Source organism: Desulfotruncus arcticus DSM 17038 (assembly GCF_900113335.1).
In the GTDB taxonomy this organism is placed as follows: Bacteria; Bacillota; Desulfotomaculia; order Desulfotomaculales; family Desulfallaceae; genus Desulfotruncus; species Desulfotruncus arcticus.
Genome location: NZ_FOOX01000003.1, coordinates 288357 through 346027, shown reverse-complemented (window position 1 = coordinate 346027; position 57671 = coordinate 288357). Strand labels below are relative to the sequence as shown.

The following is a 57671-nucleotide window of genomic DNA, read 5'->3' as shown; positions in this document are numbered from 1 at the left end:
CTGTAGCGCAGGGCGATTTGACATTTAAAATAAGTGATCTGGGAGCAAGAAAGGATGAGCTGGGCGTTCTGTCCGCATCCTTTGCCACGATGGTGGAAAATCTGAAATCGATGCTGACAAGTATTCGCAATAGCTCCGACTACCTGGCTTCACAAAGCCAGGAACTGGCCTCCAGCAGCGAAGAGGTAAGCTCCACCATTGCGGAGGTAGCCAGCACCACCAATGAAGTGGCCGCCACCTCCAGCCAGAGTGCGGATAACGCGGAAACCGCCGCTAAAGAGTCCGGGCTGGTATGGGAAGTAGCCGAGCAGGGCAACCGGGCGGTTCAGGAAACTGTAGACAGAATCAATTCCATAGCCGCAACCTCACGGAATATGGCCGAGGCCGTTCAAAAACTGGGACGGCAGTCCAATCAGATAGGGGAAATTATAAACACTATCACCAACATAGCAGATCAAACTAATCTACTCGCCTTGAATGCAGCCATTGAAGCCGCCAGGGCCGGGGAACATGGCCGTGGGTTCGCTGTCGTGGCGGAAGAGGTAAGGCAGTTGGCTGAGCAGTCGGCCAACGCCGCCAGAGAAATTACGGGCCTGGTCAATGAAATCCGGCAAAATGTAGACGAAGCGGTAAAAGCCATTGAGCTTGGAGTCGCAGAAGTGCGCGAAGGAGTTCAGGTGGCCAATAGCGCCAGTGCTGCTTTGCAACAGATTGAAAAAGCAGTGGAAGGGAATACGGCAGTAATTCAAGATATTGCCGCCGGTTCCAAACAAGTTAATGAAGGCACCCAACAGCTTACTGCAGCCAGCGAGCAAATTTCCGCCACCACGCAGCAGGTATCGGGCGCCGCCCAGGAACTGGCCAATATCGCCGAGGAATTGCAAAGAGCCATATCGTTATTTAAAATGACGGAAAGTGATCAAAATACCCGGATTGATTTGCCGGCGGAAGATGATATAGATCAACAGAAGCATACAGATGAGGAGGAGGCAACCTCTGCAAATAAAGCAGAGGCAATGGATCATGTGGCAACTACCGACATAGCAGCCGACAGCGAAAAGAGCAACGAATAATTAAGAAGTGAAAATTCGTGTACAATGAAAGTGCAGCTTAAAGACACCGTCAAGCCAGTCGCCGGAGATATAGTTATTGTAAAACTTGTTGCAGCAGCTATATCCCCGGCTGACTAGGCCGGCCTTAAAGCATCATCGTTTTTTAATCCAGCCCAAGCCTGATCTTTAAAGATTTTTTTCGTATTTTAGCAAAAAGTATTATCAGCAAAACGAGCATGGCGCATATAAACAGTGGCGGCTCATCAAGCGTTACGGTAGGGATTTGTTCATTGTTGTTTAGAATTCTCTCCTGCAAATCCAGCAATTCCCTCTCCTGCTCCGGTGTCTCAACCACAATAAATGCTGTCTGGGGTGTCAAAACTCTTGCCCTGAAGCCGGCACGAACCAATTCCAAAGGGTCCGGTTTTCCGTTCAACAAATATCTTTGCTGTGCCGCATCAAGAAGAATAGCGTTTTTAAACTGATTGCTTGTTAAAGTAATGCTGTCCAATTTCATATTACCCGGCACCAATTCGCATTCATTATTGTCAGATACATAGATTCCATTGAAGTTAAGGACAGGCTTTACAATAAGATTCTTTACTCTACCCTCCGCCTTATTGTCTGCATAAGAATATGGCGTCAAAGTCAGGTCGTGATTTAAAGCGTAATAGCAAGGACTTTCAGGGAATCTGTCGGATAGAGGATAAATATTTTCAGGGAAAACAGCTCCGGGCATATTATCGGAAACTGCAATTATAACCGGAAAATTTTTGCTGCTTTCTTTACTTAAAATCATTCTTACCGCCCTATCAAAATTGAAACCGCATTCCGCTTCAAATCTTGTTTGCTTCATATCCGCAAGAGAATGGGATTCAACTTTATAGGAAGCAAAAATCACTTCAGCCCGGGTAATATTATTGGCCTTGGCATATTCTTCAATTTGCTCAGTATGCCATGCAATGTCGCTGTTTTTGGAGCAGTCAACAACAAAGTGGTATTCGGGCGTTCTTTTAACTTGCTTTAAACCGGCTTTTTGCAAGGGCGAAAGCAAAACCGCTCCATCAACAGCCGTTTCTCTTTGTACTGCGTCTTCGCCCAATGAAATAATCTTGTTATCTAAATTAAGATTAAACGGATATTTGTGCAGAATTTCAAAGCCTGTCTGCCTTACCTCGTGTTCACTGAAGGGAAAGACCCTGAGCTCCAGAGTATTTCTGCATGTATAGTGCAGCAGTCCCGGGTCGCGGCGCGTGTTTACAATTTTCCGGTAAATAAACAAAGCAGCCCGACGATCGGCAAGAATACCCTCTTTTCTATCTCCGGCGACATCAAGGTAATAGTCGCTGATATATGCACCTTCCGGCAATTTGAAAGTAGTTACATACTCTCCATTTCCCTCTACTGCAGGGTTTTCCAGTGTCAAATCAACCCGTGACCTGTAAACTCCTGTTTCCTCATCCAACTCTGTTTTGCCTTGCATATCTGCCAGCCGTACCCGGTTATGCACCATATTCGAATTGGCAAGATTCACGTCAATCAGATTGTGCCCTGAGTCCAAAAACAGATTTTCAAGTGCCAGTATGTTGTGCTGTGCTATGATCTTCCCATCCAGAATGAACTTTGTGTAAAAGGCTGATATTATGGGTGTGTTTCCGGAATCAAAACCCATCATACCCCTTGTTGAATCATAGCTGCCCTTAATATTTTTTAATGCTCTTTCAAGACGCGCCAAATCAACCTCAACCGGTTCGGTTATCTCAACACTGTTATAACCCAAATATTGCACAGCAGCTTGCAAATTACCCTTATCACCCCAAAATGTAGATATCATACAGACGGGCAGGGTGACGATCCCGGCACAAAAAACAGCTATTATTCCAGACGTTCCCCATGCCTTTGACAGAACATCCCATTCCTTGATTATATGCCGGCCCTGCCAGACAGCAGCAAAGGCAGGTGCAAAAATGAAAATTCCCAATCCGTAAAAAATGAGCCCTACTAGCCCCAGTGGGAGAATAGGCAGGAACACGATGAAAAAATACAATATATATGTATAACAAACCGCCTTAAGATAAAACGCCAAAAGCCTGAGCTTTTTATCCTTTACCGTGGGAAGCAGCATTAGTAACCCGTTTAACGCTGCAATAATATAGAAGGCAGGGCTTGAAAAATCACCGAACATGCCAACGGAAGTATCACTGGACCATAAACCGGCGTTGCCCTGATTAATTGCCAGACCTCCCAATGGCAGCAGCAGCGATACAAAAGTTGTAATAATATAATACCTTTTAGTGGATGGGCTCTTTAATTCACTGTCAGTCCTTTCCTGCCTCCAAACAAGCAGCGTTTTCACTGACAGCAGCATTATTGTATAAACGCCTGCTATGATCAAGATCATAAGTATGGCATTTAAGTTGATGCCGCTGATAATATTCATCATTACAAACCAGATCAGTGGAACTGCAATTAATCCTGCAGCATAACCGGCCGTATCATTACTCTTTTCAGCTGGTGTTGTGTTAAAGGCCGTACCATATATGCCATACAAAACAGGAATCATACACAAGATGACAAAAACCAGGCGTGGGCTGACAAAGCCCGTTATATTAAATAAATCTATATTAAACAGCAGCATAAATGCTGTAAAAAACGCATACACAATTGAAATTGCCGTGAATACCCTTGTGTCCGTAGAGTTTTCTCTGCGTTTTATAAGCGCGTAAATTGAAAATATCCCCGTTAACAGCAGAGTTACGGCACCAGTAAGCACTATTGATGCCATATTTAACCCTCCGGCATTGAAGGTAAGGTAACCTAACAGCACCAGCTGGGGCAGCGTCACAAACAATAATATGTACACGGGTTTAGTAACTGCTTTCATGTTTATCTCCCCCAATTAATTTATTAATTGATATATAGCTTGCCGCCAGGGCGGCAAAATAAAGGGAAATACCTATGCCTGTATGCAATAGTGCAAATTTTTCGTGGGTTACAAACGGTATCGAGCCAATAATTCTGATACTGCTGATTAAGGTCCCGGCCGCGGCAGCTCCAATAAGACTTGTGATAAACCATAACACCTTGTACAAGCCGTTAAAATGTTTTGCAAACATGCAGGCGTTCATTATAAACATTAAAACAACGAAGTTACTGCCCATACAATCCCGGCCAATGGTAAATGCACAGTCCATTGATGAATATCCAATCCCGTTTGTGTACGCCAGCGGAATGTTGTAAAACATCTCCGCCGCTTTTGCGTGAGGATAAAGCAATATCTTTAAAACAGCATCCTGGGCGGTTTTAACCCCATATATTAAACCAAGACCAACCAGAACAGCCAGAAAATAAATAAGCACACTCTGCGCTTTATCTTTCATTACCATCATGCTCCGTATCTTGATACTCCAGAATGTCGCCCGGTTGGCACTTTAATGCCTTGCAGATTTCTTCCAGTGTGGAAAATCGAATTGCCCTGGCTTTGTTGTTTTTAAGAATTGATAAATTTGCGGGAGTGATGTTCACCAGTGCCGCAAGCTCTATCAGCCCGATTTTCCTTTTGGCCATCATTACATCAAGATTGACAATAATCGGCACAGTTCATCACTCCTTAAACCGTTAAGTCATTTTCTTCTTTATACTGTACCGCCTGTTTGAACACATCTGCCAGAACCAGCGAGAACAAGCCAGCTATGGCAAAAATAATAACAATTATGATTGTCCCCAGTGTAAACCAGAACAAACATTTTGTTATGTATAAAGCTGCAATGACAAAAGATGCAACTGCCATTTTCCGCAAAGCGTCTACATTTTCCAGAATAAAGGGGTCAGTATGCAAAAGTGTTTTAAAAATATATCTCAGCGTCCATAAAATATAAAGCGCTGCGATGCCCGACAACATTAATACAGCTGTCAACTGCAGGCGGATGCTTCCAGCTATAAAGGTGTATGGAATAAGCTTGTAAATAATTACCGGAACAAATGCGCAAACCAGAATACCGCTGTAAAACATGAAATCAATAAGTATCTTGGTAAAGCGATGTAGAGCCTTTTTATTTTGCATCCCAAAAGACCTCCCGAGAACTTTATCAAATAGCATTATAGTACAATAAATTATGAAATACAATATATTTTTATTGTTTATCAATAATTTTTAATTGAGATTCAATAATTTTTTTCATTATTTATTCGAAATACCCTGTCATCACAAGGCACCTTTTTCCGGCAGTAAATGAAAAAAGCCCTTATTTGCTTCAACATAAAAATACCCCCCGGTAAACTGGTATACCTGGGGGGAAGGGGCTTTTGAAAAAACAACCAAGTATAGTAATATCTATACCCGGCAAGATATAGTATCTTTCCTGTCTGCTCATAGTAGGCAAGAAATTCTTGATAATCTTGATAATCAGCCGTAAGCTTGCGAGTCGGCTGATTTGATTGGTTAGCTAATTCTATGTTTAAAAACGAACCATACCATGGTCACAGCCACTACAGACAATAGCATCATACTGTATATAGGTTGTGGATCGAAAACCAAAAGAGGCCATAGCCAAATAATTCCATATATCGTAGATAGCAAAACGCGTTGTATGCTCCCGCTCATTAAGACCATTAGGAATATACCGATGCCTGCTAGAAACACACCAATAAACCATAAAATGTCCGAAGTTGAGGATAGCTGAACACCACTACCAGCTTCAGCCCGAGCCTTAATCCCCATAAGCATTTTTCTTTCCATAATGTAGTGCAATGGTATTCTAAAAAAATCACCAATCTTACTCTGCAGACTTGGCAATTTCCGGCCATGGGTTCGTACGATCAAACGGGTTTGTTTTGTATTGAGTTTCTTCAGAACAAAAGCCCCCCAGCCTTTTAAAACAAAAGAATTTCCTGGTTCAACATATACCACCGGAAAATTATATTTTATTATGCTTTTTGATTCATCAAGTGATGCCGGGATGATACGGCCAACTTTCATTTCTTGAAACTCCGGTACAATATTATCCGCATGGCGAGTCTCAGACCCTAATGCCTTTTCGATAAAAGCATAGCTGAAAAAACCTCCCCGGTCCGCACCCAATTGAATCAGCCATTTCCAGACCTCAGAAACTGGAGCGTTTATCGTTATTGCCCGTGTTGAACTTGTATATGGCGCTAAATTATCACCAACCAACGGCATTTTTATTTCATTTTCAGATGCTCCCCAAGTTAAGATCAAAGGTCGCAAAAAAACAGTATATACTATTAGTTGAACAAAAATTATAAACATGAGGATTAAAAAGGATTTCTTAATATTTGACATTAAACAGTCCTCTTCGTATGAATTTCACCGAACAATACAATCTAATCTTAAGGAGATGGCTCTGTTATGTGCAATGTTGAAAAACATGTAGCTTTAATCAGCCGCTCGGCTTTGTGCATCCGTTGCATCAGTCTTATTGGATGTGATTAACTGTGCGGAATCGGCAACCTGCCATACCCCTTTAATACGGCCATCATTATCAATCCCCCAGGTGTGTGAAAAACGTACTAGCTTAGAGGATTCCCCCTCCTTTTTTATGAATTTGTAATATCCAAGCACGGTGACAACATCTCCTCCATCAATGTAAACATCAGGAAAGGCGTCAAAATAATAAAAACGACTGAGCAGGCTTGGATAAAAAGAATGAAAGATTTCAGCCAAGCCACGATAAATACCACCGTCAGGAAATCCTGGTGAAACACTCCATACAGGATCATCAACCAATAGCTTGGTTATAGTTTCACTATCCTTCTCCTTTGCTGCCCTGTAAAATGCTTTTACTCGTTTTACATTTTGCGTATCTTTTTCTTGATGCTCTAAAAAAGTACTAATTTCCATCATGGCTAACCTCCCTTAATAAACTCTTGATTTCTTCGTTTTTCTTCCTATCTCACAATATTTCACTTTGCTCATGCTGATCCCGTTCCCCGGATAGTGTGCCTATACTCCATAATCCACCCTTTTGTACGGATAAAACCGCTAAGATATTTAGTGGTTTTCCGCCCGCTCTTTAATCATTTTTAACATTTCAAGCCGTATCCACCCGCTATAAGGTCTTATAATCGCCCAGTATAAACGGAACGAGGATTTTGCCCGCCCTTCCAGACATAAAATCCTGGTCTCTGTTGATAATGTCGCAGTCCCATCGTCATTTCTTTCTATGTATAAATTCCAGGCAACTTTGCTATAGCCTGTTTGATTAAAATTGATAAAATCGGCAGCGCTTGAGAGCTGAATATTGGTTGGCCGCTGCTGCCAAAACTTGCCCGCAAATCCTATTATAACCTCTTGGTTTTCAACTTCCTCGAGCAGAATCCAACTCCCATTCTCTGTTAATTGGTCAATTGATAATTTTGTTGGTAGTTGCTTATCCGGTTCTCTGTTGGAATTTAAACGGTAAGGAATGCTTCGTAAGAACACAAGGGTATTGATAACTTTTGATTTGCGCATGTCAAAATTGTGAATAGCTGCAAATACCTTCTCCGGCGAGGCATGAATAACAATTTTGTGTTTTTCGGCAAAATCGAATTCAGACAAATAGCAGTTTACTTTCTGGTTTTCTGGATGCCCAAACATTTCAGTACTCCGGGAGTACCAGTAAAAAAACATATGCGACAGGAATACCACCATAAAAATGGAAGCAACAACCATCAAGATAACATCCATCAATGTTAACCTCACTTCAACATTAATATTGGCGCAAAGCTCGCGGTGCTATTCTTTTATTCCCTGACCAAATTAAGGACCGCACAATGTTACGTTTACCGTAATTTTTCCTTAACAATAATTTCAGGTGTCGTAATATATGCGGAAAAAAATTTCTACAGCACTTTTGATGACTCTATTTCAATGCTTTTTCTCCCTACATATATTATTCCGGCTCATTCCAACTTAATTTGGCGCGACATGGCCGAATGCTTTTCATAACATGTTCTCTCCCCCAGCGTATGCCCGATCAGACCCCGCAACACCAGGCGCATTTGTTTTTTCACTTCCAATAACGGTTCCCGCACTTCTTCGGGCAGTTTTTCAAGCGCTCTTTTTTCCACCAGTCGGTGAATTTTCCGCAGGTCTTTCATCGGGCAGTCTTCACATGTTCTGTCCACCATTTCTCACTCCCCCAAATTTTATTTTCAACATACTGTCCTCCAATTTAGCCCCAACAACGTCCCGCCCCAGAAGTTTACGGGGCAGAAAGATATTGCGCTTGTATTCGCCCAACCTGACGGTAAGCTCATCCCCTTTCTGGGACAGCGAGATATCCCCTTTCTCTACAAAGGGCAGAGTCATTTCCAACACATAGCCATCTTCAGTCTTGCTAATCTTCTGGGTTTGGCCATGGAAAAAGAACTTTTCAGGGGATTTTCCCCCAAAACAGGCACTGCCCATTTTATCAAGGGCCTCAAAACCTACTACTTCCTCCATGAATAACGGCACGGTGAAAACAGGCACAGGGCTAAACTGATCTTTTATGTACCGGAGATAGTTATGGTGCACTTCTCCCCATTTCTCGAAATACTGTCCCAGGTTCACGAAAGGCAGCAACCGGTTGACAATCACGGCATCCGTATTAAAACCATACAGGTTCAAATACATGAAGCTTCTTTCGGCTTCCCTGATGACCATTTTCTCGGGATTCACCACGATTCTGACAGAAGTTATGTCCTCATCAACTAAAATCTCATGCATTTCCCTGAGTTGCTGAAACAATTCCGCAATACTGTCCATGGTGTCGTCACCCGGCAGGGGTACCCCGAATAACGGTTTGGATATAGGACGGGCAATTTTCAGCAAAAGTTTTTCAACCGGGAATATCTTTTCCAGCCACCACTTAAGCACCTCCGGAAAACTGAGTAACCTTAGGGTCTCGCCCGTGGGAGCGCAGTCAACAATCACAACATCATATTTCCCTTCACTGCAGTGGTTAAGAATTTCGAACAAGCTGAAAAGCTCCTCCAGACCGGGAAATATGATCAATTCATCAGCTGTTATATCCTTTATGTTCTGAGATATCAGCAGCGCCGAAAGATAATCCTGCACTTTGCCCCAGCTTTTCTCAGCGCTGAACAGGGTGCTTATTTCCTGCGCCCAGAGGTTCTCTCTTATTTTGATCGGCTCATCACCCAGCTCCAGGTCAAAAGAATCTCCAAGGCTATGTGCGGCATCCGTGCTAACTACAATTGTTCTTTTCCCCGATGCTGCGGCGGCAATGGCCGTTGCTGCAGCCAAACTGGTCTTACCGACACCGCCTTTTCCTGTGTAAAGAATAACCCTCACCTTAACAACCCTCCTCATTTTGGCCTAATTATTACGAATCGCATAATGTCCACTTAATAATTATTTCGTATTGCGAAATAATATTAGAAAAAAATAAACCGTTTATTTACCCTTTCTTATTAGTTAACCCACTTTTTTACACAACCCATGTTATTCTATTTTAATGCTTCTCCTTTGTTGTGCCGATTCTTGTACCGGGTTTTGAGCACCTTTTTGGAATCCCACTATTACCTTACGCACTAATTTCAAACCTGTTTCAAATTCTTCTTCAGTAAGCAAACTCCTTATCCTGTCAAGAAAATCACGAAAATGTTCTTTCAAATCCTCTACCAAAGACTTGCCGCTATCAGTAAGGGATACCGTCACGACCCTGCGATCCTCTTCACTTCTGCCTCTTTTTAACAATCCTTTTTTCACCAGGCGATCAACAATTCCGGTGGCGGTACTCATGGGCACAGCCATACCCTGGGCCAGATTGCTCATGGTAATGGTTCGAAATTTTTCGGAAAGCTGTAAAGCTAAAAACTCATAACGGGATATCGACAATTCCAAGGTAATGATCTCTTCGGGGACAATTATCTTCTGAACATTATCCAGTAGAAATTCATATATATCGCTATTGCTGTTCAAAAAAACACCTCGTTAATATTACGTGTAACGAATTTTTCTTATCACAAAATATCATGCAATCTTTTTTTTGTCAAGATTGAACAGCTTTCATTGCTTTGCTCTCTATCTTGTTTTTTACGTGCATAAGTAATAGAAGGTATCTTTACAACTCTTGCACCCAATGCTCTGTTTAAATCTCACACCTTGCCAGACATGCCGTAAACAAGTTACCAACTTGATTTAGAGTATGAAGTACGAAGCCATAAAATAGCTTGACCCGACTATAGCTTTATAATTTATGATGATCTCGGAAGGTCTTACTACATCTTTTATGCTCCTTCCCTTTGTTTTTTAGAATAAATTTAATTTGTACTCCTTCGACAGCCATATTATAACCAGATATCCAGTAAATTCAAATTCAATAAAAGCCGGAATGATATAAAAAAAATATAAAAAAAGCGGGACATTAAAAACACCCCGATATCAGGAAAGGGGACACGCCTTCCCTGATTAGCTGAAGGAATGTCCCCAGATTTAATTTAGCTTTTTAACCAACCTTTTCATCTGAACCATACAACCATTGCCCCGGCGATAATTCCCATAAACCCGAGTATTGAAAAATAGCCGTACTTCCAGCGAAGTTCAGGCATATAATCAAAATTCAACTGAAAATGCGCCTGATAACGGTCAGGGGCAAAAAATGATTGTGATACCGGTGAAAAATGACGCACAAAGTTATTAAAGTAATATAATATAAACATAAAGATAAAGATAGAAATTAGTGATAAAAATGTGGAGGTTCGATAGAATGTTCGGAATTGAACACTATTGGTTTTTTTTACTATCGGGAATAATGCTAAATATAACGCCAGGGGCGGACACCATGTATATTCTCGGCAGAAGCATATCACAAGGTAAAAAAGCCGGGATAATGTCAGTTTTAGGTATTAGTTCAGGTTCATTATTACATACATTATTAGCATCTTTGGGGCTTTCCATAATACTGGCCAAATCTATAGTTGCTTTTAATATTGTGAAATACGTTGGAGCCGCCTACCTGATATATTTGGGTATTAAAGCAATATTAGCTACCTCTGATAAGTTTGATTTAGATAAAGCCAAAACAGATAATATGTTAAAAATATATTTGCAAGGTATGATAACTAATTTACTAAATCCTAAAGTAGCTCTTTTCTTTTTAGCCTTTTTGCCCCAATTCGTAAATACCAATAGCAACTATGGTCCGCTGCCTTTTCTATTGCTAGGATTAACATTTATTGCCACAGGAACCATTTGGTGTTTCATGCTGGCCATATGTTCTGCATTAGCGACTAAAAAATTTAGAGATAATTCAAAACAACTTACACTCTTGAATAGATTGGCCGGCATTCTGTTTATAGGTTTAGGATTAAAACTGGTTAGTACAAAATTAAGTTAACCCGGGTAAGCTATCTCTCATTAATTCCATAATGGTTTTGGGAAGTCTCATCGACACTCAAAGAGCATCCCCTTCCGAGCGTGTTTTCTTCCATTTTCAGATTGCTTAAGTAAATATAAGCGGCTATAAACCAATTTTCAATGGTTATAGCCGCTTAATTATTGACTTATTTAAAATTCATGAATGATCCGGTCGTTTAGCTCAGCCACCTTGCTGTCGTTGAACCGGTCCACCGTGCTCAGGTAACCCGTGATGCGACGCACCCGGCGGATAGCCGTTGAACCGCAGCGGGGACACTTATCCTCGTTAATTACGCCCAGGGTACTGCAGCCGGTGCAGAAATCCACCGGAAAGTTGACCGCTGCGTAACCCATGTCACTGTCCCGCATATGCCTGACGATTGCTTCCATTGCCTCGGGGTTATGCACCGGTGGTGACGCCATTTCCACATAGCTGATATGCCCGGCATTGCAGTATTTATGGTATATACCCTCCAAGCTGATCTTTTCAAAACTGGATATCGGGAAATTAACCGGAACATGGAATGAATTTGTGTAATACTCCTTGTTCGTAACCCCAGGGATTATACCGTATTCCTTACGGTCCTTGCCGATAAACCGGCCGCTGAGCCCTTCCGCCGGAGTCGCCAGCAGTGTGTAGTTTAAGTCGTACTCCTCACAGGCCTCGTCAATGAGCCGCCGCATGCGGGCCACAATTTCGTTGCCCAAAACCTGAGCGTCCTTGTCCTGGCCGTGATGGCGCCCGGTCAGTGCCGTAAGTGCCTCGGCCAACCCGATAAAGCCAACTGAAAGGGTCCCGTTGACAATGGCGTCCCTAATGGGGTCGCAATCCTTGAGGCCCCGGGACTCAAGGTAGAGCCCCTGCCCCATGACAAACGGCATATCCTTAACCTTTAATTTGGCCTGAACCCCAAACCTGTGATACAGCTGGCGAATAGCCAGGTTCATCATATTATCCAGCAGGCGGTAAAATTGTTGCATATCCCGTTCGGCTTTGATGGCCAATCTAGGCAAATTGATGGTAGTAAAGGAAAGGTTACCCCGTCCGTCGGTTATCGCCGGACCGCGTCGGTTGGCCATAACCCTGGTACGGCAGCCCATGTAGCTTACCTGGTCCCCCCACTCCTTGTTAAAGCTGGAATCCATAAAACTGAAAGTAGGGTTAAGACGTTTGGCCGCCACCCTTAAAGCCAATTTAAATAAATCGTAGTTGGGATCTTCCGGGTTGTAATTTACTCCTTCCTGAACCCTAAAAATTATGTTGGGGAAGATGGGGTTCTCTCCCCGGCCCAGGCCGGCTTCGTAAGCTAATAGCAAATTTCTGGTCACCTTGCGGGCCGCTGCGGAGGTTTCAGTGCCAACGTTTAGGGAACTGAACGGCACCTGAGCCCCCGCGCGGCTGTGCATGGAGTTTAAGTTGTAGACCAGGGCTTCCATCGCCTGGTAAGTTTCATCGTCACTGGCGTTTTCCACGTAAGGAGCAATATCCCGGTCAAAAAAGGCAAAGGACTGTCCGCCGTGCATGTCGTTCTGGGAACTCTGCAGGATAATCGCCGCCAGGGCCGTAGCTGACGCCGGGCGCTTGGGCGGACGGATATAACCGTGCCCGTTGTCGAACCCTTCGGCTAAAAGCCTGCCCAATGGAATCTGTACACATGTTAAGGTTTTTCCATAGAAGTCTAGATCATGTATATGAATATCCCCGCGCTGGTGGGCCAGGGAAAAATCTTCATCAATCAACCGGGTAAGATAATATTTCTTACTGGCGGCACTGGCAATCTGGAGCATCTTCGCCGAAGGTGAATTGCTGATGTTAGCGTTTTCTTTGCTGGTTTCTTCCAGAATTTCCTCCACTGCATCCATCAAGTCGCCCTTGGCATCCCTGATGCGGGTCCGCCGATCCCGGTAAAGAATATAGGCCTTCGCTGTCCTGGCGTGGCCCGCCTCAATTAGCACTTTTTCAACTATATCCTGTACGTCCTCAACACTGAAAGCGTGCCCGTTGAACTTTTTTTTCAACATCTTTAACGCTTCAATGGTAAGTTCCATGGCAGTTTGCCTGTCTTCGCCGCCTACTGCCCGGGCTGCCTCGAAAATAGCATCTGTTATTTTACCCTCGTCGAAGGGCACTTCACGCCCGTCTCTTTTCCGGATCACCTTGAACAAAACTGCTGCCCCCTCTTTAACTAGTTATTCTATTTCTAATAAAGAAGACTTGGTTCAGGTGGGGTTTTTGACCCCATCTGAACCTTAGTCGCACTTATTTCGAACTTACAGCCTGTTAATCCCCGACCTAAAAGGGCGGGGTCTTACAGGCTGTGCGAAGATAAAGCTGGACCTGTGCGGGGTCAGGACCCCGGTTACCAACATTAATCTTGTTTTAACACCAGTTGCTCTATTTCTCGCATAAATTCCTGTACATCCCGAAATTCACGGTAAACAGAAGCAAAACGCACATAAGCCACCTCATCCAGCTCGCGCAGGCGTAACATTACTTGCTGTCCGATGTCCCTACTTAGCACTTCCCGGTCAGTGACGCCTTTTAAATCCCGTTCGACTTCGTTAACCAGTCCCTCCAGCTGGCTGGTCGGAACAGGGCGCTTCTGGCACGCAATAATCAGCCCGGCCAGCAATTTAGCCCGGTCAAAAACCTCCCGGCGGCTATCCTTCTTGACCACCATCAACGGAAGCTCGTCTACCCGCTCGTAGGTAGTAAAGCGTCTGGCGCACTCGCTGCACTCCCTGCGCCTGCGCACCGAATTACCTTCTTCTGTAGGTCTGGAATCCAACACCCGGCTGTCAGCCATACCACAATATGGACATCGCATACCTTTACACCGCCTACTAATTAGTATATATAGTAGATCTTCATTTATTATTATACTAAACCTTGTTGAAAAAGCAAAAAAGAAAAACAACGCCAATAATTTAACTGGCTATGTTTTCCTCAATAATTCTAGGCTTAATACGGTTTTTTTCTAACGTCAAAAAGTTTGGGGTCTACCCTGAGCAATATTAGATCTTTTATTGCCTTGTTTTAAAAAAATTTGCCCTGGATTCCTCCGTGCAATTCTCCTCCGCCCGGAGCTTCAAAAGAGAGATCCACCAAAATTACATCTACCCCAATTTTTCTTATTCTCTGCCAGGGGACTACAATTTCTTCTTCCCGCCCCAGGATGCCCATAATCCTTCCCCCGCCGTGACCGGGTAGGATAATAGCATTGATACAGCCTTCCTCCAGGTTTACATCTATGTCCTTAATGGGACCAAGACGGCGCCCATCGGCTATATTTATGACCTCACGCATGCGCAGATCGGTTATTCTTACCATCAATAAAACACCCCCATATACTGATGTATATGAGAGTGTTTGAAGAAACTGAACAGGAAAATATTTTTAGTTTGGCTTGCGTTTAATCGGATTTATTAGGATAATCCCATTCATAATAAAGGTCGTGTTGATTGTAAGCGTGTACTGCTTCTTCCCCGGAAGCGGCCACACTATTGGGCAAAATCAGCATTGACAGCACCCAGATACATAAGCCAAATCCAATGGTTAATAATTTAACAGGCATGTCCCACCTCGGTATTAGCTTGATTAAAGCAGCTATTGTCAAAAAAATTTTTCACGTTACTTGTAACTTAGATGTGCTTGCGCATATGGCTCAGTGCCGCTTTTTCCAGCCGCGAAACCTGGGCCTGGGAGATCCCTATTTCATCTGCCACTTCCATTTGCGTTTTTCCTTCATAAAAACGCAAAGTAAGGATTAACTTTTCCCTGTCACTTAATTTACGCAATGCGTCCCTAATAGCAATACCCTCCAACCAGTTCAGGTCCTGATGCTTTTCGTCACTAATTTGATCCATTACAAATATCGGGTCGCCACCGTCATGGTAGATAGGTTCGAATAAAGAAATTGGTTCTTGAATGGCATCAAGGGCAAATACAATATCCTCCCTCGGCATTTTTAACTCACTGGCAATTTCATTGATCGACGGCTCGCGTGAGTGTTTATTCACCAGAGCATCCCGCACCTGCAGTGCTTTATAAGCAACATCCCTGAGGGAGCGGCTAACCCTGATGGGATTATTATCTCTTAAATAGCGCCTAATTTCCCCGATAATCATCGGAACAGCATAAGTGGAAAATTTAACGTTCTGGGAAAGGTCAAAATTATCTATGGCCTTCATTAGTCCAATGCAGCCAACTTGAAAAAGGTCATCAACATATTCTCCACGGTTGGTGAAACGTTGGATCACGCTTAAGACCAGTCGAAGATTGCCGTTTATTAGCTGGTTTCTGGCGGAGCCGTCTCCGTTATGCATAGCCTCAAAAAGTTCCCTCATCCTGGCGCTTTTGAGTACCGGGAGCTTTGATGTGTTAACACCACAAATTTCCACCTTGTTAACCAGCATAAATCATCTCCCACCTTTTCCCGCGAATTTTTGCTAAGTTCAATTTCATTATTACCTCGGGGTTGGTGATTTATACATCGCTTATTGATGAGAGACAGACTGAATTATTCCATGCGGTTGATTTCCTTTTTCAGCCGCTTGATTATTCTTTTTTCTAACCGTGAAATGTATGACTGCGAAATACCGAGCATATCGGCAACTTCTTTTTGCGTTTTCTCCTTTCCACTGTTTAACCCAAAACGCAATTCCATAATTCTTCTTTCCCTGCCGGTTAGCTTTTGCAGTGCCAGATGGAGCAGTTTCCGATCCACTTCATCCTCAATAAATTTGTAGATGATATCGTTTTCCGTCCCCAGCACATCAGAGAGCAGCAGCTCATTTCCGTCCCAATCAATATTGAGCGGTTCGTCAAAAGACACTTCTGTCCTGGTTTTATTGTTCCGGCGCAGGTACATCAATATTTCGTTTTCAATGCACCGGGACGCATAAGTGGCCAGTTTAATCTTCTTGGCCGGATCAAAAGTATTTACGGCCTTAATCAGCCCGATGCTGCCGATTGATACCAGGTCCTCAATACCAACCCCGGTGTTCTCAAATTTTCGAGCAATATACACCACTAAACGCAAATTCCGCTCTATCAGCACACTGCGAACTGCGCCATCGCCCGATTCCAGCTTATTAATCAGGTAGCACTCTTCGTCATTAGTCAACGGGGGCGGAAGGGCTTCGCTGCTGCCCACGTAATATACGCCGGATTCTATACCCAGGCTGGTCATTAATTTAGCCAGGTTCAGTCGCAGAATCAGTTTTATCTTCCAGAACCGCCTCAACATTTTCCCTCCTTCATGCAATATTTCATGCACTATTATTTTGGTGAAATGTATTGAAAGGCTTATCAGCCGGCCAACCTTGTTTCAAACAGATCCGGCGGTAAAAGCGCCCGGCAGGGTGTATCCCCCTGTAAACGGTCCGGGCAAAGGGCAATGATAACCTCATTAGTCCTTATTGCGCCACCTCCCTGCCTTACCAGTACTTCATCAGGCCGGAACCCGATCAGCCAGCCGTTGTCGCGACCCACCGAACAAAAAGGTATTAAACGAAAATTTCCTTCCCGGATGCCCTCGCCCATTTCAGCCAGCAGCGTGCCGCCGTCTTGCCAACCTTGCTTTTGTACAGCACTGCTAACTTGTTCAGGCAGAATATCCTTTACCGCATCGAATTCAGCGATGATCACCGGGTTACCCGACAAAGGATCGGTAAGACCGTTCCCCGTATCCACCATAGCGGCAAGGCAGACCTTTTTACCTCGCAAATTTATATCTAAATCCGCCCTGAGCAGAGGCAGCACCAGCCTTTTCCTCAGCGCTGCCGGCGCTATTTTACCCGTAAACCAAAATATCGCCAGCGCCATTAATATCCCGTACCACAGGTATGTGTCTATTGCTTGCATAATCCCGGCCAGCGTTTCACCCGGCACACTCCGGTGCAGAAAATTGATTATTCCCAATACCGTACCGCCCAGGGCAAAAGTGCACAGGTAAAAATAAGCAATTAGCATCAAAGACTTTTTCGGCTGCTGGGGTATAAAAGCAGCGGCTACCATCAATATGGACACCAGCAATTTATAACCGGGACCGGTGAATACCTGCAGCGCGGGAACAAAAATTACAATCGAATACACTGCTCCCAGGGCGGCCCCCGCAAACAGGCGCCAGCGTCGAAAGGCTATTCTGCCCAGCCTGGCTGTCAACCACAGAATCATTAAATTCATCACCAGGCTGCCTGCTATCACTTGATCCACATACACAACGTAGGACGGCATTAAACTATCTCCCTACTACCATGAAAAAAATTCTCCAAGAGGGGTGTCCCCTTTCCTCTTTTGACAAAGTATCCCTGCTGCATTTATATGGCTTATATTTTGTGTTTATGATAGTTGTACAAAAATAAAAAGCCCCGGCTTTATTATACATGCCGTGGCTGGAAAATTTTGTTAGTAATTGTCTTTAATTTTAAATAGTTTTAATTATTATTCGACATTATTTCCGGCGTAGAAATGCGGGGATGTCCAGGTCGTCGTGCCCGCCGCCTGAAAATGGTTTTACCTCAATGCCTTCGCTGGCTCTCTTTGGTTTCTGAACACCGGCAAACTGTTTTTTATCAAACCCGGTTGCTATTACTGTCACCCTGACTTCATCTTCCATGCGCTCATCAATGACAGCCCCAAAGATTATATTTGCTTCATGGTCGGCAGCCTGGGAAATAATCTCCGCTGCTTCGTTTACTTCAAATAAGCCTAATGATGTGCCGCCGGTAATATTGAGCAAAACGCCCCGCGCACCCTCAATGGTAGTTTCCAGCAACGGGCTGGAAATAGCTGCCTTGGCTGCTTCCACAGAGCGGTTATCACCACTGGCACTGCCTATCCCCATTAATGCCGATCCGGTATCTTTCATAATCGTTTTAACATCGGCGAAATCCAGATTGATTAAACCAGGAACCGCTATTAAATCGGATATGCCCTGAACGCCTTGACGCAATACGTCGTCGGCAATACGAAAAGCCTCAACAATGGAGGTGTTTTTTTCCACCACCTGCAGCAGCCGGTCATTGGGTATGGTAATAAGGGTGTCTACTTTGCTTTTTAAATTTTCAATTCCAATTTCTGCCTGGCTCTGGCGTTTTTTACCTTCAAATGTGAACGGCTTGGTCACTACCCCAACCGTCAGAGCGCCGACTTCTTTAGCCACTTCAGCCACCACCGGCGCTGCTCCGGTACCGGTGCCGCCGCCCATGCCAGCCGTTACAAAGACCATGTCGGCACCCCTGAGCACCTGTTCAATGTCCTCTCTGCTTTCTTCTGCCGCTTTCTGGCCTATATCGGGATTGGCACCTGCACCTAAACCCTTGGTCAATTTGGTGCCAATCTGTATTTTAGTTCCTGCCAGCGCCATCTGCAGCGCCTGAGCGTCAGTGTTGACCGCTATAAACTCCACGCCCTTCAACCCGGCGCTGATCATGCGGTTAACTGCATTATTGCCGCCTCCGCCAACCCCGATCACTTTAATGTGTGCATATTGATCAAGGTCAATATCAAAATCAAGCATCGAAAATCCTCCTTCTAGGGGGTCAGAAATTTATAACAAAGGTGAAAATTTAACGCCACTTGGTCAAACGATTGAAAATACCTCCCCCCGTTCCGTGCCTTATCCTGCTGTATGTTTTTATCTGACGGGCACCCCAGAACCCAAGACCAATTGCTCCGGCATACCTGTATGCTTCATCCTCCGGAATGTTGGGTGGCACCATCCGGGGAGTTCCTACCCGAACCGGCATCCCGAAGAAGGATTCACCCAGTACTGTAATGCCATCAATCAATGAGCAACCTCCCGTTAAAACAATCCCCCCGGGTAAAGAAGCATCTAATTTCAGGTTTTCAATAAAGTACTCCTTAATAAAACCAAATATTTCTTCAATCCTGGATCTGATGATTCTGTTAACCAGATCCCCCGGAACGCTGTGTTCACCCTGCCCTGTAATGTTGGTCAGCTTTATATGGCCTTCAATGGCCCTGAGGCCATTAAACATTAAAGTTGCCCGGGCAGCATCAAGAGATGTATGCAGTCCTATCGCCAGGTCGGAGATGACATGGTCGGCGCCCACCGGGAAAATATCAAGGTTTTTCATTATTCCGTGATTAAAATATGCCGCATTGGTCAAACCAGAACCTATATCCACAGAGATAACACCCAGTTCCCGCTCCACCGCGTCTAATACTGTTTCTGAGGCCGCCAGGGACCCGGCCACAAATTGCTGCACCTTAATACCTGAATCTTCACAACACTGCCTTAATTGTTCCATAGGCGCCGCCGGCGCAGTAACGATGTAGGCATGTATCTCCAACTGCCTGCCTTTGCACTTCTCCGGTCGTAAAACGGGTTCGTTGTCTATGTAATAACGCATCCCAATTGTTTGAACAATAGAATGATTATCATTTCGAACACTTTTATAAAGCTTTTGTGAGGTTTCATTCAACTCACGCAAACTTAGACCATGCTTGACGATATCGTGCCGGACAACTGCCTTGTGAACAGCCATACCCGGCATATCATAGTTTACAAATACCTTTTTTATTTCCACACCGGCGGCAAGTTCCGCATCGGCCAACGCTCTCTTAATGGAACCTACTACTTCATGGGGCCGGGTCACAACTCCGTTTTCTATCCCTATGGATGGACTGAAACCAACCCCCGTCAATTCCTGTCTGGCCCCGAAACCGGTATTGATCACGGCTACAGTAATTCCTGACGTGCCAATATCCATACCCACCACGACGTTTGTCTCCGTCCCGGCCAAACAGGTTTCCCCCCAACCAAGCTTTACTTAAAATGTAAAATTCAACATTCAATAATAATTCCCTTTTTTATTACCTAAATTTCTTTTTTAATAAATAACGGCGGATAAAGGCCAAATTTTGAAACAAACGGACGCCAAAGGCAACAACGGCGGCCAGGTAAAGGTCAATGCCAAGGCGGTCGCCGATATAAGTAAGGCCGGCCGCCAACAGGGCATTGCTAAAAAAGCCGGACACAAAAATGCTTTGATCAAATTTATCCTCCATAGCCGCCCTGATGCCGCCAAAAACCGAGTCCAGCGCCGCCAGCGCGGCAACCGACATGTACTTGGCATAATCCTGCGGTAAAACAATAGGAATATTAAAACCGATCAATACCCCCAACCCAAGTCCCAGTGCGGCCAATAATACACCCACCCACATAAAATGTCCCCCGCTCCCTACTTTAATATTTTACCTGGCCGTGTAGGCCGGTATGGTTAAATCATCATGTTGTTCCACGGTTACTTGAAAACCCATATCACGGTAATACTCAACCAGTCCCCCCGGCAGTTCCAGCGCATTCGCCAGTGCATCAGGACTGCCTATAGCCAATACCTGGTACGGCGGCACCACTCTGGTGGTATTGATATTGATAAAAGGTGCTGCTAACCTTATTTCAGTCGTGGCAATTATGCGCTGGCCGTTAATGGAAATTGCCTCAGCCCCCGAACCCCAAAGCCCGTTGACCAAACCAAGCAGGTCCTGGTCCTGAATAAAAGAGAGCTCCGGTGCAGTTGTGTTGCCTCCATTTTGCGGGTTATCCAAAACCACCTCAATACCCGGTCCGGTTACAGTAACCAACCCGGCAGCCATCCTAACCTTTTCCAGCTCGCTGGTAAGCGCATACAGTGCTTCAGTTCTGCCCTTGTTTAACTGGTTTAGTTTGTAGGTTAAGTCGGTAATTTCTTTGGTCAGGTTATCCTTTTCGTGGTTTACCTGTTTCAGCTCAGTCAACATTTCCTTGGCCCTGTCCGTGGGAATCCCACCAGGGGCCCGGTTGGTAACACGGAACTGAACCGCCAGCATTAATCCCATAAATGCTGTAACCAGCATGATTGAAAGATACGCTGTATTTTTCTTGGGCATTTGTTTTAAGCTCCCTTTATTTCGTAGGTTTGGCATAATCAAATACCAGCCCCCCGGAGTAAGGTGTTATTACAACTTTATCAACTTTTTTAACATCAACTTGAATTCCCCAGATTTGTAGGGACTCAACAACCCCGCCTTTCATTTTCAGAGCGCCAGCAAGAGTCTCGGGGTTGCCCAAAGCATAGACTATAAAGGGCGGGCTTAACCGCTGGTTCTTATTAACCAGAATGGTTGGACCAATGCAGCGAACCTCTGAAGTGGAGATAAGCCGTTGGCCGTTAATGGATATTGCTTTTGCCCCGGCTGCTTTTAATTCATTTAAGATACTTAAAACATCACCGTCATGCAAAACATAAAAATTTGGATTCTCACCGGGCTGAAGCACGTTGTTGCTGTCATTTAACGTAACTTCTACCCCGGGGCCCTGCAGTTCCGTCAGCCCTGCCTCCTCACGGGCGCGATCCAAGCTTTCCTTTACCCTGGCCAGTTCCGGTCCACCGGCGGCCTGATCCAGCTGCTCCCGCAAATTGTCCACTTTTTGCTGCTGCTCATCCCTGGTCTCCTTGGCTTTATCCAGTTCCTGGGCCAACGCATTAGGCCTGTCAAGAGAAGGGGATGAATTTTGGGCGATATTTGAAGTAACTCTGAACTGAACCGCCAGGATAAAACCCATAGTTATACCCATAAACAATAATATCAAGTAAAAAGATTTATTTTTCATGTTTCTTCCCCCACACTCCGCACGTTTAATTCCGGTATTTTACCACCGGAGAGTTGGCAATAGAAAAATCAACATATTCAATTTTCTTACCTTGCTCTTTTAACTCCTGCAAAACCTGCAAAATGTAATTTCCTTTTTTACCGGCATCTTCCGCAAAACCCAGTTTACACTCTGTACCCTCGATCGTATATAAAGTAACCCTTTCATCACCACCGACGTTAACTTCCGACAGATTTTGCCGCAGTTCCACCGGCAGTTGTCCCACCACTTTTAGCGCTTTCTCAAACTCTGTCCCTTGCACCGGCTTTCCGGGACCGGAAACCTGCAATTTTCCGCCGGTAATAACCGGTAACCCCGTGGTTCCAGCCTTTCCCTGGCGCAGATAAACACCTTCGGCGTCAACCTCGACAAAACGCCCTTCCAGCAGGACCAACGCTACGGGTGAGCGCTCACTGATTTCAATCACAACTGTGTGGGGAAACTTTCGAATTGTTTGTGCGTCCTTAACCATTGGTATTGCCATTATTTTGCCGGCAGCAGCATTTAGATCAGCCTTAAATATATTCATACCCGTAACAATACCGGATACCTTGATAACATCCCCGGCAGAGAGGCTGTTATTACCCAGCACATAAATATTGCTTATAGTAAATATGGGCGATTGCAGCAAAACATATGCTGCCAAAAGCACGATAAATATAAAAAAAAAGCTCTGCCAGAATATATACCTTTTTTTGCTATTTGTGTACGGCATGCTTTTATCATTCCCCGCGCATAAAATACATCCATTTCATAATTCGCCGCATCTTAACCTGTACCCTTTTTGCGATTAAAATTTGCAATACCTGCCCGATAAATTAGTCAGGTTAAAAGCGGCAAGCATAAATTAAAACTTGCATGAGTAAGAAAAAAACCGTGAAATAAAAACACGGCTTTTATAATCTTATATAATCTTAATGTCGCTTAATTACCAAACTACACATTCAATATATGATATAACAAATCGATAAGGTATAGTTTATTAAGTCAGCACAAGAAAAAAACCAATTTGCTGCCAATCATTACATCTTAATTTCAGACCAAATTTGGTCATAAAGCACGGCAGTTTCACCCAGGTCATTTTCAAATTCACCATTTTTTAAAGCATCGTCTGGCGCGTAACTGGCTATATTATTGCGTTTACTTTCGGGCAGCAGTTTATATGCTTCCTTACTTGGCACAGCGTAGGGAAAAGCTTCAGCAATTTTGGCACCGGCCTCAGGACTCAATATATAATCAATGAATTGGTGGGCGTTGTTCGGGTGCCTGGCATCCTTGGGAATGGCCATAGTATCCATCCAGCGGATGCAGCCTTCCTTGGGGTATACATAGGTGATATTGGGATTTTCTTCCATAGCCAGCGCCGCTTCTCCATTATAAATTACCCCGATTGATACTTCATTGCTGATAAACAATGTTTTGGGACTGTCGCTGTCAAACGCCTTAACCAGCGGAACCAGTTCTTTGAGCTTATCTTTCGCTTTATCCAGAACAGCCGGATCGTTGTCATTTACCGAATAGCCCATGGACATTAAAGTCATGCCGATGATATCACGGGGGTCATCCAGCAGCACAATTTGATTTTTAAAAGCCGGATCCCAAAGATCATTCCAGCTGGTAATTTCCTTCTTAACTTTATCGGTATTAACACAAATAGATGTAGTCCCAGCCATATAAGGCACCGTGTACTGATTCCCCGGATCAAAAGCCTGGTCCAAATATTCCGGGCCAATATCCTGAATATGGGGGATTTTGGACAGATCCAACTTTCTAAGCATATCTCTCTGTACTAATCCTTCCACCGTATAGTTGGTGGGCACAATGACGTCATAATCGGCCCCACCGGCCTCAATTTTAGCAATCATCTCCTCCTGGGACGAAAAGGTAGTGTAGTTTACTTTAATCCCAGTCTCTTCTTGGAAATTGTCAATTACCTCCTGCGGCAGATATTCGGACCAGTTAAATACGTTGAGCACCTTTTCTTCCTCCTGGCCTGCAGTTTGCTCAGTTCCACCGGAGCCGGAGCCACACCCCGCCAACCCGATACATAGAGCCAGCACCAGCATCAGGCCGGCCAAAAACCAAACCTTTTTTTTCATTAGCATTATCCTCCTCCTTATTTAAGTTAATTGGCACGCGACCTCAATCCTTCAGCAGCTATTGTTACTATAAACGTTAATAGCAGCATAATTGTTGAAAGCGCATTTACGGCTGGCGTCACCCCCTGTTTCACCATGGCGTAAATTTTTAAAGGCAAGGTAGTGCTGCCCGGTCCAGCTACAAAAAAGCTGATAATAACGTCGTCAATGGACAGAGTAAAAGCCAGCAGGGCCCCCGCCGCTACACCGGGCATAATCAGGGGCAGCGTTACCTTAACAAAAGTTTGCCACTGAGACGCACCGAGATCCATCGCCGCTTCCTCCATATTGCGGTCAAATCCTGCCAATCTCGCTTTCACAGTAACCACTACAAATGGAATGCAGAATGTAATGTGCGATAAGATAAGCGTGTTCAGACCCAATCGCACCTTAAAGATCGCAAAAAGAGCCAGCAGCGAAATGCCTAACACAACCTCCGGAATAACGATCGGAATGTACAGAAGGGAATCAAGCACCGATTTTCCACGAAAATGATAGCGGTACATTCCCACGGCGGCAAGTGTTCCGATCATGGTGGAGATTATAGTGGCGGTTATGCCGATAATCAAGGTGTTCTTAGCCGCCTCCAGGATCAAACGATCATGAAATAATGCCCGGTACCAATCCAGGGTAAACCCCTGCCATACAGCATTAATTTTGGAACGGTTAAAAGAAAAGGCCACCAGCACTCCAATGGGCAGGTAAATAATAGCATACACCAGAGCGGTATAAACTGCCCCTATGGTTGTGCCCAATGCTTTAACCCGCTTTTTGCTATTCAATCGTCCTGCAGCAGCCGCGTTTTCCGGCCCACCATTCATTAGAACACCTCCAGCTGGTCTTTTGACCCGGCCGTACGTAAATAAAGCCAGATAAACACCAGTGTCAAAATGATTAAAATTACTGATGCGGCAGATCCAAAGGGCCAGTTTCGCGCATCCAAGAATTGATTTTTAATTAAATTGGAAATCATCATTGTTCGTGAACCGCCCATTAGATCAGAGATGAAAAAAAGCCCCAGGGTGGGAATAAAAACAAGCAGCGAACCGGCAGTGATACCCGGCATGGTCAAAGGCAGAGTTACACGGCGAAAAGCTTGCCAGGGACCGGCACCCAGGTCACTTGCGGCTTCCAGCAAGGTATGATCTACTTTTTCAATGGATGCGTACAGGGGCAAAACCATAAACGGGAAAAGAGTATAAGCCATACCCACCGTTACCGCGCCCAGATTATAAAGCATGGCTAAAGGCTCGTGAATGATACCCAGGGACAGCAGTACATTGTTAATGACCCCCTCGGTACGCAGTAATACAACCCATGAATAGGTTCTGATCAGGGAACTGCTCCAAAAAGGAATAATAATCAACATTAACAGAATATTTCGCCAACTCTTAGGTGAGCGGGCCACTGCATAAGCAAATGGATAGCCTACCAGGATACAAACCAAAGTCGTGGCAAAAGCAACCACAAGCGAGTTAAAGACGACATGCAGATAAAGCGGCTCTATAAACCGGCAGTAGTTATTGATATTAAATTCATATACTAGGCCACCCCAAGTCCCCCGCTTCATAAAACTAACCAGAAGAACCAGCAACATCGGCACTGTAATAAAAACGGCCACCCAAACGGTTACCGGCAGCAGAGTCCAGAACGGGGCCCAGTTCGTCTTTTTTTTATGTATTTTCATTCCGAGAGTGTCACCACCTTATCCGTATCAATACTTAAGTAAGCCCGGCCGCCTTGCACAAACGGAATTTCCCGGCCGGCAGAGGTTGATACGTGAACCGTTTCTCCGGTTGCCAGGCCAACTACCGTTTTTACAGTTGCACCGATATATATCCGCTCCAAGAGATCGACGGCCAGCAAATCATCCTCACTTAAATCTTCAGGGACATCTGCCAGAAGCGTACAATGCTCCGGTCGAACAGCCAGCTTGACTTGCTGCCGCGCGATAAAGGATTCAGCCCCCGGAACACGTATCCGCGAATTGGCGAGACGTCCCGTCAGCCATCCTCCCGCGGACGCCTCAACGAAAAACGGAATAAGGTTGGCCTCTCCGATAAAATCAGCTACAAATACCGTCTTCGGGCGGGCGTAAATTTCTTCCGGAGTGTCAACCTGCTCCAGGACACCGGCACGCATTACACCGATCCGATCCGACATGATTAACGCTTCTTCCTGGTCGTGAGTAACATAAACAAAGGTAATCCCCAATTGTTTATGTAAACGCTTCAGTTCAAGCTGCATTTGTTTGCGCATCTTCAGATCGAGGGCCCCCAGCGGTTCATCCAGGAGCAGCACCCGGGGTTGGTTAACCACAGCCCTGGCGATGGCTACCCTTTGCTGCTGGCCGCCGCTGAGCTGACGCGGGAAACGATCCTTATACTGGGGCAGCTGCACCATTTCCAGCGCTTTCTCAACTCTTGCCGCAACTTCATTTTTCGGTACTCGTTTCATGCGCAACCCAAAAGCCACGTTGTCAAAAACATTCATATGGGGAAAAAGGGCGTAATTTTGAAAGACCGTATTCACGTTACGTTCATAAGATTGCTTACCCACCAGGGATTCATTGTCCATCAAAATGTCCCCGCCTGTCGGTTCTTCAAAGCCGGCAATCATTCGCAATGTAGTTGTTTTACCACACCCGCTGGGACCTAAAAGGGTTAAGAATTCGCCCTGTTTAATATTTAAATTCAGGTTTTTAACCGCAGTAAACGACCCAAATTGCTTAACCACATTGATCAGTTCAATCATCTTTAACGCCTCCATAAACGTCTTAGGCCACTGGTTAATGGAAAACCAACTACTACCCATGATCGTCAATATACGCTATTTCAGGTCAATCTCCTCTATTAAATAATCAAGTAAACAATAAAGAAGACTTGGTTCAGGTGGGGTTTTGACCCCACCTGAACCTTAGTCGCACTTATTTCGAGTTTATCGCCGCTAAGACTCCCGCCTCTATAGGCAGGAGTCTTAGCGGCGGTTAACGAGATCAAGTTGTGCTCTTGTCGATAATCCTATAGGGGAAGCCATATTTTTCCATTAAACCCATAAAAGGCTCGGGCTCAAAAGCCTCGGGAGGCAAAACTCCGGCCCCCCGCCAGATTTTTCTGGCCAGCAGTTCGGTTGCTATGATTGAACCGCAAGCGGTTTGCGCCGCCACAGCCTGACAGTTTAATTTGTTCATGCAAACCTGGTTATCCGCCACCTGGTAGATATAGACATCCCTCGGCTCATTATCTTTGAAGCCCTTAACCAGGGTGCCGACACAAATTTTGCCTTTCATTTGGTGGCCCAGTTCGGCCGGGTTGGGCAGGCACGCTTCCACCACATCCCGGGGCGCCACCTCCATCCCCTTTACGTTGATGAGTTCCTTTGAAGTAAGGCCCAGTTTATACAACAGCTTGATAATATTCACAAACTCCCGGCCAAGCCCGATTTTGAAAGACACCTTCTTTAAACCTTTATTAATCCAGCGGGGTAGGTTAATTACTTCCTCATGCTCTACAGAAACAACTTCTATCGAGCCTATGCCCTCGGGAAAATCAAAAATTTCGGAACCCGACATTGGGTGCGCAGTATACCAGCCCTTATCTTCATCCCAGTATACGGGCGGATTGGTACATTCCTCCAGCACACTCCAGATAGAAAAGCTGGGAGCAAAATCATAGCCTTCAATCTCCATGTTGGAACCATCACGCACGGCAATTTCATCAATTTGATCGAAAAGGTTTTTCTCCGCATATTTGGCAAAAATTTCAGAAACGCCGGGGTCAATACCCATACCCAGCAGCGCCAGTTGGCCCTTATCTTTCCAGGCTTGATCACAGGCAAACTGGTAATCACCCAGCATAACACCCGTTTTGTGGTAAGGGTCTTCCGAATTTATTTCGGAAAGAGTCATGGCCATATCCATATAATTGCAGCCCGCTTCATAGGCTCCGTCAAAAATAGGCACATTAAATACCTGCGCACAGGCATTCATTACTAAATCAACCTGATATTTCTGAATTAATTCAACAACCTGTTCCTTTTTGGTTACATCAACCTGCTCAGCAGGAAATCTTCCCTGGTCACCCAGCCGGGCCTGTACTTTTTGGGCCCGCTCCAGGTCGTAATCGGCTAAAACCAGCTTCTCCAGCCATTCCCCCCGGGGGTCGCCTATTTTGGCCAAAACCGCATAAGCTTCACCCACTGCACCTGTTCCCAAGAGCAATACTATCATTTCATTCCCTCCATATTCAATTCTCCCTTTGCCAACCATAATCAATTCCTTTACCGAAAATTCGGGTAATTAAAGTTGGCAAATAGTCATTGAGGCCTAAAAACAACAAAAGGAGACACCCTCCCAGGTTCTCCTTTCTGAGCTACTCTTCACAGATTCTCCTCTACTCAAATAATCAGATAATATTTTGGACATTATCTGACGGGTTAAATAATTTGTCAAGAAATTTTTTCGCATCTTCTTGATTACAGTTGGAGATAATAAGTCCAGAGGTGACGACTTTGTGATGATAATTGAACATTTTGAAGGAAACTGGGCAGTTGTGGTATATAACAATAGCACTTTTAACCTGCCCAAAGAATTACTTCCTAAAGGAGCCCGCGAGGGTGATGCAATAAATCTATTAGTAACCTTGAATTCGGAGACCGTAACTGAGTATGATGAAGATATCGACTTGTTATCGAATAAATATTTTAAATAAATGTAAAAAACTTCGTATGCTTATACTTAAGCCCCGGCATTGCCTGCAGTATTTAACAGGGGAGATAAACCCTGAACAAAGTCCCCGCACCTTCCCTGCTGATTACTTCAATGCGGCCTTTATGCGCATCGACAATGGCATAAGAAATACTAAGCCCAAGTCCCGTTCCCGTTGATTTGGTGGAAAAGAAAGGAACCCCAAGTTTTTTTATTTGACCGGACGGGATACCGCAGCCGTTATCCTTAATACTGATAAATATTTCGTTGTTTTGGGGCGGACAGCCTGCTTCAACCTCAATTATCCCCCCGCCGGGCATGGCTTCTATGGCGTTATGGCATAAATTCAGCAAGACCTGTTTGATCTGATTCCGGTCGATCATGCATGGCGGCAAATCCTGAACGGGTTTATAAATAACAGTTATATTATTTAAAAAAGCCTGGGGCGATACAATGGCCAGAGTCTCCTCTATTAAATCACTGATACATTCCCTGGCTAACACGGAAGGTTTGGGGCGAGCCAGCTGTAGAAAATCACCAAGGACCTTATTGGCCCGGTCAACCTCCTCAATAATTATCGCGGTGTACTGTGCAAAAACCTGATTGTCATTACATTTTTGAGCCAGCAGTTGAGCAAACCCCCTTACCGCAGTGAGGGGGTTTTTTATTTCATGGGCCATACCGGCAGCCATTTTGCCGATAATTGAAAGCTTTTCTCTTTCCCTCAGTACATTTTGGGTATCCCTTAGTTCCTTAATAGTGTTCTGCAATACAGCTTCGGCCTGTTTGCGCTCGGTTATATCCTCGGCCAAAACCATACCGCCGGTAATATTACCGTCAACGATGATCGCTGATACATTCAACCTGATAATCCTGGTGCTCCCGTCTTTATGTATGATCGGTGTTTCGTAACTCCCCGGTTCCCCGTTGTCCAATCTGTTGCGTATACCCTGCCATACCATTTCTTTATACGCTTCAGGCACAAACTCCAGCAAACCTCTGCCGACCATTTCTTCCGGGCTGTAACCGGTTATTTCGTTGGATTTCTTATTGATAAAAGTAATCCTGGCATTATTATCATAGGTATAAAAAAGCTCATTCATGTTATCTATTAATAAGTTAAGGTAATCAACCCGTTCCTTGAGTTTTCTTTCACTATCTATTAAAGCGTACTTAAAATTAATGGAACCGGCTTTTAGATCTTCATTCCCCGCCATTAACAAACCTCTCTCTCCTTAACACAGGTAAATATTCAACATATTAATATCTAATTTAATATTTTTCAATTATCGACATTTTCCCTCTATTTTTCGTTTATTTATTTTAAATTTTAACACTACAGACAGCAGGCAGGAAATATTGCTTTCAAAGCCAATTAGTCCTTAATGTTAATTTTGGAAAAGGTGAGTACTAAATGAGGTTTTTACATACTTCCGACTGGCATCTTGGACGCATTTTCCACGGCGTGCACCTGACCAGGGATCAGGCCCACATCCTGAATGAATTTGTGGATTTGATCGGTTGGTCCCAACCCGATGCCGTCCTAATAGCCGGGGATATCTATGACCGGGCGATTCCCCCTGTTGAAGCAGTTCAATTGCTGGACGAAACTATCACCAGGATCCTGCTGGACCACCGGGTTCCGGTAATCGTGATTGCCGGAAACCATGACAGCGCAGAAAGACTCGGTTTCGGCACCAGGCTGCTGGCCCGCCAGGGTCTGCATCTGATTGTCCGGCCGGACCGGAACCTGACCCCCGTGGTGCTGCCGGACAAGCACGGCCCGGTTTATTTCTGCCCGATTCCTTATGCCGAGCCGGCCCTGGTGCAAGAAGCATTTGAGGATCCGGCGATCAGGGACCACAACCAGGCAATGAGCCGGCTGGCCCAACATTACTCGGCACAATTGCCTCCGGGACAACGGGCAGTGGCCGTAACCCACGCCTTTGTTGCCGGAGGCCGGGAGAGTGAGTCTGAACGTCCCCTTTCCCTTGGCGGAACCGGCTGGGTTGACACCAGCTGTTTTCAGTCATTTCATTACACCGCCCTGGGACACCTGCACCAGTGTCAAAGCTTTGGTGAAGCCAATATCTGTTACGCCGGCTCACTGATGAAATATTCTTTTTCCGAATCAAACCATAAAAAATCTGTCACTCTGGTGGAACTGGACCAGTTCGGAAAAGCAGCTCTGGAGAAGATCCCTCTGACACCTCAAAGAGACGTGCGGTGTATTGAGGGATATTTAACCGAATTATTGAAAGGGCCTGATGCGGGGGAAAACAGGAATGATTACCTGATGGTTACCCTGAAAGATCCGGGCGCCATTCTGGACGCCATCGGAAAACTGCGGGAAATATATCCTAACGTACTTCACATCGCTCGACCGCATTTTGTTGTCGATGGTGAATTGCGCAGTCCTGGCGGAGATCACCGCCGCATCGGTGTAATGGAACTTTTTGATTCATTTTTCCAACAGACCGCCGGAGAGGCGCTTCCGCAGGACCTGGCCGGAGTGTTCTCAGAAGCAGTTGAAAAGCTATACCTCAGGGACCGGGAGGTGCCGGCATGAGACCGTTAAAATTATCGATGACCGCCTTCGGACCATACGCGGCCACCCAGGTACTCGATTTTTCCGAACTGGGCAATCGCTCGTTCTTTCTCATCCACGGCCCCACAGGTTCAGGTAAAACCACAATTTTAGACGCTATGTGTTATGCCCTTTACGGAGATACCAGCGGCGCGCTGCGGGACGGCAAACAAATGCGCAGCGATCACGCCGGCCTGGCAACAGAAACTGAAGTGGTATTTGATTTTGCCGTAGGCAGCCAACATTATTGCATTCACCGCCACCCGGAACAGGAAAGGCTGAAAAAACGCGGCGAAGGAACCACTAATATGCCCGCAGGCGCAGAATTATGGCGTTCCAACGAATTGCCGGAAGGAAAAAACTCTTTAATTGCCAGCGGTACCGGCAAAGTTACCGAAGCAGTAGAAAAACTGCTGGGCTTTAAAAGCGATCAGTTCCGGCAGGTGGTCATGCTGCCCCAGGGTGAATTTCGCAAGCTTCTAATAGCAGATTCCAAAGAGCGCCAGATAATTCTGGAAGCTTTATTTAGAACGGAATTTTACCGTCAGGTTGAGGAATTTTTGAAAAACGAAGCCAAACAACTGAAAAATGATTACGACCACTTAACGGATCAAAAAAACTGGGTGCTGCAGCAGGCAGGCGTTCAATCGGCGCAAGAGCTGCTGGAACTACATCAAAGGCACTTAATTGCGCTGGAGGAAGCTTTAAAGCAGCTTGCCGCAGGCAAAGCCGCTGCAGCCAGAGCCCAGGAGCAGTTGTCCGCCGGCATACAGACCAGGGACAAGCTGAATGAAAAAAAAGCGGCACACCAGGCCTGGGCCGCTATTGACGCGGGCAAGGAAGATATTGAGGCTGCCAAGAAGGATTTGGCAGCAGCCCGGCGGGCACTGACTCTGGCTGAAGCAGAAAATTCATTTAAAATTAGGCGCGCGGAAGCGGCAGCCGCGGAAAAAGCCTACCAACAAAAACTTGCAGGTAAAAAGCAGACACTTCTGGCCATGGATAAAGCCAGGGAAAAAGCGGCTGCTGAAAAGGAAAAGGAACCGGAACGGGAAGCGGTCCGGCGAGAGGCCAACCGCCTGGAAGACCTAAAACAAAAGGTCATCGGCCTGCAAACGGCCAAGACTGCTGAAACTGAAGCACAGTTAAAGCTGCGGGCGGCGGAAAAGCGCTTGAATCAAAACAAAGAAGAAGAATCCACGTTAAAGACCGACATTGAAGCAAAGACCAAAGACAGGGACGCGGCGCAAAGCCTGGCGGCCAGATCGGAGGGGCTGGAAGCAGCTTACAGGGAAGCCGAAAGAACGGTACGGCAAAAACAAGCGCTGATAGCGCTCCATGGCGAAGAAGCCCAACTGCAAAAAAAATATGACCACGGCCACAAAATCTATCAGCAAACCGAAAATAATTATCTCAAGATTAAAAAAGAACTCACCTCGCTACAGGAGGCATGGAACAAAGGTCAATCCGCCATACTGGCCGGCGGGCTGGTTCAGGGAAATCCCTGCCCTGTATGCGGCTCGACAGAACACCCTGCCCCGGCCTGGAGCGACATCCTGCTCCCTTCGGAAAAAGACTTGAAAAATTACCAGCAAAACTTAGCCCATCTCGAAGCAGCCAGGGATAAAATGCGGGAACAGCTAAGTGCACTGGAGGCCCAAAAAAGAGAGGCCGCCGGCCGGGCAGGCGACCTGGAAAAAGAATTGGGCGATCAAGCCCGGATTGCTTTGGCAGTAATCCAAAAACAGGCTCTGGAAGCAAAAAACCTGTGGGAAAGCGCTTTAAAAGCAGCGGAGACGCTAAAAAAAATCAACAGTGCTCTTGTAGAATTGGAGCTAAGGCAAAAAGCTTTGACGGAGAAACAAGCAGAGCTTCAACAAGAATTACAACAAAAATCACTGCTGCTTGAATCAGCCCGGACCACTGTGCGGGAACGTGAGGCAGAGATACCGGAACAACTACGCAATCCGTCGGATCTGCGGGCAGCACTGGGGACAGCCAATAAACGTCTGGAACAATTAACGCTGGCTTACGAAACCAGCCGAAAAAACGCGGAGAACGCCGGCAAAGCACTGGCCCAGGCTGAAACAGCGGAGCAGGCTGCCCGGGAAGCCTTTACCGCAGCCCGGATAAGGGCCAGAGATGAATACAATTTGTTTATTGAACGAATGCTCGCAGCCGGCTTTGCCACAACTGATCAGTATATAAAAGCCAGAAAAACGCCCGGACAAATCCAATTGCTGGAACAGCAGATAACTGAATTCGGTGAAAAGCTGCGCGCCTCGAGGGACCGGTTGGAGCGGGCGGCACAAGCGGCAGAGGGTCTGGCAGAGCCTGAACTGGACGAGTTGTCGGCAGCGTTAACCAACGCGGAGAGCGCCCGGGAACTGGCGTTCAAAGAGTACGCCGGCTTGCAGGCACAAACCGGGCACGAAGCCGAATGGCTGCAAACAATTAACAATTTGGACGCAACCATAACCAAATTGGAAAAGCGCTACTCCGTAATGGGACGTCTGGCGGATGTAGCCAACGGTAAAAATAATTACGGAATAACCTTTCAGCGCTTTGTGCTCGGAGCATTATTGGATGATGTGACTGTTGCGGCAACAGAACGGCTTAAACTGATGAGCCGGGGCCGCTACCACCTGCAACGCACCCTGGACCGTGCCCGCAGGAACGCCGCCGGGGGACTGGAGCTGGAGGTTTTCGACGCTTATACCGGCGTAGCCCGCAGCGTGGCAACCCTGTCGGGGGGGGAAACCTTTCTGGCCTCGCTTTCCCTGGCCCTGGGGCTGGCAGACGTCGTCCAATCCTACGCCGGAGGCATCCACCTGGATACAATCTTCGTAGATGAGGGGTTCGGCACACTTGATACCGAAGCACTGGATATGGCTTTACGGGCCCTGGTTGATTTACAAAAAGGCGGCCGTCTGGTGGGAATAATTTCCCACGTGCCGGAACTAAAAGAGCGGATAGACGCCAGGCTTGAAGTTAAGCCTTCTGAAAAAGGCAGCGTGGCCAAGTTTATAGTGGCTTGATCGCAATACTTGCAGCAATTATCACAAACAATAAAGAAGACTTGGTTCAGGTGGGGTTTTGACCCCACCTGAACCTTAGTCGCACTTATTTCGAGTTTATCGCCGCTAAGACTCCCGCCTGTAGAGGCGGGAGTCTTAGCGGCGGTTAACGAGATAAACTAAAAAGATAACATTGACTTGTTTATTTTTTAGTAGTACCATAAAATATATTAAATGAAATATACTGATAATATAATTATTGCTATAATAGTAAACAACAGAACAGTGTTGTTTCTACTTTTCTGGTTAACATATAAAAATAAATTTAAGACACTAAGGGAGGCTTAATTTTTATGGAACAACAAAAAACATTAGTACAGGTTTTCGGCATTGACGCGCCGATTCCCTCAGGTGGCTGAGGCTGCGGCAGTGGAGCCACTGGATGTGGACCTGCAAAAACGATGAAGGAAGAAGCGGCTGAATTAGGCGATAAGCTTAAATTTGCTTTTGGTGATCAGGTAGAAACCAGTTTTATTGATGTCAGCACCAGTGAAATAAAAAATTACCCGGAAATCGAAAAGATTTTAACCAATGTCAGACTGCCTCTGACCGTAATCAACGGCCAGCCCCGGTTCCACGGCGGCCTTGGTGTGGATATGATTGCCGATGCAATTAAGGAACTAAATGCCAAATAATAATTGATTTACCGGTTTGCCAATAACAGGTTAACCCCAGGGTGGAATACACCCCGGGTTAGCCTGTTTTTATTTGGGGCAGGTGCAAAGCTATCACCCGGAGCAACTGTCTACTTTACGCCAGGGTTTGTTTCATCCATTCCACCAGGCTCATATTAAGTTGACCTCGGATATTATCGATTTCTTCTATTTTAAGCACCTGACCGTCCCTGATAGCCACCACCAAATCCAACATCGGCTCAATTTCCGCAACCTCGTGGGTGGTCATAATTACCGTCTGAGTTTCCAGGTCAATAAATGAAATCATACCCTTGATAATGGATTCCCGGACAATGGGGTCAAGCCCGGATAATGGTTCATCCATCAGTATCAACGCAGCGCGGCGGGAAAGTGCCAGCACGATTTTCAGCCGGCCACGGTTCCCCTTGGACAGGTTTTTTACTTTGTCACCAGGGTTTAGCTGCATAAAAGACAACATCTCGTGCGCCTTTTCCCGGTCAAAGTCTTCGTAAAGCCCCTGGTGCAAACCAATGGTTTCTTCAATAGTAAAGCTGCTGTAAAGGGCGTCCAGCTCCGAAAGGTAAGCCACTTCACCACCAATTCGCCTTGTAGCCGGTTTGCCGTTAACCGCAACAGCTCCTATGCTGGCCCGGAGTAGCCCGGCCATCAGTTTGAGCGCAGTGGATTTCCCGCTGCCATTGGGGCCGATTAAACCGATCACCTTTCCCCGGGGCAGCGTAAAAGTAACATCACGCAATGCAACCTTCCCCGGGTATCTTTTGGTTACATGATCAAACTGCACAACCTCTTTAACCAATGCCACTTCCTCCTTTATGGCCTCATTTATTCTCAGCAAGCTGATCCTCCACACCTTCCATAATTTCTTTTGAAGAAAACCCCATCTCTTTCATATCCACCACAAAAGCAGTTATTTTATTATCTTTAAGCTGTTCGCGCAGTTCATCAAGTCGCGCCGCATCTTCCGTTACAAACGTACCCAAACCTCTGCGGGTTTCTACTACCGCCAATCGTTCCAACTCAGCATAGGCCCGCTGCACCGTATTGGGATTGACACTGTTTTGCACGGCAAAATCCCTGACCGAAGGGAGTTTTTCTCCGGCTGTTAAAACGCCGCCTACAATTTGCCTGCAAACCCGCTGTACCAGCTGATGATAAATTGGTTGAGTGGAATTAAATTCTTCTGCCATATACTACACCTCAACTTTGTGATCCAGCAGCCACCCTGAGATGAAAAGCAACGCTGCCATGATTATTGCGTAGAATAATATTTCACCAGTGTAAAAAGAATGGAAATGCATGTGTCCAAATTCAGCTATTGGCGTTTGCGGCAGGTAGATGGCACCCCAGCGCACCAGGCGGTCGTACACTGTTGTGCCCTGTAAAAACCCCATCCCCCAGGTTGGGATTAAGAAAATCGCCAGGCCGACAAAAAAGCGTCCTTTGCTGATAATGCTTTTGGAGGCTGCCATGCCTACCGAAATCATCATCGCCCATAACCCGGTATAAATACTGCCTAAAATAACGAGCACGGCTATAAACCATCCATATTGGTTAATCATAGCCCACACCAGGTCTATGTTTAGAAAATCAAGCTGTGCCAGATTGTTTAACTCAACCCGGGTTATCCAAAGGGTGAAAAAGCACGTTACTCCGAAAAGAACCAGCAAATTAATGATCCCACTGGCCAGTTTGGCTGAAAGCAGCATCCAGCCCGGCTGTGATGTATTAAGCCACAGATGGGAGGTGCGCTCCCATTCATCTTTTAGACTACTAAACATATAAGTTGCCAGGTAAAATACATGAACCGCAATCACTATAACCGCTAATACTACAATAGCCCCGGGCCGCTCATTATTGTGGTAGGCAAAATACACGCCCAAAAAACCGGCCGCAACCAGAAACAGCAATAACCATAGCAAGCCCGTTTCTAGTCAGCAAAAACTCCTTTTTCAATAAAGTCAACCACGCCTTCATACCGGAAACCTCCATTCAAAATGTGTTATTGTATTGGTGTACTAATAATATAATACACCGATACACTGTGTCAATACCCATTGATAAAAAAAGAAACAGCCAAAAAAAATTCCTGATAATTCCAAGAATTTTTCTTTACAGATATAAATAAAAACCAGTAAAACCTGGTGAGGTGGTTATATGAATAGTATCCAGAGGAAACTGCTCTATATTTTTTTGCCTATGACTTTGGTTATTGTATTGCTAGACAACTTATTTTCAGGAGCAGCTTTTGTTAATTACATCAAGTATGCCACAATTATTGCGTTGTTTCTATTCACCCTGAGGATTAGGAAAAGGTACATTGGACAGCTGTATGTGAACATAGCTATATTCTTTATCGTTGCAGCTGATTTTTTTCTTGTTTTTTGTGATACTGTTCCAGGGGTACGAGACAAATTGGTTATTTGGGGCGTGCTGGCCTTCCTGTTCGCTTATTCCTTCCTCATCCTCGCATTTCAGAAGAGCTTCAAAGCAGGATGGCGGGAATTACTGGCTGCATTATTTGTCCTAATTTTATTTATATCAAACTATGTCACCCTATGGCCCCACGTCTCGGGATTAATGCTTTATGGGGGAACCTTTTTTTTCATAGTATTGTGTTACATGACCTGGATCTGCATTTGTACATTATTTTGGTACCACTACAGACCTGGTGTTTCCCTGCGAATAGCACTGGCAGGCTGTTTAATACTGATAAGTGACATTGGGGTTTCCCAATCGTTTTTTAATCCCGCTTTTCAGCACCAGTTCAATCCTGGTCTGGCGAGCTTAATCTGGGCAACCTATATTCCGGCCTGGACTCTGATCGCGACTACTATTGCTGAACCATAAAATATTTTCTTTCCTCCCATTCCCATGTTACCATATCATTATCAGCAATAGCTGAACTTTAACTACTTATAATAAAGGGGCAAGGAAAGAACAGTCACTGCTCTTCATCAACAGGGCAAGGCAAAAACGCCACCGGTTGCCCTGAATTGCCGGAAAGGGAACACAAATGATTTTATTAAATGCTGAGAATATTTCCAAAAGCTATACTGAAAAAAAACTGCTGGTTAATATCAATCTTGGGATAAATGAAGGAGATAAAATAGGGCTGATTGGTGTTAACGGCACAGGAAAGACGACGCTGCTGAAAATAATTGCCGGAGTGGAAAAACCAGACGGTGGACAGGTGATCAAAGGCAACTCTGTGAGGATAGCTTATCTGCCCCAGAACCCTGATTTTGATCTTGAAGCTACGGTGCTGGAGCAGGTTTTCAGAGGTGACTCTGTTTTAATGAAGTTAATCAGAGAGTACACAGTAGCAACAAGCACAAAGGATGCTTCCAGTGAAAAAGTTGCCAAACTGACCAGCGATATGGAGGCAATGAATGCCTGGAACTTGGAAAGTAAAGCAAGAACCATACTGACCAAACTGGGTATAGAGGATTTTAATGCCCCAATAGGCTCCCTATCCGGTGGGCAGAAAAAGAGGGTGTTTCTGGCAGCGGCACTGGTAAGCCCCTCAGATTTGCTTATTCTGGATGAGCCAACCAACCACCTTGACAATGAGGCTATTGACTGGCTGGAGCAGTATCTGAACAAAAGAAAAGGTTCCCTGCTGATGATTACCCACGACAGGTACTTTTTAGACCGGGTGGTTAACCAGATTATTGAGCTGGACAGCGCCAGCCTTTATTCCTACAAAGGCAACTATAGTTATTTCCTGCAGAAAAAACTTGCCAGAGAAGAAATGCAGGAAGCCAGTGAGAGGAAAAGGCAGCGCTTACTTAGAAAAGAGCTGGCCTGGATTAAAAAGGGGGCAAAAGCCCGGACAACCAAGCAAAAGGCCAGGATAGACCGCTTCAACAAGTTAAGTGCCGAAATCGAAGATAAAAAACATGAAAAACTGCAGATATCCGTAGCTTCCAGCCGTCTTGGCAAAAAAACCATAGAGCTGGAGCAGGTAAGCAAATCCTTTGCCGGTACCCTATTAATCCATAACTTTAATTTTATGCTTGCCCGAGATGACCGGATGGGGATAATAGGTCCCAACGGCTGCGGTAAATCGACTCTGTTAAATATCGTCGGCGGCAGGATTAAACCTGACAGCGGCAAGGTAGAAGCAGGAGAAACCGTCAAGATTGGGCTATACTCCCAGGAAATCCAGCACATTGACGGTAGCATCAGAGTTATCGAATACATCAAGGAAGGCGCGGAATTTTTAAGTACGGCGGAAGGACATAAAATAAGCGCCTCACAGATGCTGGAGAGATTTTTATTTCCTCCTGCGCTGCAGTGGTCTCTGATCGAAAAACTTTCGGGCGGGGAAAAAAGAAGACTGCACCTGCTAAGAATACTTATGGAGGCACCCAACGTACTGCTGTTGGATGAGCCCACCAATGACCTGGATATTGAAACACTGACCATTCTAGAAGATTACCTGGACGACTTTAAAGGAGCGGTTGTTGCCGTTTCCCATGACAGGTATTTTTTGGACAGGATGGCTGAAAGAATATTATTCTTTGGAGCAGATGGAAATATTCTGGAGAACACCGGAAATTATTCGGACTTTAAAGAAAAATTCGACCAGGGCGGCATCCACGGTATCACTAATAACACTATGGATAAAGTAAAAGAAACCGCTGATAAAAAGACTGCCCCGGTGCGCAAGAAGGAAAAACCGTTAAAGTTTTCTTTTCACGAACAAAAGGAATTTGCCGAGATAGATGATATTATTGCCGGGCTTGAGGATCAAAGCAAGCTGCTGCAAACAAAAATTGCTGCCGCAGCTGCAGATTATGTCCTTTTACAGCAACTATTAACAGAAAAAGAGGCGCTGGATAAGCAGCTAAAAGAGAAGCTGGACAGATGGGTTTACCTCAATGAGCTGGCTGAAAAAATAGTCCGGGATAAGTAAACGGCTGTGCAAACATCCCCAAAACCCGTTTCCTAGTGGGTATTCAAGGCGGCGCTGATCCCGCCCAGATACCCGGTGGAAAAGGCTATTTGCAGATTATAGCCACCTGTCAAAGCGTCTACATCGATCACTTCACCGGCGAAATACAAACCCGAAATCACTTTGGATTCCAAGGTAGAAGGATTTATTTCCTTTACTTTAATACCCCCGCTGGTAACAATGGCCTCGTTTAAAGGTCGCGTGCCCTGCACCGTTAAAACCACATTTTTTAATGCCTGCACCAATTGTTCCCGTTCCTGCCTGGTCACCTGATCCACCTTCTTGTGGATGTCCACTCCGGATAAAGCCAGAATCACCGGGATCAATCGCTGGGGCAGCAGGTCATCCAGAGCGTTTTTCAGGTGCTTGCCGGAAAACTTGGTAAAATCCCTCTGCACCCGCCGGTCCAGTTGTTCGGCAGATAAGGCGGGCTTTAAATCAATAACCAACCTGGCCGGCAGACCCGAGTGCTTGTTTAGATGACTGCTAATGGACAATATGACCGGCCCCGAAACCCCGAAGTGAGTGAATAGCATCTCACCAAATTCTTCCGCCACAGTACGCTTTTTAACCACAGCCCTGACCAGGACGTTTTTTAAAGCCAGCCCCTGCAATTCCTTGACCCAGGCTTCCCCGATTTCCAGGGGCACCAGTGCGGGACGGAGTTCCCCAACGGTATGCCCCAGGCTGCGGGCCATTTGATAGCCGTCGCCGGTAGAGCCTGTTTGTCGATAGGACAGTCCCCCGGTAGCCAGCAACACTTTTTCCCCGTCCACCCGGCTATTGTCCGCCAAAAGCACGCCGCAGACCCGGTTATCCTTAACCAGCACCTGCCTGACTTCCGTATGCAGCTTAATGTCTACATGGTTATTAACCAGGTGCTTTTGCAGGGCCTTAATCACGTCACTGGATTTATCCGAAGCGGGAAAAACCCTGTTGCCCCGCTCAACTTTGGTTTTCACACCCAGGGATTTCAGCAGCTCGATGAGCTGGTAATTGGCAAAGGAATAGAGGGAGCTGTACAGGAATTTTTTGTTGGTCATGATGTTCCGCTCAAAGTCTTCCATGTCTCCAAAATTAGTAACGTTGCACCGGCCCTTGCCCGTTATGTAAAGCTTTTTACCCAGTTTTTCGTTTTTTTCCAGCAGCGCCACTTTCAGGCCCTGTCCTCCTGCAGTTGCCGCGGCCATCATGCCCGCCGGTCCCCCGCCCACCACAATCAGGTCATATCTCATCACCGAAACCTCCTCAGGGGTCAGACTTAAACTATCTATAATAACTGTGTGAACCTCCTCCGGGACAAGCCCGGAGGCTTCTCCACGAAGATTTCTCATTTCAACGAGAGCTGCCCTGGCAAAGCAAGGTCTTACGCTCTCTCGTGAGCTACAGCACTGTGTTGCCACAGCCTTGGCCCGGTCCACGGGCATCTACTACTTCGCCATACGGCTACGTAGATACGTTTTAAGCAGCCTTTTTCAGCGTTACAACCCTTGAACGCATATATTTAACCTTTTCAGGTAGTTTGCGGCCTTTGGTGAAATTCCCGTTAACCGACTTATCCAAAATTCCGGATGCGCCAACAACATCCCGATGCGAACCGGTGAAGCCACATTTGCCACATTTGTAGGTACGACCAGTTTGCTTTGTGTATTCACTACAAGCCGGACATGTCCCGGATGTGCCGCGCTCATCTTCCGGTACCAATTTTATCCCGTGGCGCTTGAGCTTATACTCCAACATCCTGCGTAGTTCACCGAAGGCCCACTGGCTCATGCGTTGGTTGTGCTTTCTGCCGCGGTCTTTCTTTTGCACCCCGTCCGGGTTGCCAATGTAGACGGTCTTGACGTTACGATCTAAGCACCACTTTGCAATAATAGCTGAAATGGTATGTATGACGTGCTCAATCCGGCGCTCAATATTATTCAAGAACCGGTATTTGGCGGTAAGCAGTTCCCTACGGCGCTTGGAGCATTTTTTAGTCCTATAGATAGCCTTCTGGAACTTGCGCAGCACTTTGTTCCGCAGCCTGTTTAGGGAACGCAACAGCCTGCCGCTTATCGCCAGCGCTTCCTTGCCGTCGGTGATTGTTGCAGCATGTATTTCACCCGGATCTATAGCCGCTGTAACGTTGCCCCGGACTTTTTGCAGGGCCGGTTTTTCCACCGTTACGTGCAGCCAGTATTGGTTCCGGTGCCAGACAAGTTGCACCAGTTTGATGACGGCTCCGGATAGCCTTTTAGGCAGGTTAAGGACAAGCGGTTCCCTGCCGCGCCCGTTGGATAGTGTTAGTACCCGCTCTTCGTGGGCGATGCCAAGCGGTTTCCAGGTGACGGTGAAAAAGTATTTCTTCCGGTGAGGGTAGCGCCAATCGGTATATCCCTGTTCATGCAAGGCTTTAGTGCGTTCGCAGCACTCAAAGTAGGTTTCCACTACAGCTTGGGCTGATTGAGAATGGATGCCGTATTTACCTTTGACAAACGCTTTCATAGCACCTTCACCCAACCAGCAGTGATGTTTGATATAGATAGTGCGGTGGACGGTGCAGGCAGCATTCCATACCTTGGCCGCTTCTCTTTGTAAGTTACGAACCAAGATTATTTGCTTATTAGTTAGATGTAATGGAAACTTTTCTACTAGCGTGTCAGTATCTTCGGATTTTGTTTTTTTCGCCTGATTGTTCTTGCACCTACTCAATCGGTTTTCACCTCTTTTCGGGGTGATTTCTGTGCTTCGATGTATTTGCGAATAGTTTCGGCGCTTACGTTGCCGGCAGTGCCAATATAGTAACCCCTGCTCCACATCCCACTGCCCCAGAAGTTTTTTTTCTTAAGGCCGGGGAAAGTGGCGAATATTTTGTTGGCAGTGATGCTTTTAGTTTTTCTGACAATATCTGTAGGAGCAACGGTTGGTGGAGCAGACAGAAATATGTGCAGGTGATCCAGCATTGTTTCCATTTGGATGAGGGTATACCCATAAGTAATATTTCTTTAAGTATTTGTTTTACGGCATCTTCTATTTTGCTTGTAATCATCCTGTGACGATACTTTGGACAAAAAACGATGTGGTAGTTAATATTGTAGACGCACTGGCTTAGTTTTTCTTCCATATGTTAATTTTACCACTAAAACATGTGTTTGTGTTTATTTATCGCCCTATCGGACGATGCCTCTTTCATCCCACGGGACAAGCCCGTGGGTTTTCAGAGGCGGGTTTCTATAAATAATATATCATGAAATAATGGTTAGTATAGTTAGTTTAAGCCCGGCCCCGAGAAATATGTAATTTTGTGAAATTGTGCAGGAAATGGTTAGGTAAAGCATAACTATTAATGCAGGCTTTTTTTGAGGCATTATTTCCCATAGTGGCTTAATAAGCCAAATGTATCTTAATTACTGGGGAAAATATGATGAGTGAGGTATCTTTTATGTTGGAGCTTTTAGGTTGGGTAGGCTTTTTATTGCTGCTTATATCGCTAACACCCTTTTTGTTGCGCCGGCTGCGGCTTTGGCCCGAAGGAAAAACCTGGACCCGCAATCACCACCGCCTGGCCTTGGCCTGCCTGGGAGTATTAACCCTACATGGCGTTTTAGCCCTGGACCTGCTTCGCGCTAGGGGCGCCCGTTCACACTTACTGGTTCTGATAACTTCCGGCGCTTTAACCTGGCTGGTACTTGTGGCCATATGTCTTTTGGCTATTTCTGCTTATAAAAAGAAAACCTTTTCACGCAACCATTGCTGGTTGGCAGCGTTATTGATATTGGGATTAGCGTTACACCTATAAAGTTGGGAATGAAATTTAGTTAATAATTCCCCCCGTTTATGCCAGATAAACAATTTGTTTATCTCCAGTGGGTATAAGCAGGTATAAACCGGCGATTATTATAACATAATGTGCTGAAGAGGGGGGATTGTCTTGGATTTAGATTGGAAGCGCAATTTAAGCAATACCGATAGAATGATAAGGACGGCCATAGGTATAATGCTACTGGCACTGGTTCTTACCAAGTTCATCACAGGAGCATGGGCGGTTGTCGCCGTAATATTTGCTCTGTCACAATTCGTTGAAGCTTATTTTGCATATTGAATTGTCTATGACCTGCTGGGTTGGTCAACCCGTAAAGAAAAAGATAGGGAGAGCGTAGCATAATCGCAGCACATTTGCTGCGGTTTCTCATTTTTTACAGCTTTCTTGCTTCCTTTTCTAAGGTAAGTGCTATAAACCCGATGATAATACCTGCGACAATCCCTAAAAGCCTACCAATACCGAAACAGCCCTTCGGCTGCTGCCCGATAAGCAATAACTACTTCCCTTGCTAATTAACCATCTTATCTTTTATTGCAATTAACTTTTTAGCCACCAAATTCGGTATCTGCTCCTCAGGACAGGGAAATAAATCAACAGATAAGCCGGCCACAACTATTGTTTTAACGTCAAAATCGGGTCTGGTGGCACAGTCCGCCTCACAGCCGCTTAAAATCAATAAAGCCGCCACATCAGCGCCAGGCGCTGTGAACTTACATTCCGGCATTAGCATGCTGAGCTTGGCCAGTATTTCCTTACTATTAATTACGGGGTTGCAATTACCGCAAAATTTAACTCCTAACTCGAACATGCGGATGCATCTCCCTGATTAGACAACAGCCATTTTTTAACCTGTTCAATTTTAAAAGCAAGAGCGATTTCCACTACGCACTCCAGCCTGGATAAATCTATCTTTAACAATGATTCGATCTTTTTGATCCTGTAACGCAGGGTATTGGGATGAATGTATAGCTTGCCTGCGGTTAACACAAGATTACAGTTGTTTTCCAAATAATTAACTAATGAGTTATATAAATCTGTTTTGTGTAGTTGGTCATAATTCTTTAAAACCCCCAGGTTATGTCCTAAAAAACTATTCATTTGGCTTGTGATGGACCGGTTACCGCACCAATCATACAGCAAGCCATAGATCCCAAGCTCATCAAAAATTACAAAAGCACTGCTTTCGTTACTTGCCAGGCCCAGTTCAAAAGCATAGCTGGCCTCCCGGTACCCCTGGGCCAAATTATATTCCTGGCGCGAAACGGACTGGCAGGCCACAACCAGTCGCACGCCTTTGGGCAACCTGATACAGGTTTGCTTGTAAACATTCCTCATAAAATTAACGGCCGTCTGGACATTACCACCGGGTGGCTCAAACAGAATAACGTGTCGATCCTGGTGCAGCAGGTGAATAAAGTTCTTAACCGCCAGCTGCTCCAAATTACCGATCAGCATTTTCGTAAAATGTCTTTGATCCCACAGTTGCCCGGGACTGCAAGTGGCAATAAATACCAAGTGTGGCCGGGTTAAATCCCTGCCCCAGACCCGGGATGCCAGTTCCTGCTTGTGCCGGGGTTGATCTTGGTGCCACAGAAGGTCCAGCAAAAATTGCGCTTTATATTTCCTTTCCACTGAAAGAATCATTTTTTCGCGGTCCAGCGCCAGAGCCAGCACATGAGATGAGGCCTGCAACAATTCCCCAAATTGATCTCCTGAATTTGGTGTATCCGCCGCAACCAACAAATAAGCCATCACTGCATGTTGTTGTTTAACCGCCACCATAAAACACTCAAATCTTGTGCTATCCACCCGGGCAATAGTTTTTTTCCACCCCAGTGCCGGGCAGGCAGACCGGTCTGCCTGCTCTGGTGCAAAGGGTCCCGGCCACTCCAGTTCGGGCGGCTGCGGGTAACCGGCATAAAACATTACTTCACCTCCGGGGGTAACAAACAGTACCCGGCGGTTTGTTTCCTTATAAATGTCCTCAATTATCTCCGCCGCGCCATTGCCTGCCAGTAATGTATCAATTAGCTGTTGATAAACAGTGTTTTTACTCAACCGGCTATCCTGGTGCTTGGCATAGCTCAGCACGTCATTTTTATTTTCTTGCAAATATTCTGCTAACATATCCTCTCCCTCCTCTGACCACTATGGCTTTACAATAACCGGGCCAATACGAGGCAAATGGCGGCACCAGAGCATGGACAAGTCAAACAAATAATGATAAATTTAATGAAAAGAAAAAATATATTAATCAATAAATTGTTCTTATATTTCTGAAAAATGCAATTATTATGCCAGAGCCAATTGAATGCGAATACATGGAATTACGGCTTTAACCTGTTTACTTGGAGAAGGTTTAGTGCAATTGCGCACTCACTTTGGTGCAGTTTTGCACAAAAGGGGGTATACCATGACAGCTAACCGCACTTCCGGCAGAGACTCTGCTCAAAAAGAAGAAGATACTTGCGGTATTTGGATAACTGACGGAAAAGGTTATAATGTTGGCGCCAGCAGGTCTTATGAAATGCTCAGCGGGCTGGAAGCCAGCGATTTTATAGGATTGCACATGAGCGAAATGGTCAAGCAAAAAGTGCTTGACCAATCTGTAACCTTAAAGATCCTAACTGAAAAAAGGCCTGTCACCATCCCCCAAACTATCTTAACCAATAAAAGAAAACTGTTCGCCTCCGGCACCCCCATCTACGATCAAGATGGCAATATCATTTTGGTGGTAACCCGGGTAAGCCCCGGTATAGGGTTATCCGGCAAAACAATTGGTAACAGTAAACAAATATACATTGAAGGTATCGATAAAGTAGTCGCCACCAGTCCGGCCATGCAAAATGTTTTGGCCAAAGGAGCCCGGGCGGCCAACTTTGATTCTACTGTGCTCATCACAGGAGAGTCGGGGGTGGGCAAGGAAGTTGTTGCCAGGTTAATCCATTATTTAAGCAGGCGCAGCAGCGGACCATTTGCCAGGATTAACGTAGGAGCCATTCCGGAGGAATTATTTGAATCGGAATTATTTGGTTACCGGGCCGGGGCCTTCACCGGGGCCGCACACAGCGGCAAAAAAGGCCTGGTCCAAGCAGCGCAGGGAGGCACCCTCTTCCTGGATGAAATAGGCGAACTTCCGGCTTCCATGCAGGTTAAACTACTGCACCTGCTGCAATCGGGAGAATACCTGCCGGTTGGCGCGGTACAGCCGGAATTCGCAGATGTAAGGTTTATTGCCGCCACCAATCGCAACCTGCGGGATCTGGTAACCCAGGGTAAATTCCGCGAGGATTTGTTCTACCGGCTTAATGTCGTGCCCATTAATATACCTCCACTGCGCCAGAGGGTAGAGGATATAGACCTGTTAATAAATTTTTTTTTAGAAAGGCTAACAAGTAAATACCAGGTTGAGAAAGATTTTACACCGGGAGCAAGATCCTTGTTGATTGACTATAAATGGCCGGGTAATGTGCGGGAACTGGAAAACATTGTTGAACGCTTTGTGGTGCTTTACCCCGATGCTCGGATAGTTAAAGGTATGGTGGAAGAGGAATTGGGTCTGGCAAAGGAGCATCTAAACCTGGAAAGCGATAATTGGGAGCTGCCAAATTTGCAGCAAGCGGTACAGAAATTTGAAAAAGAACTGATTATCAAAGCTCTCGGCAATAGCGGCTCCCCGGTGGAGGTAGCCAAAACCCTGGGCATTCACCGCACCACCCTACTCCGTAAAATGCAAAAATACCAAATATATAAAAATTTTGACACGTAATATTGACCTTAAAAACTGGCTTTGGTGCTGCTCAGAAGCAGCACCAAAGCCAGTTTTTAAATGCTTATATGTGATAAACAATAGCAGTTTTAAACTTTTAAAAAAGCTTCATTCCTACCCTACTTATTTAAGCTTTTATGTTAGATGCGTTATATTTTTCTAATTTTTTATTGAAATCATAAGTTTTTTCATTTAAAAACAAAGTAAAAATTAGACCAACTATAGCAACTACTGAGAAAAAGGCAAATACTTGCGTGTAGAATATTCCTTCTGCATTTTTTATAACTAAAAATCCTGCAACTAGTGGGGCAATGAATGAACCGAATTGTCCAATGCCGTTTGAAATACCTACTGCGGAACCCAATATTTCTTTTGGATACCTGATCTGCGGGTATCCATAAATAACACCAAATGATAAATTAGTAAAGAAACCAAGCAGGATTAACATTAAAACAAGCAAACCATTATTACCTTGTGGAACTTTGGCAATTAATAATAAAATAGGTATGCTGCAGATAAATGATGCTGCCAAAACAGGCTTCACCTTCCCTTTAAAAATTCTATCCATCACCCAACCGCCGGACATCATTGCAAAAAATGCCGCTACATATGGCAGGGATGCTAAAACTCCCATTGTCTTAATACTAAATTCATACTGTTCATATAAGAATGAGGAGATCCAACTCGTGCTACCCCAGTAAATTCCTAATACACAAAACAGAGCAAAGGAATAACTCCAAAAGCTTGCATCTTTTAAAAGAATGCCAAATGCCTGTTTAGCACCAATCTTTGTATTATTTTCTTCATTACTTACTTGTACCAGACCCTCATTAATGTACTTATATTCTTCCCCGGATACTTTACCTTTTTCCATCGCATCTTTAGGATTATTCTCAATAAAATAAAATAATAGAAATATTCCAATTGCGCCAAGAACGGCCAGGCAATAAAATACCGGCCTCCAACCGTTCAAAACAGTGGCCAGCCAAGTAACAGTGATAGGAATAATCGCTGGTGCCACAGCCCAAGTAGTTGAGAAAAACCCTGTCGCCCGACCTTTTTCCTCTTTAGGAAACCAGTTGGCAATTATTTTATTTGCCGGCGCAAAATGATGCCCCTCGCCTAATCCAAGGCCTAACCGAATAAGAATGAATTGCGTAAAATTTTTTATCATGCCGGTAACAAAAGTTACCAACGAAAAAACAATGATGGCAATGCTCATCACTTTCTTTGGGCCAATGCGGTCTGACAGCCAGCCGGCAGAAAACTGGGCTAGGGCATATGCAAAGAAAAACACTGAAGCAGCCGTACCAACTTGCGCATGAGTAAAATTTAGTTCCTCCCTGATTATTGGAAGAAAAGTTAGCACGCTAGTCCGATCAAAATAATTGATAATATAAAGCAACCATACAATAATTAGCATTAACCAACGGGATTTCATGACTTAACCTCCTCATTTATAAAATTAAATATTTTCTTAAAATAAAGATTATTTGAAATAAAAAAATTTCAATGGCGCACTTGTTTAAAGCATAGTCCATCCACCGTCAACGTAAATTATAGTTCCAGTAATAAAGCTTGAAGCATCGGAACCTAAAAAAACAGCCGGACCTATGATTTCTTCCGGTTCCCCTAATCTTTGCATTGCGTTTCTGTTTTTAACGTCTTCATACCATTCCTTGTCTTCCATTACCTGGCGAACCAGCGGTGTTTTAATGTACGCAGGGGCAATAGCATTGACAGTTATCCCGTAAGGTGCCCATTCCAACGCAAGCACCTTGGTCATTTGATTTATACCGCCTTTGCTGGTTGCATAAGCAACCTGCTTCTTCATACAGACCGTGCCAAAAATTGAAGACATATTAATCATTCTACCGCTGCGCTGTTTAACCATTATTTCACCAATGGCTTTGGCACAAAGATAAACACCTTTTAAGTTAATTCCTATAACCCTGTCCCATTCTTCCTCCGTTAATTCCAGCGCCTCTTTCCTTATGTTTATGCCGGGCACATTATAGGCAATATCAATAGACCCAAATTGTTCCAGGGCATAATCCACCATTTGCTTAACTTCACTTGTATTGGTTACATCAATCTGCATCCCCACTGCCTTACCGCCCATGTTGATTATTTGTTCAATGATACCTTTAGCATCATGACGGGGGCTACCCACCGCAACTACATTTGCACCGTGGGCAGCAACACCAAGAGCTATTTGTTGCCCTAAGCCGGAAGCTGCCCCTGTTACAATAGCCGTTTTACCCGATAAGTCAAATAAGTTTTTCATTTTGGTTTTATTCCTCCTTTTATTTTTTAGTTACCCGTTGCTTCCCGCAAAACATTTTTCATTACCTTGCCGTTGGGATTCTTGGGCAGCTCGGTTAGAAACTGCACAAATTTAGGAACTTTATATTTAGCCAGACGCTCTCGCACCCAATCCTGCACTTCCTCTTCCGTAAGGGTCACACCGGGCCTGGGCACGATACACGCTTTCACCACTTCACCGAAAACTTCGTCCGGCACACCTACCACCGCGGCCTCCATCACTTTGTTGTTGCTGTAGAGGACATCTTCCACTTCCACGCAAAATATCTTCTCACCACCCCGGTTAATCATATCCTTGATGCGGTCCATGATGTAAACATAGCCCTCTTCATCAATTTTGGCGATATCACCGGTATGCAGCCACCCATCAATAATAGCTTTGGTTGTCGCCTCCGGGTTTTGCCAGTAGCCCGGGGTAAGGTTGGGGGAATTAATTAAAAGTTCTCCTTCGGTATTGGCTGGCAATTCCTCACCCGTAACCGGGTCGGCAATTTTACATTTGTTTACCGGAAAGGGCAGGCCGATGGACCCTAATTTCCGCATGGCATCTTCTTTGGGCATACAGGTGCCCGGAGAAGCGATTTCCGTAAGCCCGTAAGTGTTATGCAATTCAATGCCGGGCAGCCACTCTTGCAGCATTTTTACCGTTTCGCCGGACATGGGCGCCCCGCCGAAGCCTGCGACCCGCAGGTTGGCAAGGTCGTAATTTTTATGTTCGGGGTGCATCAGCATCATTACGTAAATGGTGGGTACCACAATCATACTGGTGATCCTTTCTTCTTCCAGAACCCGCAGCATTTCGTCAGTTTTATACATGGGTAGCAAAGCAATTGTGCAGCCCAGATTAATATAAGTAAGCAGTTGGGCGTATAGGCCGGTGACATGGAATAGCGGCACGGCAATTACCGTCCTGTCATCAGACGTAAGATCATAAATTCTTTTATAACTGATCATGGTATGAATAACGTTAAAATTGGTGTTTACAGCACCCTTGGGCAGCCCGGTGGTGCCCGAAGTATACATAATCAGAGCGGCATCATGCTCTTCTATTTGCTCCGTTACCACTTCCGGCGCATCGGAATCAATTAACTCGGCAAATGAACTGGTACCGGCTATTTCCTGCCCCACCACGAAAAATTCACGGCAAGCGCCAATGGAACTTTTAATCGGCTCAATATTTACCCACCAGCTGTCGTCCAACACCAACAGGCTGGAGCCTGAGTTATTGAGCATAAACTCAAGCTCAGAGCTTTTCAGCCTGGTATTAAGCGGCACACAGATACCACCCAGTTGCGCCACGGCATACAAACTGATCACAAAAGGAATGCCGTTGGTCAGTAAAATGGCCACCCGGTCACCTTTTTTAATATCATACCTGGTACGCAGGGCATAGGCCATGTTATTAACCCGCCTGTTCAATTCACCATAGGTAATGCACTCAGCACCGGCTACCAGCGCCTCCTTATCCTGATACAGGCGGGCGCTGTTTTGCAGCGTCTCAATAACGGATTTAGGGCGGTCGGCATAAGTGTTAACCGTTACCCCGTTGATGGTCTTTTCTACAATCCCCTCAGTAAAACCAGGAGGCCAAAGATCCTTGCCGATAGAAACCATAATAAAACCTCCTTTTAGTCCTGCTCGGGAATCCCGGCCAACTTTTTAGCCAGACGCTTCTTATGCTCCATATTGGACTGGCGTATGATCATTACCCTTTGCGCCTGGGGCGACCCGGCGCCATGCATACTTTCCGCCAGGGCGGTGCCACCGGTCATATTCTCCACCAACCGGGCCATTCTGACCCTGTATTCAGTGGGCACATCGGACACGCCGCGGAAGTATTTTTCCAGATAAGGGCCGGTTTTGGCGTCGTTAAAATCCTTTTCCGAGGGCAGGGTGGCAATAAACCCACCGGCGATATCGTGAGCCAGACGGCAAATTTCATAGATATGGCGGGTTACATTTTGTTTAAGCACATTGGCCAGCAGCGGGTTGACAAAATAAGCACCGGAAGGTGTTTTGCCGCCTTCGGCCGAACAGGCTATGGAACAGCAGTACAGGGTTTCGCTTAAATGCACCATTTCAGTGATTTTATCTTTAATATGAGAAGCCCTGGCCACCCCGTTATATTCAGCCACAGCTGTTGTGGCGCCGATGATAATATCGCTGACACCGCATTTGCAGGCACCGTAGTTTTGCCGGTGATAGCAGGCAAACCGCTCCACCAGCATTCCGGCATACTGATTTTCACCGCACATAAATACTTTATCCCAGGGCACAAAAACATCTTCCAGCACGGTCAACGCTTCGCCGCCCACCACGGCATACCTGGCGTTGCCGGTATCTATTTCACCTTCCAGGCGCCGCTCGTCATTGGTCTGGCGGCCGAAAATATGAAACACGCCGGGGGCGTCAACCGGTACGGCACAGGCAACGGCATAATCCAGGTCGGCCTCGCCCAGAGCAACGGTAGGCATAATGATCATATAATGTGAATTGATAATGCCCGTCTGGTGCGCTTTGGCCCCCCTGATAACAATGCCTTCATCCGTTCTTTTCACTACGCACACATACATATCCGGATCAGCCTGCTGGCTGGGGCGCAAACCACGGTCACCCTTGGGGTCCGTCATGGAACCGGCGGACATCAAATCGTTTTCCTGCACGTACTTTAAAAATTTCACAAAATGAGCGTGGTAATTGGTGCCCAGTGCCTGGTCCATTTCATAAGTGGTAGTGTATAAAGCATTTAACCCGTCGAAACCTACACAGCGCTGGAAACAGGTGCCGGTCCGCTGAGCAATTAGACGCAGCATTTTGATCTTTTTAACCAAATCCTCGCGGCTCTGGTGAATGTGGGTAAAACGGCTTATCTTCTTCCCGGTAAGATGAGATTTAACCGTAATCAGATCCTCAAACTCAGGTTCGTGGGCCATATCGTAGGTCACGGCCGCAGCATTGACATGCGGTCGGAAAAGAGGATGGTCCACAAAGTTGGTTATCTTTTCACCAAAAGCATAGATTTCCGTTTTCAACTGACGCAAACTTTCGATATACTCTGTTCCTGTCATCATCGTTTTGCACATCCTTCCTGTTAATCAGATTCCGTTTCGGCATTGTCTAAATATTTGCGACTATTTGAAACTTAACCTTTGTAGATTGCTACAAAGGTTAATAGGCTGTTTTGTAGATGCTGACAAAATAAACAACGTCATGCTATTTCCCTTTCATCTGATATACCATTCTTTTAAATTACCAAATAAACAAGAAAAACGCGCTAAATCAGTTCCCTTAGCGCGCTTTTCAGTACTTTTTCTTTAGCCCCGGTCATATATAGGGCCGAGTAGATTTTGTAAAGCCGAAAAAAAGCGAGTCTGTTACCCCGCCTTACTTAAACAATTTACTTAAATTTAATTCACAAACTACATTTTTGTATTAAAATTATATAAGCTTGAGATTTAAAAACCGGGGGTTTTTATTATGAAAAAGTCAATTGTTATTCTTTCTGGCGGTCTGGACAGCACGGTTTGTATGTCTGTGGCCCATAGCAAAGGTTATGAGCTCTACCCCATAACTTTCTCTTATGGCCAGCGCCACAGCAGGGAGGTTGAGCAGGCCAAAAAGGTTGCTAAATACTATAGCTGCGCAAGGCACCTGATCTTGGATATCGGTTTTTTTAGGGAGATTGGCGCCAGCGCCCTTACTTCTCAGGAAATCGAGGTACCAACTAATAGGCATATAGATGATGAAATCCCGTTAACGTATGTGCCCTTTAGAAATGCTGTTTTCCTATCGATGGCTGTGGGTTATGCCGAGGCCATTGGGGCAGAAAAGATCTATATTGGGGTCAACGCCCTGGACTATTCCGGATATCCAGACTGCCGGCCGCAATTTATTAAGGCGTTTCAAGAAGCTGTCAATCTCGGCTCGGCAGCACCCCAAAAGGGATGTCCAATAGCCATTGAAACTCCACTGCTTTCTTTAACCAAAGCTGAGATTGTAAAGTTAGGCGTTAAAAACGGCGCGCCCCTGCACTTAACCACAAGCTGCTATAATGGCGGCGAAAAGGCCTGCGGGATCTGTGACTCCTGCCAGCTAAGGCTAAAGGGGTTCAAAGAGGCAGGAGTTGAGGACCCGATTGATTATGAGGATTATCAGCAAAAGTAATCTTACTTTATGCCTATCAGCACGTGAACCTGGGGCATAACTTTAACGGAATCGCTAAAATCGGGGTCCGAGGAAACCTTCGATATAAGCCAATTTAATACCGGCAAAGGATCTCCAATCGTGCAGGCCTGGAGGGTAAGAGGTTGTAGCTTATACATCTGGTGCACTTTCTTGGCATACAAGTAGTCTTCTTCTGTGCCGACTACTACCTTAAGCTCTTTTGACACCTCGCTATTCATAAATTCATTAAAGGATGAATAATTAGTTATATTACCTGAACTAGGAGGTTTGGGCGATATACACACATGGTGAACATCGTGGAGCCAGGACGGAATTATCGACCCCTGAGTTTCAATATGAATAAGATATTTCTCCATTTTAAGCAGGCTTATAAGCCTGCTTAAATCATGTGCGCAGGGATTGCCGCCTGTAATTGTCACCCTATGGGTAATACCCTTAGCTCTTTCTTTTAACTGGTCTAAAATCTCTTCTTCAGACAGTACCTGCCGGGCCTGATTAATACTCCAGGCATACTTGGTATCACACCATGAGCATCTATAATCACACCCCGCAACTCTAATGAACATGGTGCGGTACCCACAATACATCCCCTCCCCCTGAATTGTGGGCCCAAAAATCTCATTCACAGGGATATTAGACATCGGCAGCATACACCTCAACACAACTTGTAGGTGTTTCCCAAAGTTTCACTTGATAGAGGGATGGCGATTTGACTTTTATTAATTGACAAATCCATACTGCTATATTTTCGGCAGTCGGTACGCAAGGCAAAACGTCATTAAGGTAGCAATGGTCTAATTTGCTAATAACATGCTCTTTTACTAAGTGCTTTAAGTCATAAAAGTCCATAACCATTCCTGTCTCATTATTTATCTCGCCTTTAACGGTCACCTCTAACTTATAAGTATGACCATGTATATTCCTGCAGTGACCGGGATAATTCGGCAGGCTATGCGCGCTGTCAAATGTAAAAACCTTAGTTATATATGCAATGATATTATTATCCAAGAATGTACATCCTCTCTTATAATAAAGTTGTTAGTTATACATACTTTCTTTCCGGATATATATTTTCCTTTTTGATAATGTAAAACTACAAAAAACAAGTGGATCGCAAGTGGACAACCCATAAAATTTTTCAATCTTGTATCTTTACAAACAAATGTTTGCATAGTATAATTCTTACAATTTAAAAAATTAATAGGATGTGTAACCAATATGTATAACAATATATTAATAAACATTTATAATTCAATTCATAAAGTAGAATCCAGACTAAATCACCTGGAGTGCAAATATCCTGATATCGTTAAAGAAGATGATGTAACCAGAGTGTATAACCTCCTGGCAGAGCTCTGTGAGGAAACCAATACTTTGGGCAATTTGATAAGTGCTTTTGGGCAGCTTAGTTCTCCCACGCTCGAAATAATTAACAATCTGTTGAATAGTGAATTAAATAGTAATAATACCGACAAGGAGGTAACTAAAGATTTGATGGTTATCAAAAAAATCGTAAATGAATTAATAGCATTAAGAAAACAGGGAGAATAACATGCAAAGCACAAAAGAGCATATACTTATCCTTCTGCAGCGTATCAAACAAGCTTTGTGGGAAATGGACAAAGCATACGGGCTTGCGGGCGACTATTTTAATTCGATGCAATATGAAATTGATACAATAGCCATAAATATGGCTAATCTAATCAAATTCAGTAAAATGCACATAGAGTCGCTGAAAAAATTGATCGACCTTTTAAAAATCCATATAGAGCAGGAAGAAAACCAAGTTATCAGAGAAGATCTTAATAATCTGATTAATACACTGGAAAAAGAGATTGTTAACAAAATAAAAAAATTAAACTAAAAAAAATGTAAAAGACCCTGCCACTTGCTTGGGCAGGGTCTTTTGTCCGATGTTTAAACTAAACTTTAATTGTTATCATCCTTAGGTTCGTTAACCGTGTTGCCAGGTCCTCTATTAAGCCTATTCTCCATATTCTGAAGAATTTTATCGGCTTGATCCTGCGTTAATTTACCGTCTGTTACGGCCTGAGAAATTGCATCCTTCCTAATTTGCAGCATCTTTTGTTGGAACTCCTCAATGGTTAAACCGTGTGCTGTGACGACATCCTGCATTTTATTATCTTTAAGCTCGGTTTTAAGTTCGTCAACTGTCATACCCAGCACGTTTGCTATGTTATCGAGGCTGCGGCCATCTCCCGCAAAAAAATTATCGCCTTTTGCTCCAAATTTGTGGCCTATAAAGCCCGGTCCAAAATTAAAACCTTCGCCTGAGGCAATCTTATCAGCCTGTTCCTGGGTTATTTGGCCTTGTTGTACGGCTTCGTCAAGCATTTGTTGTTTTGTTTGGTCCAGGGCTGTCGTAACTTGCTCCTGGCTAACACCAAGATTTGCTGCGAATTTTTCTATAAAGCTCTGGTATAAGTTACTTAGATCCGGTTTTTTTGCTTGTGTGGAATCTGCAAAAGCTGAAGTTACCGTCCCCGCCAGAATAACCACTGCCAATAGTAATGCCCCAATATGCCATTTCTTGGATTTCATGTCGATCCTCCTTACATCTATTTGATATTTGGTACACCGGATGATCTAATTATAATTGCTTTAACTTAAGAGAACCTTAAGAAAATGAGTAATTTTGTGTGATTTCTATGGGAAATTATGAAATTACACCTGCTTCTTAGAGGAAATGTTATTTAATTGCCTAAATAGTATAAATTATTTGAAATTTTTAACCGGACATGCATATACGAGGTGAGGTCAGTGAAAAACGAAAGTAAATCTAAAGACCAGCTGTTAAAAGAAATAAAAGATCTGCAACAACAGGTTAAAAAGCTTAAACTTTATAAGCATATCCTCGACCAACTTCCCGTATGTACGATTTTTTATGATCAGTTTGAAAAAGTAATCTATAGAAATAAGGCAACAAGGCTTATTGACGGATACGATGATGAAGAAATGCTGGGATTAAATAGAATAGAATATTTAAAACGGCTTCAAATAAAGCCTGGTAAAGAAATTAGCAAAGTTATTCTACCTCCGGCTATAATAGATAATTTTGATGACGGCATCTTTACTTTAACTGAAACAACACTATTACAGAAAAACGGCTCAACCAGACCTGTTTTATTAAATGGTAGTTATATCTTTGATGAATCAGACAATTTTGTTGGTGTTTGCGGTTGTGCATTGGATTTAACGGACTATGATAAAAAAGAAAAAATTTACCGGTTAGTACTGGAAACTCTGCCCAATCCTATTTATTTTAAAGATGCCAACGGATTATACCAAGGTTGCAACGCAGCTTTTGAAAATCTTTTCGGCAAATCAAAAGAAGAAATAATCGGGCATTCAGTTGATATTTGGCCTA

At 45.0% G+C, this 57671-nt stretch carries 60 protein-coding genes and 1 pseudogene (2 of these 61 cut by a window edge); 15 read left to right on the top strand and 46 right to left on the bottom strand.

Annotation, left to right across the window (positions count from 1 at the left end):
- Positions 1-1073, top strand: the 3' portion of a protein-coding gene (locus BM056_RS06395) for a methyl-accepting chemotaxis protein (protein ID WP_165613409.1). It extends 958 nt beyond the left edge of the window; the window shows 1073 of its 2031 coding nt (coding positions 959-2031); its start codon lies off the left edge, out of view; the stop codon is at positions 1071-1073.
- A gap of 142 nt (positions 1074-1215) precedes the next feature.
- Here BM056_RS06395 and BM056_RS06390 read toward each other — a convergent pair whose 3' ends face one another.
- The 11 genes from BM056_RS06390 to BM056_RS26805 all read right to left on the bottom strand — a co-directional run bounded on the left by BM056_RS06390 (position 1216) and on the right by BM056_RS26805 (position 10610).
- Positions 1216-3936 (bottom strand): MSEP-CTERM sorting domain-containing protein, encoded by a 2721-nt coding sequence (locus BM056_RS06390; protein ID WP_092469848.1) that lies wholly within the window; start codon positions 3934-3936, stop codon positions 1216-1218.
- On the bottom strand, positions 3920-4432 hold the full coding sequence (gene xrtK, locus BM056_RS06385; protein ID WP_165613408.1) for an exosortase K: 513 nt from the start codon (positions 4430-4432) through the stop codon (positions 3920-3922). Before xrtK ends, BM056_RS06390 begins: the two co-directional genes overlap by 17 nt.
- Positions 4422-4649 (bottom strand): helix-turn-helix domain-containing protein, encoded by a 228-nt coding sequence (locus BM056_RS06380; RefSeq protein ID WP_092469844.1) that lies wholly within the window; start codon positions 4647-4649, stop codon positions 4422-4424. Before BM056_RS06380 ends, xrtK begins: the two co-directional genes overlap by 11 nt.
- 13 nt (positions 4650-4662) lie before the next feature.
- Positions 4663-5115, bottom strand: a complete 453-nt coding sequence (locus BM056_RS06375; RefSeq protein WP_165613407.1) for a DUF2975 domain-containing protein — start codon at positions 5113-5115, stop codon at positions 4663-4665.
- 378 nt (positions 5116-5493) lie between these two features.
- Positions 5494-6354, bottom strand: coding sequence for a hypothetical protein (locus BM056_RS06370; RefSeq protein WP_092469840.1), 861 nt, complete (start codon positions 6352-6354; stop codon positions 5494-5496).
- A gap of 93 nt (positions 6355-6447) precedes the next feature.
- Complete coding sequence (locus BM056_RS06365) at positions 6448-6915, bottom strand: nuclear transport factor 2 family protein (RefSeq protein ID WP_092469838.1); 468 nt, start codon at positions 6913-6915, stop codon at positions 6448-6450.
- A 147-nt stretch (positions 6916-7062) separates the two neighbouring features.
- Complete coding sequence (locus BM056_RS06360) at positions 7063-7743, bottom strand: hypothetical protein (RefSeq protein WP_131820733.1); 681 nt, start codon at positions 7741-7743, stop codon at positions 7063-7065.
- A 212-nt stretch (positions 7744-7955) separates the two neighbouring features.
- A complete protein-coding gene (locus BM056_RS06355) occupies positions 7956-8183 on the bottom strand; it encodes a hypothetical protein (RefSeq protein ID WP_092469834.1) in 228 nt (75 codons plus the stop codon).
- Positions 8164-9351: an ArsA family ATPase gene (locus BM056_RS06350; RefSeq protein WP_092469832.1), complete on the bottom strand. Its 1188-nt coding sequence runs from the start codon at positions 9349-9351 to the stop codon at positions 8164-8166. The genes BM056_RS06355 and BM056_RS06350 overlap by 20 nt, the downstream gene beginning before the upstream one ends.
- A 150-nt stretch (positions 9352-9501) precedes the next feature.
- Positions 9502-9981: a MarR family winged helix-turn-helix transcriptional regulator gene (locus tag BM056_RS06345; RefSeq protein ID WP_092469830.1), complete on the bottom strand. Its 480-nt coding sequence runs from the start codon at positions 9979-9981 to the stop codon at positions 9502-9504.
- 539 nt (positions 9982-10520) lie between these two features.
- On the bottom strand, positions 10521-10610 hold the full coding sequence (locus BM056_RS26805; RefSeq protein ID WP_238456338.1) for a hypothetical protein: 90 nt from the start codon (positions 10608-10610) through the stop codon (positions 10521-10523).
- A 158-nt stretch (positions 10611-10768) separates the two neighbouring features.
- Here BM056_RS26805 and BM056_RS06340 point away from each other — a divergent pair, with 158 nt between their 5' ends.
- Complete coding sequence (locus BM056_RS06340) at positions 10769-11398, top strand: LysE family translocator (protein WP_092469828.1); 630 nt, start codon at positions 10769-10771, stop codon at positions 11396-11398.
- 170 nt (positions 11399-11568) lie between these two features.
- Here the strand turns inward: BM056_RS06340 and nrdD are convergent, their stop codons facing one another.
- The 18 genes from nrdD to BM056_RS06260 form a co-directional block, all read right to left on the bottom strand.
- Complete coding sequence (nrdD, locus tag BM056_RS06335; protein WP_092469826.1) at positions 11569-13584, bottom strand: anaerobic ribonucleoside-triphosphate reductase; 2016 nt, start codon at positions 13582-13584, stop codon at positions 11569-11571.
- A 203-nt stretch (positions 13585-13787) separates the two neighbouring features.
- Positions 13788-14246, bottom strand: a complete 459-nt coding sequence (gene nrdR / locus BM056_RS06330; RefSeq protein ID WP_092469824.1) for a transcriptional regulator NrdR — start codon at positions 14244-14246, stop codon at positions 13788-13790.
- Positions 14247-14455: 209 nt separating this feature from the next.
- Positions 14456-14749 (bottom strand): YlmC/YmxH family sporulation protein, encoded by a 294-nt coding sequence (locus tag BM056_RS06325; RefSeq protein ID WP_092469964.1) that lies wholly within the window; start codon positions 14747-14749, stop codon positions 14456-14458.
- 82 nt (positions 14750-14831) lie between these two features.
- Positions 14832-14993, bottom strand: a complete 162-nt coding sequence (locus BM056_RS26110; RefSeq protein WP_165613405.1) for a hypothetical protein — start codon at positions 14991-14993, stop codon at positions 14832-14834.
- Between the two features lie 67 nt (positions 14994-15060).
- Positions 15061-15834, bottom strand: a complete 774-nt coding sequence (sigG, locus tag BM056_RS06320; RefSeq protein WP_092469822.1) for an RNA polymerase sporulation sigma factor SigG — start codon at positions 15832-15834, stop codon at positions 15061-15063.
- A 104-nt stretch (positions 15835-15938) separates the two neighbouring features.
- Positions 15939-16667 carry an RNA polymerase sporulation sigma factor SigE gene (sigE, locus tag BM056_RS06315; RefSeq protein ID WP_174549931.1) on the bottom strand — a complete coding sequence of 243 codons (729 nt, stop codon included), beginning with the start codon at positions 16665-16667 and terminating at the stop codon, positions 15939-15941.
- 62 nt (positions 16668-16729) lie between these two features.
- Positions 16730-17656 carry a sigma-E processing peptidase SpoIIGA gene (gene spoIIGA / locus BM056_RS06310; protein ID WP_092469817.1) on the bottom strand — a complete coding sequence of 309 codons (927 nt, stop codon included), beginning with the start codon at positions 17654-17656 and terminating at the stop codon, positions 16730-16732.
- Between the two features lie 217 nt (positions 17657-17873).
- Positions 17874-18941 carry a cell division protein FtsZ gene (ftsZ, locus tag BM056_RS06305; RefSeq protein ID WP_092469815.1) on the bottom strand — a complete coding sequence of 356 codons (1068 nt, stop codon included), beginning with the start codon at positions 18939-18941 and terminating at the stop codon, positions 17874-17876.
- A 49-nt stretch (positions 18942-18990) separates the two neighbouring features.
- Entirely contained in the window at positions 18991-20190 is a 1200-nt protein-coding gene (gene ftsA, locus BM056_RS06300) for a cell division protein FtsA (protein WP_092469813.1), read from the bottom strand.
- Positions 20191-20260: 70 nt separating this feature from the next.
- The gene (locus BM056_RS06295; RefSeq protein ID WP_092469811.1) at positions 20261-20611 is read right to left on the bottom strand and encodes a small basic family protein; all 351 of its coding nucleotides are present in this window, start codon (positions 20609-20611) and stop codon (positions 20261-20263) included.
- 30 nt (positions 20612-20641) lie between these two features.
- Positions 20642-21316, bottom strand: a complete 675-nt coding sequence (locus BM056_RS06290) for a DUF881 domain-containing protein (RefSeq protein WP_092469962.1) — start codon at positions 21314-21316, stop codon at positions 20642-20644.
- 16 nt (positions 21317-21332) lie between these two features.
- Entirely contained in the window at positions 21333-22040 is a 708-nt protein-coding gene (locus BM056_RS06285; RefSeq protein WP_092469809.1) for a DUF881 domain-containing protein, read from the bottom strand.
- A 25-nt stretch (positions 22041-22065) separates the two neighbouring features.
- Positions 22066-22725 carry a cell division protein FtsQ/DivIB gene (locus BM056_RS06280; RefSeq protein WP_165613404.1) on the bottom strand — a complete coding sequence of 220 codons (660 nt, stop codon included), beginning with the start codon at positions 22723-22725 and terminating at the stop codon, positions 22066-22068.
- 376 nt (positions 22726-23101) lie between these two features.
- Positions 23102-24178 (bottom strand): ABC transporter substrate-binding protein, encoded by a 1077-nt coding sequence (locus tag BM056_RS26620; protein ID WP_207648146.1) that lies wholly within the window; start codon positions 24176-24178, stop codon positions 23102-23104.
- A 26-nt stretch (positions 24179-24204) separates the two neighbouring features.
- Positions 24205-25038, bottom strand: coding sequence for an ABC transporter permease (locus BM056_RS26615; protein ID WP_207648145.1), 834 nt, complete (start codon positions 25036-25038; stop codon positions 24205-24207).
- Positions 25038-25904: an ABC transporter permease gene (locus tag BM056_RS06270; protein ID WP_092469805.1), complete on the bottom strand. Its 867-nt coding sequence runs from the start codon at positions 25902-25904 to the stop codon at positions 25038-25040. Before BM056_RS06270 ends, BM056_RS26615 begins: the two co-directional genes overlap by 1 nt.
- Positions 25901-27031, bottom strand: a complete 1131-nt coding sequence (locus BM056_RS06265; RefSeq protein WP_207648144.1) for an ABC transporter ATP-binding protein — start codon at positions 27029-27031, stop codon at positions 25901-25903. Before BM056_RS06265 ends, BM056_RS06270 begins: the two co-directional genes overlap by 4 nt.
- A gap of 181 nt (positions 27032-27212) precedes the next feature.
- Complete coding sequence (locus BM056_RS06260) at positions 27213-28445, bottom strand: saccharopine dehydrogenase family protein (RefSeq protein ID WP_092469801.1); 1233 nt, start codon at positions 28443-28445, stop codon at positions 27213-27215.
- Between the two features lie 241 nt (positions 28446-28686).
- Between BM056_RS06260 and BM056_RS06255 the strand changes: the two genes are divergently transcribed.
- On the top strand, positions 28687-28926 hold the full coding sequence (locus BM056_RS06255; protein ID WP_238456329.1) for a DUF3006 domain-containing protein: 240 nt from the start codon (positions 28687-28689) through the stop codon (positions 28924-28926).
- 52 nt (positions 28927-28978) lie between these two features.
- Here the strand turns inward: BM056_RS06255 and BM056_RS06250 are convergent, their stop codons facing one another.
- Positions 28979-30139 (bottom strand): two-component system sensor histidine kinase NtrB, encoded by a 1161-nt coding sequence (locus BM056_RS06250; RefSeq protein WP_131820732.1) that lies wholly within the window; start codon positions 30137-30139, stop codon positions 28979-28981.
- A gap of 197 nt (positions 30140-30336) precedes the next feature.
- Here BM056_RS06250 and BM056_RS06245 point away from each other — a divergent pair, with 197 nt between their 5' ends.
- The 3 genes from BM056_RS06245 (at position 30337) to BM056_RS06235 (ending at position 35221) form a co-directional block, all read left to right on the top strand.
- On the top strand, positions 30337-31491 hold the full coding sequence (locus BM056_RS06245; protein WP_092469795.1) for an exonuclease SbcCD subunit D: 1155 nt from the start codon (positions 30337-30339) through the stop codon (positions 31489-31491).
- Positions 31488-34547: an AAA family ATPase gene (locus tag BM056_RS06240; RefSeq protein ID WP_092469793.1), complete on the top strand. Its 3060-nt coding sequence runs from the start codon at positions 31488-31490 to the stop codon at positions 34545-34547. Before BM056_RS06245 ends, BM056_RS06240 begins: the two co-directional genes overlap by 4 nt.
- Before the next feature lie 440 nt (positions 34548-34987).
- The gene (locus tag BM056_RS06235; protein ID WP_092469791.1) at positions 34988-35221 is read left to right on the top strand and encodes a hypothetical protein; all 234 of its coding nucleotides are present in this window, start codon (positions 34988-34990) and stop codon (positions 35219-35221) included.
- A gap of 115 nt (positions 35222-35336) precedes the next feature.
- Here the strand turns inward: BM056_RS06235 and BM056_RS06230 are convergent, their stop codons facing one another.
- The 3 genes from BM056_RS06230 to BM056_RS06220 are packed head-to-tail and all read right to left on the bottom strand — an operon-like array spanning position 35337 to position 37149.
- Complete coding sequence (locus tag BM056_RS06230) at positions 35337-36077, bottom strand: ABC transporter ATP-binding protein (protein ID WP_238456328.1); 741 nt, start codon at positions 36075-36077, stop codon at positions 35337-35339.
- Positions 36061-36429 carry a GntR family transcriptional regulator gene (locus tag BM056_RS06225; protein ID WP_092469789.1) on the bottom strand — a complete coding sequence of 123 codons (369 nt, stop codon included), beginning with the start codon at positions 36427-36429 and terminating at the stop codon, positions 36061-36063. Before BM056_RS06225 ends, BM056_RS06230 begins: the two co-directional genes overlap by 17 nt.
- A 3-nt stretch (positions 36430-36432) precedes the next feature.
- Positions 36433-37149 carry a hypothetical protein gene (locus BM056_RS06220; RefSeq protein ID WP_092469787.1) on the bottom strand — a complete coding sequence of 239 codons (717 nt, stop codon included), beginning with the start codon at positions 37147-37149 and terminating at the stop codon, positions 36433-36435.
- Positions 37150-37396: 247 nt separating this feature from the next.
- Here BM056_RS06220 and BM056_RS06215 point away from each other — a divergent pair, with 247 nt between their 5' ends.
- Together BM056_RS06215 and BM056_RS06210 are read left to right on the top strand one after the other, a co-directional pair.
- Positions 37397-38089, top strand: coding sequence for a lysoplasmalogenase family protein (locus BM056_RS06215; protein ID WP_092469785.1), 693 nt, complete (start codon positions 37397-37399; stop codon positions 38087-38089).
- 166 nt (positions 38090-38255) lie between these two features.
- Positions 38256-40160 carry an ABC-F family ATP-binding cassette domain-containing protein gene (locus BM056_RS06210; protein WP_092469783.1) on the top strand — a complete coding sequence of 635 codons (1905 nt, stop codon included), beginning with the start codon at positions 38256-38258 and terminating at the stop codon, positions 40158-40160.
- Positions 40161-40192: 32 nt separating this feature from the next.
- On the opposite strand, the gene BM056_RS06205 is transcribed toward BM056_RS06210, so the two are convergent.
- From BM056_RS06205 to BM056_RS27195, 4 genes and pseudogenes are all read right to left on the bottom strand, one after another.
- Complete coding sequence (locus BM056_RS06205) at positions 40193-41434, bottom strand: BaiN/RdsA family NAD(P)/FAD-dependent oxidoreductase (RefSeq protein ID WP_092469781.1); 1242 nt, start codon at positions 41432-41434, stop codon at positions 40193-40195.
- Positions 41435-41660: 226 nt separating this feature from the next.
- Positions 41661-42893: an RNA-guided endonuclease InsQ/TnpB family protein gene (locus BM056_RS06200; RefSeq protein ID WP_092469779.1), complete on the bottom strand. Its 1233-nt coding sequence runs from the start codon at positions 42891-42893 to the stop codon at positions 41661-41663.
- The gene (gene tnpA, locus BM056_RS06195) at positions 42890-43153 is read right to left on the bottom strand and encodes an IS200/IS605 family transposase (protein ID WP_274377525.1); all 264 of its coding nucleotides are present in this window, start codon (positions 43151-43153) and stop codon (positions 42890-42892) included. Before tnpA ends, BM056_RS06200 begins: the two co-directional genes overlap by 4 nt.
- Before the next feature lie 74 nt (positions 43154-43227).
- Positions 43228-43305, bottom strand: a pseudogene (locus BM056_RS27195) (hypothetical protein); the annotation flags it as partial.
- A 318-nt stretch (positions 43306-43623) separates the two neighbouring features.
- On the opposite strand from BM056_RS27195, the gene BM056_RS06190 reads away from it, so the two are divergent.
- Together BM056_RS06190 and BM056_RS06185 are read left to right on the top strand one after the other, a co-directional pair.
- Positions 43624-43980 (top strand): hypothetical protein, encoded by a 357-nt coding sequence (locus BM056_RS06190; protein WP_131820731.1) that lies wholly within the window; start codon positions 43624-43626, stop codon positions 43978-43980.
- A gap of 132 nt (positions 43981-44112) precedes the next feature.
- Entirely contained in the window at positions 44113-44283 is a 171-nt protein-coding gene (locus BM056_RS06185) for a YgaP-like transmembrane domain (RefSeq protein ID WP_092469775.1), read from the top strand.
- A 229-nt stretch (positions 44284-44512) separates the two neighbouring features.
- On the opposite strand, the gene BM056_RS06180 is transcribed toward BM056_RS06185, so the two are convergent.
- Together BM056_RS06180 and BM056_RS06175 are read right to left on the bottom strand one after the other, a co-directional pair.
- Complete coding sequence (locus BM056_RS06180; protein ID WP_092469773.1) at positions 44513-44812, bottom strand: hypothetical protein; 300 nt, start codon at positions 44810-44812, stop codon at positions 44513-44515.
- Complete coding sequence (locus tag BM056_RS06175) at positions 44800-46131, bottom strand: PucR family transcriptional regulator (RefSeq protein ID WP_092469771.1); 1332 nt, start codon at positions 46129-46131, stop codon at positions 44800-44802. The genes BM056_RS06180 and BM056_RS06175 overlap by 13 nt, the downstream gene beginning before the upstream one ends.
- A 286-nt stretch (positions 46132-46417) precedes the next feature.
- Here BM056_RS06175 and BM056_RS06170 point away from each other — a divergent pair, with 286 nt between their 5' ends.
- The gene (locus tag BM056_RS06170) at positions 46418-47773 is read left to right on the top strand and encodes a sigma-54 interaction domain-containing protein (RefSeq protein ID WP_165613403.1); all 1356 of its coding nucleotides are present in this window, start codon (positions 46418-46420) and stop codon (positions 47771-47773) included.
- A gap of 127 nt (positions 47774-47900) precedes the next feature.
- Here the strand turns inward: BM056_RS06170 and BM056_RS06165 are convergent, their stop codons facing one another.
- From BM056_RS06165 to BM056_RS06150, 4 genes are all read right to left on the bottom strand, one after another.
- A complete protein-coding gene (locus BM056_RS06165; protein ID WP_092469767.1) occupies positions 47901-49214 on the bottom strand; it encodes an MFS transporter in 1314 nt (437 codons plus the stop codon).
- A gap of 84 nt (positions 49215-49298) precedes the next feature.
- Complete coding sequence (locus BM056_RS06160; RefSeq protein ID WP_092469765.1) at positions 49299-50060, bottom strand: SDR family NAD(P)-dependent oxidoreductase; 762 nt, start codon at positions 50058-50060, stop codon at positions 49299-49301.
- A gap of 26 nt (positions 50061-50086) precedes the next feature.
- Positions 50087-51712 (bottom strand): class I adenylate-forming enzyme family protein, encoded by a 1626-nt coding sequence (locus tag BM056_RS06155; RefSeq protein WP_092469763.1) that lies wholly within the window; start codon positions 51710-51712, stop codon positions 50087-50089.
- 14 nt (positions 51713-51726) lie between these two features.
- Positions 51727-53169 carry a 4-hydroxyphenylacetate 3-hydroxylase family protein gene (locus BM056_RS06150; protein ID WP_092469761.1) on the bottom strand — a complete coding sequence of 481 codons (1443 nt, stop codon included), beginning with the start codon at positions 53167-53169 and terminating at the stop codon, positions 51727-51729.
- Positions 53170-53575: 406 nt separating this feature from the next.
- Between BM056_RS06150 and queC the strand changes: the two genes are divergently transcribed.
- Positions 53576-54262 carry a 7-cyano-7-deazaguanine synthase QueC gene (queC, locus tag BM056_RS06145; protein WP_092469759.1) on the top strand — a complete coding sequence of 229 codons (687 nt, stop codon included), beginning with the start codon at positions 53576-53578 and terminating at the stop codon, positions 54260-54262.
- A gap of 2 nt (positions 54263-54264) precedes the next feature.
- Here queC and queE read toward each other — a convergent pair whose 3' ends face one another.
- Both queE and queD read right to left on the bottom strand, forming a co-directional pair.
- Positions 54265-54924: a 7-carboxy-7-deazaguanine synthase QueE gene (gene queE / locus BM056_RS06140; protein WP_165613402.1), complete on the bottom strand. Its 660-nt coding sequence runs from the start codon at positions 54922-54924 to the stop codon at positions 54265-54267.
- On the bottom strand, positions 54917-55291 hold the full coding sequence (gene queD / locus BM056_RS06135; RefSeq protein WP_207648143.1) for a 6-carboxytetrahydropterin synthase QueD: 375 nt from the start codon (positions 55289-55291) through the stop codon (positions 54917-54919). Before queD ends, queE begins: the two co-directional genes overlap by 8 nt.
- A 210-nt stretch (positions 55292-55501) precedes the next feature.
- Between queD and BM056_RS06130 the strand changes: the two genes are divergently transcribed.
- Positions 55502-55834: a hypothetical protein gene (locus BM056_RS06130; protein WP_092469755.1), complete on the top strand. Its 333-nt coding sequence runs from the start codon at positions 55502-55504 to the stop codon at positions 55832-55834.
- 1 nt (position 55835) lies between these two features.
- A complete protein-coding gene (locus BM056_RS06125; RefSeq protein WP_092469753.1) occupies positions 55836-56147 on the top strand; it encodes a hypothetical protein in 312 nt (103 codons plus the stop codon).
- A gap of 65 nt (positions 56148-56212) precedes the next feature.
- Here the strand turns inward: BM056_RS06125 and BM056_RS06120 are convergent, their stop codons facing one another.
- Positions 56213-56845, bottom strand: a complete 633-nt coding sequence (locus BM056_RS06120; protein ID WP_092469751.1) for a DUF2680 domain-containing protein — start codon at positions 56843-56845, stop codon at positions 56213-56215.
- 219 nt (positions 56846-57064) lie between these two features.
- Between BM056_RS06120 and BM056_RS06115 the strand changes: the two genes are divergently transcribed.
- Positions 57065-57671, top strand: the start of a protein-coding gene (locus BM056_RS06115) for a PAS domain S-box protein (protein WP_131820730.1). It continues 869 nt past the right edge of the window; only the first 607 of its 1476 coding nucleotides appear in the window; its start codon is at positions 57065-57067; its stop codon lies beyond the right edge, outside the window.

Bases quoted from the DNA above. Each gene is read 5' to 3' on its own strand.
- BM056_RS06190 (WP_131820731.1), top strand. From the start codon at position 43,624: ATGTTGGAGCTTTTAGGTTGGGTAGGCTTTTTATTGCTGCTTATATCG.
- BM056_RS06370 (WP_092469840.1), bottom strand. From the start codon at position 6,354: ATGTCAAATATTAAGAAATCCTTTTTAATCCTCATGTTTATAATTTTT.
- tnpA (WP_274377525.1), bottom strand. From the start codon at position 43,153: ATGGAAACAATGCTGGATCACCTGCACATATTTCTGTCTGCTCCACCA.
- sigG (WP_092469822.1), bottom strand. From the start codon at position 15,834: ATGCTGGTTAACAAGGTGGAAATTTGTGGTGTTAACACATCAAAGCTC.
- BM056_RS26805 (WP_238456338.1), bottom strand. From the start codon at position 10,610: ATGCCTGAACTTCGCTGGAAGTACGGCTATTTTTCAATACTCGGGTTT.
- sigE (WP_174549931.1), bottom strand. From the start codon at position 16,667: ATGTTGAGGCGGTTCTGGAAGATAAAACTGATTCTGCGACTGAACCTG.
- BM056_RS06265 (WP_207648144.1), bottom strand. From the start codon at position 27,031: ATGGGTAGTAGTTGGTTTTCCATTAACCAGTGGCCTAAGACGTTTATG.
- BM056_RS06235 (WP_092469791.1), top strand. From the start codon at position 34,988: ATGAAGGAAGAAGCGGCTGAATTAGGCGATAAGCTTAAATTTGCTTTT.
- BM056_RS06150 (WP_092469761.1), bottom strand. From the start codon at position 53,169: ATGATGACAGGAACAGAGTATATCGAAAGTTTGCGTCAGTTGAAAACG.
- BM056_RS26110 (WP_165613405.1), bottom strand. From the start codon at position 14,993: ATGCCTGTTAAATTATTAACCATTGGATTTGGCTTATGTATCTGGGTG.
- BM056_RS06240 (WP_092469793.1), top strand. From the start codon at position 31,488: ATGAGACCGTTAAAATTATCGATGACCGCCTTCGGACCATACGCGGCC.
- BM056_RS06375 (WP_165613407.1), bottom strand. From the start codon at position 5,115: ATGCAAAATAAAAAGGCTCTACATCGCTTTACCAAGATACTTATTGAT.
- BM056_RS06125 (WP_092469753.1), top strand. From the start codon at position 55,836: ATGCAAAGCACAAAAGAGCATATACTTATCCTTCTGCAGCGTATCAAA.
- BM056_RS06160 (WP_092469765.1), bottom strand. From the start codon at position 50,060: ATGAAAAACTTATTTGACTTATCGGGTAAAACGGCTATTGTAACAGGG.
- BM056_RS06155 (WP_092469763.1), bottom strand. From the start codon at position 51,712: ATGGTTTCTATCGGCAAGGATCTTTGGCCTCCTGGTTTTACTGAGGGG.
- spoIIGA (WP_092469817.1), bottom strand. From the start codon at position 17,656: ATGCCGTCCTACGTTGTGTATGTGGATCAAGTGATAGCAGGCAGCCTG.
- BM056_RS26615 (WP_207648145.1), bottom strand. From the start codon at position 25,038: ATGAATGGTGGGCCGGAAAACGCGGCTGCTGCAGGACGATTGAATAGC.
- BM056_RS06295 (WP_092469811.1), bottom strand. From the start codon at position 20,611: ATGTGGGTGGGTGTATTATTGGCCGCACTGGGACTTGGGTTGGGGGTA.
- BM056_RS06175 (WP_092469771.1), bottom strand. From the start codon at position 46,131: ATGTTAGCAGAATATTTGCAAGAAAATAAAAATGACGTGCTGAGCTAT.
- BM056_RS06120 (WP_092469751.1), bottom strand. From the start codon at position 56,845: ATGAAATCCAAGAAATGGCATATTGGGGCATTACTATTGGCAGTGGTT.
- queC (WP_092469759.1), top strand. From the start codon at position 53,576: ATGAAAAAGTCAATTGTTATTCTTTCTGGCGGTCTGGACAGCACGGTT.
- BM056_RS06225 (WP_092469789.1), bottom strand. From the start codon at position 36,429: ATGGCAGAAGAATTTAATTCCACTCAACCAATTTATCATCAGCTGGTA.
- BM056_RS06245 (WP_092469795.1), top strand. From the start codon at position 30,337: ATGAGGTTTTTACATACTTCCGACTGGCATCTTGGACGCATTTTCCAC.
- BM056_RS06340 (WP_092469828.1), top strand. From the start codon at position 10,769: ATGTTCGGAATTGAACACTATTGGTTTTTTTTACTATCGGGAATAATG.
- BM056_RS06250 (WP_131820732.1), bottom strand. From the start codon at position 30,139: ATGGCGGGGAATGAAGATCTAAAAGCCGGTTCCATTAATTTTAAGTAC.
- BM056_RS06215 (WP_092469785.1), top strand. From the start codon at position 37,397: ATGAATAGTATCCAGAGGAAACTGCTCTATATTTTTTTGCCTATGACT.
- ftsZ (WP_092469815.1), bottom strand. From the start codon at position 18,941: ATGCTTGATTTTGATATTGACCTTGATCAATATGCACACATTAAAGTG.
- BM056_RS06170 (WP_165613403.1), top strand. From the start codon at position 46,418: ATGACAGCTAACCGCACTTCCGGCAGAGACTCTGCTCAAAAAGAAGAA.
- BM056_RS06285 (WP_092469809.1), bottom strand. From the start codon at position 22,040: ATGAAAAATAAATCTTTTTACTTGATATTATTGTTTATGGGTATAACT.
- BM056_RS06260 (WP_092469801.1), bottom strand. From the start codon at position 28,445: ATGATAGTATTGCTCTTGGGAACAGGTGCAGTGGGTGAAGCTTATGCG.
- BM056_RS06165 (WP_092469767.1), bottom strand. From the start codon at position 49,214: ATGAAATCCCGTTGGTTAATGCTAATTATTGTATGGTTGCTTTATATT.
- xrtK (WP_165613408.1), bottom strand. From the start codon at position 4,432: ATGAAAGATAAAGCGCAGAGTGTGCTTATTTATTTTCTGGCTGTTCTG.
- nrdR (WP_092469824.1), bottom strand. From the start codon at position 14,246: ATGCGATGTCCATATTGTGGTATGGCTGACAGCCGGGTGTTGGATTCC.
- BM056_RS26620 (WP_207648146.1), bottom strand. From the start codon at position 24,178: ATGAAAAAAAAGGTTTGGTTTTTGGCCGGCCTGATGCTGGTGCTGGCT.
- BM056_RS06355 (WP_092469834.1), bottom strand. From the start codon at position 8,183: ATGGTGGACAGAACATGTGAAGACTGCCCGATGAAAGACCTGCGGAAA.
- BM056_RS06270 (WP_092469805.1), bottom strand. From the start codon at position 25,904: ATGAAAATACATAAAAAAAAGACGAACTGGGCCCCGTTCTGGACTCTG.
- BM056_RS06325 (WP_092469964.1), bottom strand. From the start codon at position 14,749: ATGGTAAGAATAACCGATCTGCGCATGCGTGAGGTCATAAATATAGCC.
- BM056_RS06210 (WP_092469783.1), top strand. From the start codon at position 38,256: ATGATTTTATTAAATGCTGAGAATATTTCCAAAAGCTATACTGAAAAA.
- BM056_RS06130 (WP_092469755.1), top strand. From the start codon at position 55,502: ATGTATAACAATATATTAATAAACATTTATAATTCAATTCATAAAGTA.
- queE (WP_165613402.1), bottom strand. From the start codon at position 54,924: ATGTCTAATATCCCTGTGAATGAGATTTTTGGGCCCACAATTCAGGGG.
- BM056_RS06180 (WP_092469773.1), bottom strand. From the start codon at position 44,812: ATGTTCGAGTTAGGAGTTAAATTTTGCGGTAATTGCAACCCCGTAATT.
- BM056_RS06290 (WP_092469962.1), bottom strand. From the start codon at position 21,316: ATGCCCAAGAAAAATACAGCGTATCTTTCAATCATGCTGGTTACAGCA.
- BM056_RS06365 (WP_092469838.1), bottom strand. From the start codon at position 6,915: ATGATGGAAATTAGTACTTTTTTAGAGCATCAAGAAAAAGATACGCAA.
- BM056_RS06205 (WP_092469781.1), bottom strand. From the start codon at position 41,434: ATGAGATATGACCTGATTGTGGTGGGCGGGGGACCGGCGGGCATGATG.
- BM056_RS06390 (WP_092469848.1), bottom strand. From the start codon at position 3,936: ATGAAAGCAGTTACTAAACCCGTGTACATATTATTGTTTGTGACGCTG.